General features: G+C 69.0%; 51 protein-coding genes and 5 pseudogenes (2 of these 56 running past the window's edge). 23 read left to right on the forward strand and 33 right to left on the reverse strand.

Going from position 1 to position 57671, the window contains the following annotated elements; translation table 11 throughout:
* Positions 1-939: the 5' portion of a recombinase family protein gene (locus tag ACFYY2_RS07655; RefSeq protein WP_388738335.1), read on the reverse strand. Its footprint begins 648 nt before the window's first position; 939 of the gene's 1587 nt are visible here — the first part of the coding sequence; its start codon is at positions 937-939; its stop codon lies beyond the left edge, outside the window.
* A gap of 123 nt (positions 940-1062) precedes the next feature.
* Positions 1063-1197, reverse strand: a pseudogene (locus ACFYY2_RS07660) (peroxiredoxin); the annotation flags it as partial.
* Positions 1198-1328: 131 nt separating this feature from the next.
* Here ACFYY2_RS07660 and ACFYY2_RS07665 point away from each other — a divergent pair.
* A complete protein-coding gene (locus ACFYY2_RS07665; protein WP_388738337.1) occupies positions 1329-2288 on the forward strand; it encodes a LysR substrate-binding domain-containing protein in 960 nt (319 codons plus the stop codon).
* A gap of 46 nt (positions 2289-2334) precedes the next feature.
* Here the strand turns inward: ACFYY2_RS07665 and ACFYY2_RS07670 are convergent, their stop codons facing one another.
* From ACFYY2_RS07670 to ACFYY2_RS07690, 5 genes are all read right to left on the reverse strand, one after another.
* A complete protein-coding gene (locus ACFYY2_RS07670) occupies positions 2335-4665 on the reverse strand; it encodes an ABC transporter permease (protein ID WP_388738339.1) in 2331 nt (776 codons plus the stop codon).
* Positions 4662-5348 carry an ABC transporter ATP-binding protein gene (locus tag ACFYY2_RS07675; RefSeq protein WP_388738341.1) on the reverse strand — a complete coding sequence of 229 codons (687 nt, stop codon included), beginning with the start codon at positions 5346-5348 and terminating at the stop codon, positions 4662-4664. The genes ACFYY2_RS07670 and ACFYY2_RS07675 overlap by 4 nt, the downstream gene beginning before the upstream one ends.
* Complete coding sequence (locus ACFYY2_RS07680) at positions 5345-5869, reverse strand: PadR family transcriptional regulator (protein WP_388738344.1); 525 nt, start codon at positions 5867-5869, stop codon at positions 5345-5347. The genes ACFYY2_RS07675 and ACFYY2_RS07680 overlap by 4 nt, the downstream gene beginning before the upstream one ends.
* Positions 5870-5984: 115 nt before the next feature.
* On the reverse strand, positions 5985-6254 hold the full coding sequence (locus ACFYY2_RS07685) for a hypothetical protein (RefSeq protein ID WP_388738346.1): 270 nt from the start codon (positions 6252-6254) through the stop codon (positions 5985-5987).
* Positions 6251-7222, reverse strand: a complete 972-nt coding sequence (locus tag ACFYY2_RS07690) for an SPFH domain-containing protein (RefSeq protein ID WP_388738349.1) — start codon at positions 7220-7222, stop codon at positions 6251-6253. Before ACFYY2_RS07690 ends, ACFYY2_RS07685 begins: the two co-directional genes overlap by 4 nt.
* Before the next feature lie 223 nt (positions 7223-7445).
* Here ACFYY2_RS07690 and ACFYY2_RS07695 point away from each other — a divergent pair, with 223 nt between their 5' ends.
* Positions 7446-9650, forward strand: coding sequence for a transglycosylase domain-containing protein (locus ACFYY2_RS07695; RefSeq protein ID WP_388738352.1), 2205 nt, complete (start codon positions 7446-7448; stop codon positions 9648-9650).
* Positions 9651-9714: 64 nt separating this feature from the next.
* On the opposite strand, the gene ACFYY2_RS07700 is transcribed toward ACFYY2_RS07695, so the two are convergent.
* From ACFYY2_RS07700 to ACFYY2_RS07715, 4 genes are all read right to left on the reverse strand, one after another.
* Positions 9715-11646 carry a SpoIIE family protein phosphatase gene (locus ACFYY2_RS07700; protein WP_388738355.1) on the reverse strand — a complete coding sequence of 644 codons (1932 nt, stop codon included), beginning with the start codon at positions 11644-11646 and terminating at the stop codon, positions 9715-9717.
* Between the two features lie 387 nt (positions 11647-12033).
* Complete coding sequence (locus tag ACFYY2_RS07705; RefSeq protein ID WP_388738358.1) at positions 12034-12756, reverse strand: DUF402 domain-containing protein; 723 nt, start codon at positions 12754-12756, stop codon at positions 12034-12036.
* Positions 12757-12871: 115 nt separating this feature from the next.
* A complete protein-coding gene (locus ACFYY2_RS07710; protein WP_388738361.1) occupies positions 12872-14275 on the reverse strand; it encodes a class II fumarate hydratase in 1404 nt (467 codons plus the stop codon).
* Positions 14276-14445: 170 nt separating this feature from the next.
* A complete protein-coding gene (locus ACFYY2_RS07715; RefSeq protein WP_388738366.1) occupies positions 14446-16113 on the reverse strand; it encodes a fumarate hydratase in 1668 nt (555 codons plus the stop codon).
* Between the two features lie 189 nt (positions 16114-16302).
* Here ACFYY2_RS07715 and ACFYY2_RS07720 point away from each other — a divergent pair, with 189 nt between their 5' ends.
* Positions 16303-16974 (forward strand): DUF1707 domain-containing protein, encoded by a 672-nt coding sequence (locus ACFYY2_RS07720; RefSeq protein WP_388738370.1) that lies wholly within the window; start codon positions 16303-16305, stop codon positions 16972-16974.
* A 162-nt stretch (positions 16975-17136) separates the two neighbouring features.
* Entirely contained in the window at positions 17137-17508 is a 372-nt protein-coding gene (locus ACFYY2_RS07725; RefSeq protein ID WP_388738374.1) for a WhiB family transcriptional regulator, read from the forward strand.
* A 61-nt stretch (positions 17509-17569) separates the two neighbouring features.
* Here ACFYY2_RS07725 and glpX read toward each other — a convergent pair whose 3' ends face one another.
* A complete protein-coding gene (gene glpX, locus ACFYY2_RS07730; protein ID WP_388738376.1) occupies positions 17570-18601 on the reverse strand; it encodes a class II fructose-bisphosphatase in 1032 nt (343 codons plus the stop codon).
* Positions 18602-18768: 167 nt separating this feature from the next.
* On the opposite strand from glpX, the gene ACFYY2_RS07735 reads away from it, so the two are divergent.
* Positions 18769-19311, forward strand: coding sequence for a DUF4245 domain-containing protein (locus ACFYY2_RS07735; RefSeq protein ID WP_388738379.1), 543 nt, complete (start codon positions 18769-18771; stop codon positions 19309-19311).
* A gap of 177 nt (positions 19312-19488) precedes the next feature.
* Here the strand turns inward: ACFYY2_RS07735 and ACFYY2_RS07740 are convergent, their stop codons facing one another.
* From ACFYY2_RS07740 to ACFYY2_RS07750, 3 genes are read right to left on the reverse strand one after another with little or no spacing between them, the layout of a single operon-like run.
* A complete protein-coding gene (locus ACFYY2_RS07740) occupies positions 19489-19743 on the reverse strand; it encodes an exodeoxyribonuclease VII small subunit (RefSeq protein ID WP_388738381.1) in 255 nt (84 codons plus the stop codon).
* A gap of 40 nt (positions 19744-19783) precedes the next feature.
* Positions 19784-20995, reverse strand: a complete 1212-nt coding sequence (gene xseA / locus ACFYY2_RS07745; protein ID WP_388738383.1) for an exodeoxyribonuclease VII large subunit — start codon at positions 20993-20995, stop codon at positions 19784-19786.
* Between the two features lie 30 nt (positions 20996-21025).
* A complete protein-coding gene (locus ACFYY2_RS07750; protein WP_388738388.1) occupies positions 21026-22375 on the reverse strand; it encodes an APC family permease in 1350 nt (449 codons plus the stop codon).
* A gap of 87 nt (positions 22376-22462) precedes the next feature.
* Here ACFYY2_RS07750 and ACFYY2_RS07755 point away from each other — a divergent pair, with 87 nt between their 5' ends.
* Both ACFYY2_RS07755 and ppgK read left to right on the forward strand, forming a co-directional pair.
* Entirely contained in the window at positions 22463-23494 is a 1032-nt protein-coding gene (locus ACFYY2_RS07755; protein WP_388738393.1) for a 4-hydroxy-3-methylbut-2-enyl diphosphate reductase, read from the forward strand.
* Between the two features lie 143 nt (positions 23495-23637).
* Positions 23638-24375, forward strand: a complete 738-nt coding sequence (gene ppgK / locus ACFYY2_RS07760; RefSeq protein WP_388738397.1) for a polyphosphate--glucose phosphotransferase — start codon at positions 23638-23640, stop codon at positions 24373-24375.
* Positions 24376-24377: 2 nt separating this feature from the next.
* Here ppgK and ACFYY2_RS07765 read toward each other — a convergent pair whose 3' ends face one another.
* Positions 24378-24986: a DUF6542 domain-containing protein gene (locus ACFYY2_RS07765; protein ID WP_388738399.1), complete on the reverse strand. Its 609-nt coding sequence runs from the start codon at positions 24984-24986 to the stop codon at positions 24378-24380.
* A 261-nt stretch (positions 24987-25247) separates the two neighbouring features.
* Here ACFYY2_RS07765 and ychF point away from each other — a divergent pair, with 261 nt between their 5' ends.
* Positions 25248-26336: a redox-regulated ATPase YchF gene (gene ychF / locus ACFYY2_RS07770; protein ID WP_388738404.1), complete on the forward strand. Its 1089-nt coding sequence runs from the start codon at positions 25248-25250 to the stop codon at positions 26334-26336.
* 103 nt (positions 26337-26439) lie between these two features.
* A pseudogene (locus tag ACFYY2_RS07775) lies at positions 26440-26598 on the forward strand (mobilization protein); the annotation flags it as partial.
* Between the two features lie 4 nt (positions 26599-26602).
* Here the strand turns inward: ACFYY2_RS07775 and ACFYY2_RS07780 are convergent.
* Positions 26603-27325 (reverse strand): hypothetical protein, encoded by a 723-nt coding sequence (locus ACFYY2_RS07780; RefSeq protein ID WP_388738408.1) that lies wholly within the window; start codon positions 27323-27325, stop codon positions 26603-26605.
* Positions 27326-27504: 179 nt separating this feature from the next.
* Between ACFYY2_RS07780 and ACFYY2_RS07785 the strand changes: the two genes are divergently transcribed.
* Positions 27505-28008, forward strand: a complete 504-nt coding sequence (locus ACFYY2_RS07785; RefSeq protein WP_388738411.1) for a DUF2716 domain-containing protein — start codon at positions 27505-27507, stop codon at positions 28006-28008.
* 90 nt (positions 28009-28098) lie between these two features.
* Here the strand turns inward: ACFYY2_RS07785 and ACFYY2_RS07790 are convergent, their stop codons facing one another.
* The 4 genes from ACFYY2_RS07790 to ACFYY2_RS07805 all read right to left on the reverse strand — a co-directional run bounded on the left by ACFYY2_RS07790 (position 28099) and on the right by ACFYY2_RS07805 (position 31092).
* Positions 28099-28644, reverse strand: a complete 546-nt coding sequence (locus tag ACFYY2_RS07790; protein WP_388738414.1) for an HAD domain-containing protein — start codon at positions 28642-28644, stop codon at positions 28099-28101.
* Between the two features lie 15 nt (positions 28645-28659).
* The gene (locus ACFYY2_RS07795) at positions 28660-29352 is read right to left on the reverse strand and encodes a class I SAM-dependent methyltransferase (protein ID WP_388738416.1); all 693 of its coding nucleotides are present in this window, start codon (positions 29350-29352) and stop codon (positions 28660-28662) included.
* Positions 29353-30264 carry an aminoglycoside phosphotransferase family protein gene (locus ACFYY2_RS07800; protein WP_388738417.1) on the reverse strand — a complete coding sequence of 304 codons (912 nt, stop codon included), beginning with the start codon at positions 30262-30264 and terminating at the stop codon, positions 29353-29355.
* Between the two features lie 78 nt (positions 30265-30342).
* Entirely contained in the window at positions 30343-31092 is a 750-nt protein-coding gene (locus ACFYY2_RS07805; RefSeq protein WP_388738420.1) for a hypothetical protein, read from the reverse strand.
* A gap of 202 nt (positions 31093-31294) precedes the next feature.
* Between ACFYY2_RS07805 and ACFYY2_RS07810 the strand changes: the two genes are divergently transcribed.
* The 6 genes and pseudogenes from ACFYY2_RS07810 to ACFYY2_RS07835 all read left to right on the forward strand — a co-directional run bounded on the left by ACFYY2_RS07810 (position 31295) and on the right by ACFYY2_RS07835 (position 39981).
* A complete protein-coding gene (locus ACFYY2_RS07810) occupies positions 31295-32650 on the forward strand; it encodes a tetratricopeptide repeat protein (RefSeq protein ID WP_388738422.1) in 1356 nt (451 codons plus the stop codon).
* 1 nt (position 32651) lies between these two features.
* Positions 32652-33182, forward strand: a complete 531-nt coding sequence (locus tag ACFYY2_RS07815) for an NUDIX domain-containing protein (protein ID WP_388738425.1) — start codon at positions 32652-32654, stop codon at positions 33180-33182.
* Between the two features lie 334 nt (positions 33183-33516).
* Complete coding sequence (locus ACFYY2_RS07820) at positions 33517-37050, forward strand: AAA domain-containing protein (protein ID WP_388738428.1); 3534 nt, start codon at positions 33517-33519, stop codon at positions 37048-37050.
* A gap of 2 nt (positions 37051-37052) precedes the next feature.
* Positions 37053-38540 (forward strand): phospholipase D-like domain-containing protein, encoded by a 1488-nt coding sequence (locus ACFYY2_RS07825; protein WP_388738431.1) that lies wholly within the window; start codon positions 37053-37055, stop codon positions 38538-38540.
* A 763-nt stretch (positions 38541-39303) separates the two neighbouring features.
* Positions 39304-39588, forward strand: coding sequence for a hypothetical protein (locus ACFYY2_RS07830; RefSeq protein WP_388738434.1), 285 nt, complete (start codon positions 39304-39306; stop codon positions 39586-39588).
* Positions 39570-39981 (forward strand): annotated as a pseudogene (locus tag ACFYY2_RS07835) (PIN domain-containing protein). Before ACFYY2_RS07830 ends, ACFYY2_RS07835 begins: the two are co-directional and overlap by 19 nt.
* A 128-nt stretch (positions 39982-40109) precedes the next feature.
* Here the strand turns inward: ACFYY2_RS07835 and ACFYY2_RS07840 are convergent.
* The 10 genes and pseudogenes from ACFYY2_RS07840 to ACFYY2_RS07885 all read right to left on the reverse strand — a co-directional run.
* Positions 40110-40681, reverse strand: a pseudogene (locus ACFYY2_RS07840) (IS5 family transposase); the annotation flags it as partial.
* A 63-nt stretch (positions 40682-40744) separates the two neighbouring features.
* On the reverse strand, positions 40745-41374 hold the full coding sequence (locus ACFYY2_RS07845; protein ID WP_388738437.1) for a DUF6000 family protein: 630 nt from the start codon (positions 41372-41374) through the stop codon (positions 40745-40747).
* A 3-nt stretch (positions 41375-41377) separates the two neighbouring features.
* Complete coding sequence (locus ACFYY2_RS07850; RefSeq protein ID WP_388738440.1) at positions 41378-41692, reverse strand: hypothetical protein; 315 nt, start codon at positions 41690-41692, stop codon at positions 41378-41380.
* 166 nt (positions 41693-41858) lie between these two features.
* Positions 41859-42110: pseudogene (locus ACFYY2_RS07855) on the reverse strand (HEAT repeat domain-containing protein); the annotation flags it as partial.
* The gene (locus ACFYY2_RS07860) at positions 42110-42421 is read right to left on the reverse strand and encodes a CPCC family cysteine-rich protein (RefSeq protein ID WP_388738443.1); all 312 of its coding nucleotides are present in this window, start codon (positions 42419-42421) and stop codon (positions 42110-42112) included. The pseudogene ACFYY2_RS07855 and the gene ACFYY2_RS07860, both read right to left, overlap by 1 nt.
* 171 nt (positions 42422-42592) lie before the next feature.
* Positions 42593-43174: a Uma2 family endonuclease gene (locus tag ACFYY2_RS07865; protein ID WP_388738446.1), complete on the reverse strand. Its 582-nt coding sequence runs from the start codon at positions 43172-43174 to the stop codon at positions 42593-42595.
* A gap of 413 nt (positions 43175-43587) precedes the next feature.
* Positions 43588-44784: a hypothetical protein gene (locus ACFYY2_RS07870; RefSeq protein ID WP_388738448.1), complete on the reverse strand. Its 1197-nt coding sequence runs from the start codon at positions 44782-44784 to the stop codon at positions 43588-43590.
* Positions 44785-44922: 138 nt separating this feature from the next.
* Positions 44923-45609: a hypothetical protein gene (locus tag ACFYY2_RS07875; RefSeq protein WP_388738451.1), complete on the reverse strand. Its 687-nt coding sequence runs from the start codon at positions 45607-45609 to the stop codon at positions 44923-44925.
* Positions 45593-46030: a hypothetical protein gene (locus tag ACFYY2_RS07880; protein ID WP_388738454.1), complete on the reverse strand. Its 438-nt coding sequence runs from the start codon at positions 46028-46030 to the stop codon at positions 45593-45595. The genes ACFYY2_RS07875 and ACFYY2_RS07880 overlap by 17 nt, the downstream gene beginning before the upstream one ends.
* Before the next feature lie 20 nt (positions 46031-46050).
* Positions 46051-48465, reverse strand: a complete 2415-nt coding sequence (locus ACFYY2_RS07885; protein ID WP_388738458.1) for a glycoside hydrolase domain-containing protein — start codon at positions 48463-48465, stop codon at positions 46051-46053.
* Between the two features lie 360 nt (positions 48466-48825).
* Here ACFYY2_RS07885 and ACFYY2_RS07890 point away from each other — a divergent pair, with 360 nt between their 5' ends.
* Complete coding sequence (locus tag ACFYY2_RS07890) at positions 48826-49308, forward strand: cupin domain-containing protein (protein WP_388738462.1); 483 nt, start codon at positions 48826-48828, stop codon at positions 49306-49308.
* Between the two features lie 6 nt (positions 49309-49314).
* Here ACFYY2_RS07890 and ACFYY2_RS07895 read toward each other — a convergent pair whose 3' ends face one another.
* Positions 49315-50430, reverse strand: coding sequence for a threonine synthase (locus ACFYY2_RS07895; RefSeq protein WP_388738464.1), 1116 nt, complete (start codon positions 50428-50430; stop codon positions 49315-49317).
* Positions 50431-50571: 141 nt separating this feature from the next.
* On the reverse strand, positions 50572-51927 hold the full coding sequence (locus tag ACFYY2_RS07900) for a glycoside hydrolase family 18 protein (RefSeq protein ID WP_388738467.1): 1356 nt from the start codon (positions 51925-51927) through the stop codon (positions 50572-50574).
* Between the two features lie 262 nt (positions 51928-52189).
* Here ACFYY2_RS07900 and ACFYY2_RS07905 point away from each other — a divergent pair, with 262 nt between their 5' ends.
* The 6 genes from ACFYY2_RS07905 to ACFYY2_RS07930 all read left to right on the forward strand — a co-directional run.
* Positions 52190-52942: a GntR family transcriptional regulator gene (locus ACFYY2_RS07905; protein ID WP_388738469.1), complete on the forward strand. Its 753-nt coding sequence runs from the start codon at positions 52190-52192 to the stop codon at positions 52940-52942.
* 182 nt (positions 52943-53124) lie between these two features.
* On the forward strand, positions 53125-54855 hold the full coding sequence (locus ACFYY2_RS07910; RefSeq protein ID WP_388738472.1) for a purine-cytosine permease family protein: 1731 nt from the start codon (positions 53125-53127) through the stop codon (positions 54853-54855).
* Positions 54856-55051: 196 nt separating this feature from the next.
* Entirely contained in the window at positions 55052-55234 is a 183-nt protein-coding gene (locus ACFYY2_RS07915) for an SPOR domain-containing protein (protein ID WP_363306770.1), read from the forward strand.
* A 32-nt stretch (positions 55235-55266) separates the two neighbouring features.
* Positions 55267-55671: a (deoxy)nucleoside triphosphate pyrophosphohydrolase gene (locus ACFYY2_RS07920; protein WP_388738475.1), complete on the forward strand. Its 405-nt coding sequence runs from the start codon at positions 55267-55269 to the stop codon at positions 55669-55671.
* A gap of 393 nt (positions 55672-56064) precedes the next feature.
* Complete coding sequence (locus tag ACFYY2_RS07925; RefSeq protein WP_388738478.1) at positions 56065-56502, forward strand: ATP-binding protein; 438 nt, start codon at positions 56065-56067, stop codon at positions 56500-56502.
* A gap of 193 nt (positions 56503-56695) precedes the next feature.
* Positions 56696-57671: the 5' portion of a SpoIIE family protein phosphatase gene (locus tag ACFYY2_RS07930; RefSeq protein WP_388738632.1), read on the forward strand. The gene runs 1613 nt beyond the window's last position; only the first 976 of its 2589 coding nucleotides appear in the window; the start codon lies at positions 56696-56698; its stop codon lies off the right edge, out of view.

The raw sequence follows: 57671 nt of genomic DNA on the forward strand, positions 1-57671 counted from the left end.
GCGCCCCCAGATTGTGTCCACCGCGGCTCGCCATTCATCCGGCGAGGCGACGGCCTCCCAGTCACCGACGACCGGCTTCCCGCCCTTGCTAAGGATGTGGTCAGGCAGCCAGAGGCGAGTGTTCGTAGCCCTGCGGATGGACTCGGGGACGTGGAAGCGGAACCCTGCGACACGCGGACTCATGAGGATGTTCTCGGCGGCCGTGTGCTGGATGGCGCGAGGGTGATCCCCAGAGCGCTTCGTCTCCTTCGGGGTGTACCCGTACTCGGTCAGCGCCCTCTTGAAGTCCGAGATCTTGTATCCGCCAGGAATGGCGAGAATGGCCTCGCGGATCATCTTCGCCTCGACGGGGTGAAGCGTTCGCCGGTCCTCTCCCCACCCGAAAGGGCGGGGTGCCCCGTGCATGACGCCCTTCTCGGCGATGCGGCGATTCGTGCGGGTAACTCGGCGCCTCGTGTTGCCGATCTCCATTCCGCCCATGGTGGCCTGCATCATGAACATGGCCCGGCCCTCGGGCGTGGAGAGATCGACGCTTCCCTCGACCGACCGGCCGACGAAGGTCGGGTTCATCTCGAATATGCGGCAGATGCGGGCGGCGTCGTAGACGAGTCGGGCGAGCCGGTCCGAGTGCAGGAAGAGGATGCCTCGGATGACGCCGGATTCAAGATCCCCGAGCATCCGCTCGAACTCGTCCCGGACGATGAAGGGGTCCGAGGCGGGCGTGTTGTTGTCGCAGTAGTCCCGCGTGATGGCGGCCTCGAAGGGCAAGTCCTTCGCGAAGGAGCGGATCGCGTCTTCCTGCTCCTTGACCTGCTCCTCGACCTCGCGCCACGTCGAGGCTCTGCCCTTAAGGGTCTTGTCCTCGGAGACCCTTCGGTACATGCCGAGGGGAATGAGCATGTCCGACTTGACCGTGTCGGGTACGGGTGTCGCTATCAAGTGGTGCTCCCTCGAAGCTCGTTGCGCTGATCGTTTGTGCTGGTCAGCGCCCTACGAGCCTGTTCCGGGAGTCAGTATCACATGCGGAAGATGTGACTCCGGAAAGGAGGGTTAGTTAGTGGTCTTGGGCCACGCGAAGACGACCTTCCACTGACCCTCGTAGGTCTTGTGGTTGATCTGCTCGAACTCCTTACCGCTTTCGAGCGATACACAAGCGGTCAGGTCGAACTCGGGGAACTTGTCACCGACAGTGAGCACGCGCACTCCTTGTTGCATAGGAAGTCCCCTTTTGGGGTCGTTCCTGGGGGTTGGACAGCCCCACCCTGGCACAGAGTGCATTGATCACGGAAATAGCTACACTCGGTCCGGATGATCGGAGGTGCCTATCAGTGGCGTACGTAAATCAGACCAACAGGGTCAAGCAGCCCAGTCTCTCGCAGCTGCGCGCCTTCGCGGCCGTGGCGGAGCATCTGCACTTCCGGGACGCGGCGTCAGCAATCGGGATGAGTCAGCCGGCGCTCTCCGGGGCGGTGTCCGCGCTGGAGGTGGCACTCGGTGTCCAGCTCATCGAGCGTACGACCCGCAGGGTGCTGCTCTCGCCCGCCGGGGAGCGGCTCGCCGTGCGGAGCCGGGCGGTGCTGGAGGCGCTGGGTGAGCTGATGGACGAGGCCGAGGCGGTCCGGGCGCCCTTCACGGGGATACTCCGGCTCGGCGTGATCCCGACGGTCGCGCCCTACCTGCTGCCCGCCGTCCTCAGGCTGGTCCACGACCGCTATCCCGAGCTGGAGCTCCAGGTCCACGAGGAGCAGACCTCCTCGCTGCTGGACGGGCTGGCGGCCGGACGGCTCGACCTCCTGCTGCTCGCCGTGCCCCTCGGGGTGCCCGGCGTCATGGAACTCCCCCTTTTCGACGAGGACTTCGTGCTGGTCATGGAGAAGGAGCACCGCCTCGCCGGAAGCGTCGGCCTGCCGCGCGAGACGCTGCGTGACCTGCCGCTCCTGCTGCTCGACGAAGGACACTGCCTGCGGGACCAGGCCCTGGACATCTGCCGTGAGGCGGGCCGCACCAGCGGGACGCCGGTGACGACGACGGCGGCCGGCCTCTCCACCCTGGTCCAGCTCGTCGCGGGCGGGCTGGGGGTGACCCTGCTGCCGCGGACCGCGGTGACCGTGGAGACCGGGCGCAACGAGGCGCTGTCCACCGGCTACTTCAGCGACCCCGCGCCTTCGCGGCGGGTGGCGCTGGCCGTACGGGCGGGCTCGGCGCGGCACGAGGAGTTCGAGGAGTTCGCCGCCGCTCTCCGGGAGGCGATGGCCGCGCTTCCCGTGCGGGTGCCGGCCGGCGTGTGACACGCGTGAGGGGGCGGTCCGGTGGGACCGCCCCCTCACACGCCCGTCACTCCGTACGCAGGCCGTCCGGCCGCATGAGCCTCCACAGCAGCGGCAGCGAGACCAGGGTGACCAGCAGGATCAGCGCGGCGCCCGCCCCCGCCAGCGGGACGAACAACCACCAGTCGGTCACCCTCTTGGAGACCAGCCTCACCATCACCGCACCGAGTCCGAGCCCGCCGGCGACGGCGACGGTCAGGCCGACGAGCACCGGCACCGCGGTCTGCCAGAGCACGGACCAGCCGAGGGTGGTGCGCCGGGTGCCGAAGGCGACCAGGGCGGCCAGCAGACGCCGGCGCTCCCGCATCTGCTCCAGCTGGGAGACCAGCATCGAGGCGGCGATCAGCAGCAGGGTCAGGGTCGCGCCCACCCGGAGGCCGGTCTGCACGCTCGCGTACTGCCGGTCACGCTCCACCGACCGCAGGGACGACACGCGCATGCCGGGGTCGATCCGGGCCGCCGTGTTCCGTACGTACTCGGAGACGTCGGGGACGCTCTCGTCGACCCTGATCTGTGCCTGGACCGTCGCACCGGGCAGGCTGCCGGGGTCGACCGCACCGGCCGTCGCCATGATGCCCCAGTGGTCCTCGCCCATCGGGTCCGGACGGGAGACGACCGTGCGGGCGTCGGCGGGCAGGGTCCAGCGCCTCGACTTCACACCGCCCGGCTCGGCGGCCGTGCTGATGTCGACCTCCTTGCCCTTGCGGGCGGTCTGGTCCATCCAGGCGGCCATCTCCTTGTCGTGCCTGGGGTGGACGACGAAGGCGTCGCCCTCGTGGCAGGACCCGATCCGGGCGATCTCGCGCAGGGTCGCGCAGTCGCCGACGGTCAGCGAGGTGGTGGGCCGGATGTCGCCCTCGTACTTCCCCGGCCGGGTGACGTAGACCTCGACCGTGCCGATGACGGCCCGCACGCCCCTGGTCGCCCTGAACTCCTTGATGGTGCGCGTGGCCGCGTCGCCGGTCACGTTCTCCGAGGAGGTCGTGAACTGGGCCCGTGAGGGGTCCTGCCCCGTCATCCGGTCGAAGTCGGCGCTCACCGCGGCGAACAGCATCTGCAGCGCCACCGCGCCCGCCACCGCCACGGTGATGCCGCTGACCGCCCGGGAGGCGGCGCCGCTGTTGAGCTGGAGTGAGCGGACCGCCAGCTGCCAGGGGAGCGGCCCGCGCCCCAGTCTGCCGACGCAGGCCTCGACCAGCCAGGGGAGCAGCAGTGCGAGCCCCGCCAGCACGAGGACGGCTCCGCCCGCGATGGGGTAGGGGTTGACGGGTGTGAACTCGCCGGCCCGGTCCGTTCCCCACAGCACCGCCAGCCCGAGGACCGGCAGCAGCAGACGCCACCACAGGCGGCGCCGGCGGTTGCGGGAACCGCGGACGACGCCCAGGGGCTCGACGACCACCGAGCGCATGGCGGCGAGCGTGACGACGACGGCGGACAGGGGCACGGCGACGGCCACGAGCGCGGTGAGCCAGGGCGTGGGCGTGAGGTCGGAGGGGAACGCGCTGTGGTTCCACACCTCGACGTGACCGACGAACCCGCGGCCCACGAGGAAGAACCCCGCACCGGCGAGCAGGCCGAGGACTGAGCCGAACAGCGCCTCCCCGGCCGCGATCAGGCGGGTCGACCGGATGTCGGCGCCGACCAGCCGCAGTGCGGCGAGCCTCCGGTCGCGGCGTTCACCGCCGAACCGCACGGCGGTCGCGATGAAGATCGCCACCGGTACGAGCAGCACGACGCAGATGAGGAGGACCAGGAGCACCAGGTCGGGCGGGAGCGGATCGTCCGGGGTCCCGCCCCCGTAACCCGCCAGCCGGTGACCGCCGTTGGCCGGGGCCAGCGTGTCGCTGCCCGCGTAGAAGTGCAGCTCGCCCGGGGAGCTCAGCCCCTCGTCGGCGATCGTCCCGCTGATCTTGTACGGCAGGCGCTCCGCGAGCAGGTGGCCCTCGGGGGACGCCAGGAGTTCCTTCAGGGCCGGCGAGGCGATCATCTCCCCGGGGGCGGGGAAGTGCCCGACTCCCGGCGGGAGCACCGGCCGTGAGCCCTCCGCCCGCATCAGGTAGCCCGCGACCTCGCGGCCGCGGTACTCGGTCGTGGCCGAGGCGCGCAGGACGGTGGAGTCCGTCCTCGGGACGTCCGCCTCGCGGGACGCGGCGACCTCGTCGCGTGCGTCGTCGCGTGCGGCGCGCTGTTCCAGCAGGTGCGGTACCGACGAGGCGGCCAGCAGCAGTGCCACCCCGAGTCCGACCCCGATCGCGGTGAGCGCGGTCCTGACCCAGCCCTCGCGGCCTCCGGCGGCGGCGAAGCGCACGCCGAGCGCGAGGTCCCGGAGCACGCTCACAGCGCGTGCTCCGCTTCACGGCACCGGCCGTCGCGCACGACGACGTCGCGGTCCGAGTAGGCGGCGACGCGGGCCTCGTGCGTCACGATGACGACGGCCGCGTTCGCGGTCCTGGCGGATTCGGTGAGCAGCCGCATGACCCGCTCACCGTTGAGCGAGTCCAGCGCGCCCGTCGGCTCGTCGGCGAAGACGACCTTGGGGGAGGCGACCAGGGCGCGGGCCACGGCGACGCGCTGGCCCTGCCCGCCGGAGACCTCTCCCGGGCGCTGGGAGGCGAGGTCGTCGACCTCCAGGCGTTCCATCCACTGCCGGGCGGTGCGTTCGGCCTCCTTGCGCTTCGTCCCGTTGAGGCGCAGCGGCAGGGCGACGTTCTCCACGCAGGTCAGCTCCGGGACGAGCCGGCCGAACTGGAAGACGAACCCGAAGTCGGTACGGCGCAGCGCGCTGCGCTCCGCGTCGGACAGGGCGGACAGTTCACGCCCGTCGTAGGTGACGGTGCCCGCGTCCGGGGTGACGATGCCCGCCAGACAGTGCAGCAGTGTCGACTTGCCGGAGCCTGAGGGGCCCATGACGGCGACGACCTCGCCGGGGTGCACGGAGAAGGAGGCTCCGTCGAGCGCGGGAGTCGAGCCGTAGCTCTTGCGCAGGTCGTGCGCGGAGAGCAGGGAGCCGGCCGGGGTCACGGGGCTATCACCTCGGCGAGGCGGTCCAGGCGGGCGGCGGTGAGCTCCAGCCAGCGCAGGTCGGCTTCGAGGTGGAAGAGGGCGTGGTCGCAGATCAGCTGGTCCGCGAGGTCGCCCTTGCGCTTGCGCTCGGTGAGGATGCGCATCAGGCGCAGGTGCTCGGAGCGCTGGGCGTCGAGCAGGTCGTCGGCGCTGCGGCCGGTGAGCAGGGCCAGGACGACCTTCGTGTAGAGGGTCGACTGGAGGTACGGCTCCGGCTTCTCGGGCTGCGCGAGCCAGGTGGCGACGTCGGTGACGCCGGCCTCCGTGATGGCGTACCGCTTGCGCTCGGGCCCGCCCTCCGTCGCGACGCCGTCGACTTCGACGAGCCCGTTCTTCAGGAGGCGGGACATGGTCGCGTAGACCTGGCCGTAGTGCAGCGGCCTGTCGTGCCCGAACTTCTCGTCGAAGGCGCGCTTGAGGTCGTAGCCGTGGCGGGGGCCGGACTCCAGGAGCCCGAGGAGGGTGTGGCCGATAGACATGCCTGCACTGTACTCCGGGTGTATACCTGTTGCGCATAGGGGGTGGCGGCACCTCTGCGGCGCCGGCCTGTGCGTCCCGCCCGCGGCCGGGTCCGGCGCTCCGGGCCGCGGGTGGTCATCCGGACGGCTCCGGCGGCTCCCCGGGCGGGGACTTCGGGGGGCGGCCCCGGCGCGGGATCGGGGCGGCCCCGCCCGGCAGGCGCCCGGCGTCCGCCAGGGCCCGCCGGAGCAGGAACTCGATCTGCGCGTTCGCGCTGCGCAGCTCGTCCGAGGCCCACCGGGCCAGCGCGTCGTGCACGGCGGGGTCCAGCCGCAGCAGCATCTGCTTGCGGGTGGCACCCCGCCGGGGAGTCCGGCCCGCCGGAGGGGCCGCGTCGTCGGTCACTGGTAGAGCGTGCCAGTGTTCAGGACCGGCTGCGCGGCGCGGTCGCCGCACAGCACGACCATCAGGTTGCTGACCATCGCGGCCTTGCGCTCGGAGTCGAGCTCGACGATGTCCTGCTCCGCGATGCGGGTCAGGGCCATCTCGACCATGCCCACCGCGCCCTCGACGATCTGCTGGCGCGCGGCGACGACGGCCCCCGCCTGCTGGCGCTGGAGCATCGCCGACGCGATCTCGGGGGCGTACGCGAGGTGGCTGAAGCGGGACTCGATGATGCGCACGCCCGCCGCCTGCACCCGCGCGGTCAGTTCGGCCGCGAGCTTCTCGGTGATCTCCTCGGCGTTGCCGCGCAGGGACAGGCCGCCCTCCTCGTGGGCGTCGTACGGGTACTCGATCGCGATGTGCCGGACGGCCGCCTCGGTCTGCGTCGCGACGAACTCCAGGAAGTCGTCCACCTCGAAGAGCGCCTGTGCGGTGTCCTCGACCTTCCAGACGACGATCGCGGCGAGCTCGATCGGGTTGCCGTAGGCGTCGTTGACCTTCAGGACGGCCGTCTCGTGGTTCCGCACCCGGGTGGAGATCTTGCGGCTGGACGTCAGCGGGTTGATCCACCGGAGGCCGTCCGCGCGGATCGTGCCGACGTACCGGCCGAAGAGCTGGATGACCCGGGCCTCGCCCGGGGCGACCATTTTCACACCGCTCATGCAGAAGAAGGAGGCGATGGCGAGCAGGATTCCGAGGATGAGGAGCGGGACGCCCACGCCCTCGTGTCCGTGGGAGCCGAGGACCACGCCGACGATGGTGAGGGCCACACCGACGAGCACGCCGAGGACGGTCAGCAGCAGGCCGAGGCCGCCGGGGATGGAGTGCGCCGTCGTCTCCCTGACCTGGGGAGAGGGCATCTCCGGGGCGTCGGGCGCGAGGTCGGCGCCCGGGCCGGCGGCGCCGGGGAGGTCGTGTGGTGCGGACATGGGTCCCCCGTTCCGCGCGGCGTCGCGCCGCGCTAGCAATGTGATTACACATTAACGGGTGCGGCAACCTTGTGCACCCCTCGGGAGTCGGTTCCATTGAAACCGGGTGCTGATTCTCACGTCCGGAAAAGATCGGATCGCTTGCCATTTGTCCACGCCTTCGGTGTTAGCTGGCTGGTCTGACCTGAAGCGGTTCGAGCAGAGGTAGAGGAGCACCACGGCGATGGGGCGAGCGGACGCGCGTCGGGCTGCCAGGAGCGGCGGCATACGACGGCTCTTCACATGGCGGAAGATGCTGGGCACGTTCTTCGGGCTGTGCCTTCTGGTGATGGGCGGCTTCGCGGCGCTCTACCTGTACGTGGACGTGCCTCCGGCCAACGCCGCGGCGCAGGAGCAGAGCAACATCTACAAGTACAGCGACGGCTCGATCCTCGCCCGCACCGGTTCCGGGGCCAACCGCGAGATCGTCGACCTCGCCGTCGTACCCAAGAAGGTCCAGCACGCCTTCGTCGCCGCCGAAAACAAGTCCTTCTACCGGGACCGGGGCGTCGACCTCAAGGGCACCACCCGTGGTGTGCTCAACACGCTCTCCGGCAAGGGCAAGCAGGGTGGCTCCACGATCACCCAGCAGTACGTGAAGAACTACTACCTCACGCAGGACCAGACGGTCAGCCGCAAGCTCAAGGAGCTGGTGATCTCCCTCAAGGTCGACCAGCGCATGAAGAAGGACGACATCCTCGCCGGCTACCTCAACACCGTGTTCTACGGCCGCGGCGCGAGCGGGATCCAGGCGGCCGCGCAGGCCTACTACGGGGTCGACGCCAAGGACCTCGACGTCTCCCAGGGCGCCTACCTCGCGGCGCTGCTCCAGGCGCCCAGCCAGTACGACTGGGCCCGGGCCACCCCGACCGGCAAGAAGCTCGTCAAGGACCGCTGGGCCTACACGCTGGACAACATGGTCGAGGAGGGCTGGCTCGACCGGGCCGAGCGCGACAGGCTGACGTTCCCCGTGCCCGACGCGCCCAAGGCCGCTCCGGGGCTGGAGGGACAGACGGGCTACCTCGTCGAGGCCGCCAACCAGGAGATGGAGCGCCAGGGCATCACCGAGGAGATGCGCCGGGCGGGCGGCTGGACGATCACCCTCAACATCGACAAGAAGCGGCAGAAGCAGCTCGAGAAGTCGGTCAACCGCCAGCTGGAGGACCAGCTCGACCGGAAGAAGAACAAGGTCGACGCGACGGTCCAGGCGGGCGCCACCTCGGTGGACCCGAAGACCGGCAAAGTCGTCGCCCTGTACGGCGGAGTCGGCGCCACCGAGCACTACATATCCAACGCGACCCGCAGGGACTACCAGCCCGCGTCGACCTTCAAACCGCTCGTGCTCGCCTCCGCCCTGGAGAACGGATCGCAGACCCAGGGCGGCGACCTGATCGGCCTCAACACGGTCTACGACGGCACCAGCAGGCGTCCCGTCGTCGGGAGCGACACCCCGTTCGCCCCGCAGAACGAGGACGACGTCAGCTACCGCAACCCGACCGTCCAGACGGCCCTGGACAAGTCGATCAACTCCGTCTTCGCGCAGATGGTCGTCGACGTCACCCCGAAGGCGGTCAAGAAGACCGCGCTCGGCCTGGGCGTACCCGACGTGAACTTCCCCGAGCGTCCCGCCATCACCCTCGGCACCATGAACGCCTCCACGTGGGACATGGCCGGGGTCTACGCCACCCTCGACAACCACGGCAAGAAGGTCACGCCGACCATCGTCAAGTCCGCCGTGCACCGCGACCGCACCATGGAGCCCGTCGACGGCATCGGCGGCCAGGCCATCAGCCGGGCGTCCGCGGACACCGTGACGAAGGCACTGACCGAGGTCGTCGACCTCGGCTCCGGTCACGAGGCCAACACCTCGGCCTACGACGCCGCGGGCAAGACGGGTACCTCCGAGGACAACAAGGCGGCCTGGTTCGCGGCCTACACCCCCGAGCTCTCCACGGTCGTCGCCCTGTACGGCGAGTCGACCAAGGAGGGCGGCGGCCAGGTCAGCCTCACCGGCACGGCCAACTCCGGCCGGGCCAACGGTGGCGGCTTCCCCGCCAAGATCTGGGCCGACTACACCCTCGGCGCGCTGGGCGGCGGCTCGGACGCCTCCTTCGACCTGGAGGGCGTGGAGCACGGCGAGACGTCCGTGACCGAGACCCCCTCGGCGTCCCCGACGCCGACGGAGAAGCCCTCGGAAACCCCCTCCGCGACGCCCGAGACGCCCTCCCAGTCCCCGAGCGAGTCCCCGGTCGAGCCGTCCCCGCCGGCCGAGACGCCGAGCGAGACGCCCTCGGAGACCCCGAGCGGGACGCCCAGCGAGACACCGGACCCCGACGGCGGGACCCAGCAGCCGCCCGGCCGGCCCGGCGGCGGCCCGTTCGGGCAGTGACGACGCGTGAGGGGCGGGTGCCGGCCGGCACCCGCCCCTCACGCTCGTCCGTCCACCGGCACCCTCAGGGAGTGGCCATCTCGAACCACACGACCTTGCCCGTGGAGAGGCGGGTCGCCCCCCACCGCCGGGCCAGCCGGTTGACCAGGAAGAGCCCGCGCCCGCCCTCGTCGGTCTCCCGGGCGCGCCGCTGCCTGGGCAGCTGCGGTGCGTCGTCCCCGACCTCGCAGCGCAGGATGTCCGTACGCGGCAGCCGCAGCGTCACCGGACGCTCCGCGTACCGCACGGCGTTGGTGACCACCTCGCTGACCAGGAGCTCCACCTCGTCGGAGATGTCGTCCAGGCCCCAGCGGCTCAGCGCCCTGCGCGCCAGCCTGCGGGCCCGTCCGGGCGCGGCGTCCTCCGGCTCCAGGAACCAGTAGGCGACGTCGCTCGGCGCGATCCCGTCGAACCGGGCGGCCAGCAGCGCGATGTCGTCGTCCCGGTCACCCGGGCCGAGCATGTCCAGGACGTCGTCGCACAGCGCCTCCAGCGGAGGCGAGTGGTCCGGACCGGTCAGCTGCGCGGTGGCCGCGAGCCGCTCCCGCAGTATCTCGATGCCCGTCCACACGTCCCGCATCCGGGACTCCACCAGGCCGTCCGTGTACAGGAGCAGCGTGGCGCCCGCGGGCGCGTCCAGCTCGACGGCCTCGAAGTCGACCCCGCCGACGCCGATGGGCGCCCCCGGGGGGACCCTCAGCACCTCGGCCCGGCCACCCAGATGGAGCAGCACGGGCGGCGGGTGGCCGGCGTTGGCGATGGTGATCCGGTGTGCGACGGGGTCGTAGACCGCGTACATGCAGGTAGCCATGCGGTCGCTGCCGAGCCGCTGCGCCTGCTCGTCCAGGTGGTGCAGCACCTCCTGCGGGGGCAGGTCGAGGCCGGCCAGGGTCTGCGCGGTGGTACGCAGCTGGCCCATGATCGCCGCGGACGTCATGGAGTGGCCCATCACGTCGCCGACGACCAGGGCGACCCGGCTGCCGGGCAGCGGGATCGCGTCGTACCAGTCACCGCCGACGCGGGCCGTCTCGGCGGCCGGGAGGTAGCGGGACGCCAGGCGCACACCGGTGGGCTGGGGCAGCGAGTCGGGCAGCATCGTGCGCTGGAGTTCGTCGGCGATGTACGCCTCGCGGCCGTAGAGCACGGCCTTGTCGATCCCCAGCGCGGTGTGCGTGGCCAGCTGGGCCGCGACCAGGAGATCATTGGCCTCGAAGGGCGGGCGCTCCGTACCGCGCAGGAACACGGCCGCGCCGATCACCCGGCGGCGGCCGCGCAGGGGAGCCAGGATCGCCCGGTGCCCGGTGGGCACCGCCCGCCCCGCGCCCAGCAGTTCGGGCAGGGCGACGCGCGCGGCGGCCGAATCGCCGAAGACCGGCCGCACCCCGCGCAGCACCTCGGCGAGCGCACCGCCCGCCTGGATCTCACAGAGGTCGGCCGCCGGCATCAGCCCGGCCTGCGGGTCGGTCACGGGCAGCCGCAGCCGCTCGCCCTCCGGGCCGCTCTCGCTCTCCTCGTCGGCGTGCCGCAGCCGGTCGGTACGCCGGAGCCGCAGCACGAACGGCGTCACCGGCCGCTCGTCGCCCACCGGAAGCGGATCGCGGAGGTAGACGAGTATGGCGTCGGAGAAGGTGGGCACACTCGCCCTGCAGAGGCCCAGCACGATCTCGTCGAGGTCTATGCCCCGGGCGATCCGGCGGGTGGCGGCACCGACGAAGCGCAGCCGGTCGCCCTCGCGGCGGGCGACGGCCTGGGTGTCGGCGGCCGACGCTGCGGACTCCGCGGACGCAGGACTCGGCACGGCGTTCTGGGCCGCCGTGCCCGGCACCGGGGAGGGGCCGGGGATCGCGGCGGTGGCGGCGGCGCCCGGCGGGCCCTCCTGCTGCCGGGGCCGGGCGCGCTCCTGCGGCCGGGCAGCGAGCGGCTGCCGGCCTTCGTGGGAGGTGGGATGCTCCGTCACGCGTGGGATTCCGTCCGTCCGGGCCGGTTGTATGAAGCGATCACACTCGCCTCAGGGGTGTGCGCCACTGTGTCCCGGCAAGAGCGGTGAGAACAACGGCTGTCACCGGATGCCCCCGGAAACGGGGCCGAAACCGAACGGCCGGCCGGGGGGCCGACGCGAGGTCTTCCGGTGACGGGGCAGCGGACAGCGAACACGTCTCCACCCCCTCGTGTGGTTCGTGCTACCGCGCGACAGCCAGGGTCCGTGGCCCGTGCTGCTCGTGCGACATGTGCGGTGACTGGTGGTCAGGTGCATGGCCGGTTACGCCGGTTGAGGCGCGGTGGACCGATGGAACGGTTCAGGACGGCGATCCTACGTTCGCCCCCCTGGGGTGAATCAAGGGTCTCACGACGGGGTGGGCGCGGGGGTGCGGTCCCAGTCATCCGGCAGCGGCGGGACCTTCCAGCGAGGATCGGGCCGCCAGTGCTCCCAGCCGTCGCTGAAGGGCGCGCCCCAGCGCTGGATCACCTCGACGGCCGCGAGGCCGGCCTCGCGCACCCGCCGGGCGGTGCGGGCGTCCATCAGTCCGACCTGCTGCGCCTGGGCGAACTCGTCCTCGTCGAGCCACTCCCAACTGTGGTCGGGCCGGACCGAGATGTCGAGGAAATGATCCTGTGAATCGACTCCTCCGGACCAGCGTGACCGGGGCTCCTCCAGGTTGACGTACCAGTTGCGGAAGAGCCAGCCACGGTCCCAGAACAGCCAGACGGACCACGGATCACCCGGCCGGGCGAGCTTCAGCACGCCCGAGCCGAACCACCGGGAGCGCACGGTCGTGCGCGGGCGCGTGTAGCGCGTGGCGAGCGGCTCGGCGTGCACCTGGGTGCCGTCGGCGAGCACCGGTCTCACGCACTCCGTGCCGGACGCCATCCACACGGCGAGCAGCTCGTCCGTGTCCTGCACGACGGTGACCGGGCGGCAGATGTGCACGCCCCCGGCGCCGCCGCCCTCGCCCGGATGCCCGTTGTCCCGGTAGCGCCAGAGGATCCTGTCCCCCGGCGCCCAGCGTCCGCCGTCCCCCGCACCTGCCCCGGTGCCTGCTCCCGTACCCGCTTCCGTCGTCGTCATGAAGAGATCTTAGGGACGCGCCGGCCCGGCCGCCGCGTTACGCGTCACGGCCGGGCCACACGCGACAGCGCACGGACACCTCACGGCCGAGGCGTACGCGGTGCGCGGCACCGCCTCACGGCCGGGTCATGCGCAGCACGTCCAGGGCGGCGTCGAGCTGCTCCAGCGTCAGGTCGCCGCGCTCGACGTACCCGCCGGCCAGCACCGTCTCCCGGATGGTCGTGCCGTCGGCCAGGGACTTCTTGGCGACCTTCGCCGCCTCCTCGTAGCCGATGTACTTGTTCAGCGGGGTCACGACCGAGGGGGAGGACTCGGCGTAGTGCCGGGCCCGGTCCACGTTGGCCGTGATGCCGTCGACCGTGCGGTCCGCGAGCAGCCGCGAGGCGTTGGCGAGCAGCCGCACGGACTCCAGGAGGTTCTTCGCGATCACGGGGAGCATCACGTTGAGCTCGAAGTTGCCCGCCGCCCCCGCGAGGGCGACCGTGGCGTCGTTCCCCGTCACCTGGGCCGCGACCATCAGTACGGCCTCCGGGATCACCGGGTTGACCTTGCCCGGCATGATCGACGACCCCGGCTGGAGGTCGGGCAGGTTGATCTCGGCCAGGCCCGTGCGGGGTCCGGACGCCATCCAGCGGAGATCGTTGGAGATCTTGGTGAGCGACACCGCGAGCGTACGGAGCTGCCCCGACGCCTCGACGAGTCCGTCCCGGGCACCCTGCGCCTCGAAGTGGTCGCGGGCCTCGGTGAGGGGGAGCCCCGTGGTGCGGGCGACCTCGGCGATCACCGCGGCGGAGAAGCCGGGCGGGGTGTTGATGCCGGTGCCCACCGCCGTGCCGCCGAGCGGGAGTTCGGCGAGGCGGGGGAGCGAGGCGTGCAGCCGCTCGACGCCGTAGCGGATCTGCGCGGCGTAACCGCCGAACTCCTGGCCGAGGGTGACGGGAGTGGCGTCCATCAGGTGCGTGCGGCCCGACTTCACCACGTCCGCGAATTCGGCCGATTTCCGCTCCAGGGACTCGGCCAGGTGTTCGAGTGCGGGGATCAGGTCTGCGGTCACGGCCGCCGTCGCCGCGATGTGGATCGACGACGGGAAGACGTCGTTCGACGACTGCGAGGCGTTGACGTGGTCGTTGGGGTGCACCTCGCGTCCGAGCCGCTCGGTGGCGAGCGTGGCCACGACCTCGTTGGTGTTCATGTTGGAGGACGTGCCGGAACCCGTCTGGAACACGTCCACGGGGAAGTGCTCGTCCCAGCGCCCCTCCGCCACCTCGGCGGCGGCCGTCCGGATCGCCTCCGCGATGTCGGGGTCCAGCACCTTCAGCTCGGCGTTGACCTTCGCCGCGGCGGCCTTGATCCGGGCCAGGGCCTCGATGTGCGCCCGTTCCAGGCGCTGCCCCGAGACGGGGAAGTTCTCCACCGCGCGCTGGGTCTGCGCCCGCCACTTCGCGTGCGCGGGCACCCTCACCTCACCCATCGAGTCGTGCTCGACGCGGTACTTCGATTCCTGGGCCGATCCGTCCATGTTTTTCAAACCTCCTGATGGAAAGCAGCACGTGGGCCGGTCCACGTATTCCCCGCGCGGCGGGCGCCCTCCCGGCCCCGTACGCCGGAAGGGGCCTTCCCTGGCCCCGCCGGAACGCCACAGGGGCACCCGGCCGGTGGCCGGGTGCCCCTGTACGGGTCCGGGAAGGGTCAGCCGAGGCCGGGGCCGCGGACCGGGATGCTGGTGAAGGTCGGCGCGGGGGCGGGCTCGGTGAAGAAGTCGTTGCCCTTGTCGTCGACCACGACGAACGCGGGGAAGTCCTCGACCTCGATCCGCCAGACCGCCTCCATGCCGAGCTCCTCGTACTCGACGACCTCGACCTTCTTGATGCAGTCCTGGGCCAGGCGCGCCGCGGGCCCGCCGATCGAGCCGAGGTAGAAGCCGCCGTGGGCGCCGCACGCGTCCGTGACCTGCTTGGACCGGTTGCCCTTGGCGAGCATCACCTTGGAGCCGCCGGCCGCCTGGAACTGCGCGACGTAACTGTCCATGCGTCCGGCCGTCGTCGGGCCGAAGGAGCCGGAGGCGTAGCCCTCGGGGGTCTTCGCGGGGCCCGCGTAGTACACCGGGTGGTCCTTGAGGTACTGCGGCATCTCCTCGCCCGCGTCGAGCCGCTCCTTGATCTTGGCGTGCGCGATGTCACGCGCCACGACCAGCGGGCCGGTCAGCGAGAGCCGGGTCTTCACCGGGTACTTGGTGAGCTCGGCGAGGATCTCGTCCATGGGGCGGTTCAGGTCGATCCGCACGACGTCGCCGGCCTCGTCGAGGTGCTCGTCGGTGGTGTCCGGCAGGAAGCGCGCGGGGTCCTTCTCCAGCTGCTCCAGGAAGACGCCCTCCGCGGTGATCTTCGCGGTGGCCTGGCGGTCGGCCGAGCAGGAGACGGCGATCGCGACGGGGAGCGAGGCGCCGTGCCGGGGCAGGCGCACCACGCGCACGTCGTGGCAGAAGTACTTGCCGCCGAACTGGGCGCCGATGCCGATCTTCTGCGTGAGCTCGAAGACCTTCTCCTCCAGCTCCTTGTCCCGGAAGCCGTGACCGGTCGGGGAGCCCTCGGCGGGAAGCTCGTCGAGGTAGTGCGCGGAGGCGTACTTCGCGGTCTTCAGCGCGAACTCGGCCGACGTGCCGCCGACGACGATCGCCAGGTGGTAGGGCGGGCAGGCCGCCGTGCCCAGCGAACGGATCTTCTCCTCCAGGAACTTCATCATGGAGGCCTCGTTGAGGACGGCCTTCGTCTCCTGGAAGAGGAACGACTTGTTGGCCGAGCCGCCGCCCTTCGCCATGAAGAGGAACTTGTAGGCGCCGCCGTCGGTCGCGTACAGCTCGATCTGGGCCGGGAGGTTCGAGCCGGTGTTCTTCTCGTCCCACATGGTCAGCGGGGCCATCTGCGAATAGCGCAGGTTCAGCTTCGTGTAGGCGTCGAAGATGCCGTGCGACAGGGCCTCCTCGTCACCGCCCTCGGTGAGGACGTTCTGCCCGCGCTTGCCCATGACGATGGCCGTGCCCGTGTCCTGGCACATCGGCAGGACGCCCGCCGCGGCGATGTTCGCGTTCTTCAGGAGGTCCAGCGCGACGAACTTGTCGTTGGAGGAGGCCTCGGGGTCGTCCACGATCCGCCGCAGCTGCGCCAGGTGGTCCGGCCGCAGGTAGTGCGAGATGTCGTGCATGGCCTCGGCGGCGAGCGTGCGCAGGGCCTCCGGGGCCACCTTGAGGAACGTACGGCCGTCGGCCTCGAAGGTCGAGACGCCCTCGGCGGTCACCAGCCGGTACGGCGTGGTGTCCTCTCCCAGGGGGAGCAGATCGGTGTACGCAAACTCTGGCATTACGGCCATTCCTCACTCGGCGACGTCGGCTGACCTCCCTCGGGCAGCGCATCCATCAGGGTAGAGCGCCGCGACGGGGCCGGTCCTGTGAGGTAAGGCTCACCCGGACCGGCCCGATCCCGGTGCGGATTCGCGGCAGGGCCGGAGAGGTACTGGTCGCGATCTATCGCGTTTCGGTACGCTTGGCCGGTGGACCTCGAAAAGCAGCCCCAGCAGCCCGTCGCTCCGGCCGGTCCCGCGCCTGCCGGAATCCGCGCGTCCGACGCGGACCGCGACCGGATCGCGGACATCCTGCGGGAGGCCATGGCCGAGGGCCGGCTCACCGCCGAGGAGCATGCCGAGCGGGTGGACCTCGTCTACCGGGCCAAGACCGTCGGTGAACTCGAGCCACTGGTGCGGGATCTGCCCGCACAGAGCGGGACGAGCCGCCTCGACACCTCGCCGTACGGCTACGGCCCCGAGGCGGCCGCCGGGACCGCCGAGAACCTGGTGGCCGTCTTCAGCAGCTCCACCCGCAGGGGGCGTTGGCGTGTGGGCGGCCGCACGAACGCCTTCTCCCTCTTCGGAAGCGTCGAAATAGACCTCACCGAGGCGCTTTTCGGCCAGCGTCTGACCGTCATCAATGCGACGTCCATCTTCGGCAGTGTCGATATCAAGGTGCCGGAGAACATCTCCCTGCGCGGCAGCGGGACGGGCATCTTCGGCAATTTCGAGGTCGACACACTGGAATCCGCCGACCCGGAAGCACCGGTGGTCGTGGTGAACGGCTATTCCGTGTTCGGAAGCGTCGAGGCCAAGCCCAAGCGCGGCAAGCTCATCGCCAACCTCCACAAGCAATTGCGCAAACACCTCGGTCACTGACGCCCGACGGCCGGGGCACCACGAATTCCGGCCATGCCGTGGCGAGGCGTTCCGGTGGCGGTCCAAGTGGGAACCACTCAGTGCATAGGGGTGCGTACAGCGGGTAGGGAGTGCTGCATCGCCTCTCGCTCACGAAGCCCAAGCCGTCGTCAGGAGTGGACCGTGCTGCATTTGCCGCATCAGCCCCTGCAGGTCGCCGCCGTGCCCACCCGGCGCACCCCCGCACGGGAGGACGAGGCGGGGCCCTGGCACTCGGAGGCGGTGTGCCGCCGGGACGAGGCCGGGCTGTTCTTCGCCCCGTCGAAGGAGCCGACCGCTGCCCGGCTCTCCCGCGAGGAGGCGGCGAAACAGGTCTGTGCGAGATGCCCGGTCATGGTGGAGTGCCGGGAGCACGCACTCGTCCAGCCCGAGCCCTACGGGGTGTGGGGCGGCCTCACCGCCGCCGAGCGCCGTGTGGCGCTGGCCCGTCGCCGCAGGCGGGACATCGAGCTCAAGGCCGCCGCCCCGGGCGCGCGCATAGCCGCGGCGGGCTGAAACCCGCGTGCACGGACGGTGGGATCCGGCCGGGCCGGCCCCACCGTCCGCACGGCACGGCCTACTTGGCGCGGTCGAAGTCGATCGCGCTGTAGGCGCGCAGCTTCGACAGCCGGTGCGTGGAGTCGATCCGGCGGATCGTGCCGGACTTGGAGCGCATCACGAGGGACTCGGTGGTGGCCGTCTCCGCGCGGTACCGCACACCGCGCAGCAGTTCACCGTCGGTGATCCCGGTGGCGACGAAGAAGACGTTGTCCCCGCTGACGAGGTCGTCCGTCGACAGCACGCGGTCGAGGTCGTGACCCGCGTCGAGAGCCCGCTGCCGCTCCGCCTCGTCCTTGGGCCACAGCTTGCCCTGGATGACACCGCCCAGGCACTTTATGGCGCACGCCGAGATGATGCCCTCGGGGGTGCCGCCGATCCCCATGAGCAGGTCGACACCGGTGCCCTCACGAGCGGCCATGATCGATCCGGCGACGTCGCCGTCGGAGATGAACTTGATCCGCGCGCCCGTCTCCCGGATCTCCCGCACGATGTCCTCGTGCCGGGGGCGGTCCAGGATGACGACCGTGACGTCCTCGGGGGCCGAGTTCTTCGCCTTGGCGACGCGCCGGATGTTCACGGACACGGGCGCGTTGATGTCGACGAAGTCGGCCGCCTCGGGGCCGGTGACCAGCTTGTCCATGTAGAAGACTGCGGACGGGTCGAACATCGCGCCCCGGTCGGCCGCCGCCAGCACCGCGATGGCGTTGGGCATGCCCTTGGCGTTGAGCGTGGTGCCGTCGATCGGGTCGACGGCGATGTCGACCTCGGCCCCGGTGCCGTCGCCGACGCGCTCGCCGTTGAACAGCATGGGCGCTTCGTCCTTCTCGCCCTCGCCGATGACGACGATGCCGTTCATCGACACCGTGGAGACGAGCGTGCGCATGGCTTTCACCGCGGCACCGTCGGCGCCGATCTTGTCGCCGCGGCCGACCCAGCGCCCGGCGGCCATCGCGGCGGCCTCGGTGACCCGGACCAGCTCCAGGGCCAGGTTGCGGTCGGGGGCCTCCGGGGAGACCTCGAGCTGGGACGGCAGATGATGCTCGGACATCGGAGCGCACCTTTCTGTACGACGACGACCGGAAAAGAGGGTGCTGTGACTCTATCGGTAGGTCGATAAAATGAGCAGACCGGGTCACGGATGAGCGGACCGGCCCCTGGTGGACGTGCTGGCGCCCCCCTCAGGGCTGTCCGGAGGCGCATGCCACCATTGAGTCCGTGGCAAGCAAGCGAGGCAAGCAGACCGTCCGGGACATGTTCCTGTCGATGCTCGTGATCACCGCAGTGGCGGGGGTCGTCTACATCTTCATTCCGCACGACGAGAAGGCCGACCCGGTCAAGGCGGTCGACTACCGGGTCGAGCTGGCGACGGCCCGGCGCGCCGCGCCGTACCCCGTGGTCGCGCCCGACGGACTGGCCAAGGGCTGGAAGCCGACCTCGGTGTCCTACCAGGGGCAGAACGGGTCCGGGTGGCATCTCGGCTTCCTCGACCCCGACAAGAAGTACGTCGCGGTCGAGCAGTCCACGAGCCCCGCCCGCAAGTACGTTCCCGAGGTCAGCCAGGACGCCCGGGACACCGGGCGCACGCGCCAGGTCGCCGGCAAGGCGTGGCAGGTCTGGGAGGGCTCCAAGTACGACGCGCTCGTGCTGCACGCCGAGGGCGTCACCACCGTGGTCACCGGCTCGGCCCCGGCGGACCGCCTCGCCGAGATGGCCGGCGCGCTGCGGGCCGCCGGCCCCGGCGCCACCGAGGCCCCCTGACGGCGGACACCGCACACGGACGCGGAATCCCCGTAGCGCCCGGCGCTACGGGGATTCCTGTCGTACGGCGTGGCCGGCCCCACCCCGGGTGCGACGCGCCGCCCGCGAGGCGCGGGGCACGGACCCGTGCGCGAGTGGCGGACCACCTGCCCGTGCGTGCGCGCGTCGGCGGCCCGCTCAGGCGGCGCCGTCGCCGCCCTCCCCGGACTCCTCCGGGGACGCCAGCGCCGCGTCGAGCCGGGCCCGCGCGCCCTCCAGCCAGCGCCGGCACACCTTCGCCAGCTCCTCGCCCCGCTCCCACAGGGCCAGCGACTCCTCCAGCGTCGTGCCGCCCGCCTCCAGGCGGCGTACGACCTCGATCAGCTCGTCCCGCGCCTGCTCGTAGCCGAGTGTGTCCGTCGCGGCGGCCACCGTCGTCCCGTCGTCCGTCATACCGACCACCCTATGTGCGGGGTCCGACGATCCCGGGCCCTCATTCCGCGACCCGTACCGTGAACTCGCCCTCCGACACCCGCGCCCGCAGCTCGTCGCCCGGCGCTCCGGCATCGGCGGGGGAGCGCACCACGTGGCCGTCCGGCCGCTGCAGCACCGCGTATCCCCGCTCCAGCGTCGCCGCCGGCGACAAGGCGACGACCCGGGCCCGGGTGTGCGCGAGCTCCGAGTCGGCGCGGTCCAGCAGATGCCCGAGCACCCGGCGGCTGCGCCCCACCAGGGCGTCGATCTCGGAGGCACGCTCGTCCACCATCCGGTGCGGGCGCTCCATCGAGGACCGGCCCAGCGCGTGCGCCAGCCCCCGCTCCTCCCGCTCGATCAGCCCCCGCACCGTCCGCAGGCCCCGGTCCCGCAGCTGCTGCACACGGTCCAGTTCCTCGCCCACGTCCGGCACGACCTTCTTCGCCGCGTCCGTCGGCGTCGAGGCGCGCACGTCGGCGACCAGGTCGAGCAGCGGCGAGTCCGGTTCGTGCCCGATCGCGGAGACCACTGGCGTACGGCAGGCGGCGACCGTCCGGATCAGCTCCTCGTCGGAGAACGGCAGCAGGTCCTCCACGCTGCCCCCGCCACGGGCGACCACGATCACGTCGACGTCCGGCATCCCGTCCAGCTCCTTGACCGCCTGGACGACCTGGTTCACCGCGTGCACCCCCTGCACCGCCGTGTTGCGCACCTCGAAGCGCACGGCCGGCCAGCGCCGCCTGGCGTTCTCCAGCACATCGCGCTCCGCCGCCGACGCCCGCCCGCAGACCAGGCCGATCAGCTGCGGCAGGAACGGCAGCGGCCTCTTGCGGTCCAGGGCGAAGAGGCCCTCGGCCGCCAGGGACTTCTTCAACTGCTCCAGCCGCACCAGCAGCTCACCGATGCCGACCGGCCGTATCTCCGTGGCCCGCAGGGACAGCTGCCCCCGGGGGGCGTACCACTCCGGTTTCGCGAGGACGACGACCCGCGCTCCCTCGGTCACCACGTCGGCGATCCGGTCGAAGACCTGCCGGAAGCAGGTCACGCTCACCGAGATGTCGTGCGACGGATCACGCAACGTCAGGAACACCACCCCGGCGCCCGGCCGCCGCGACAGCTGGGTGATCTGCCCCTCGACCCAGACGGCGCCGAGCCGGTCGATCCACCCGCCGATCAGCCGCGACACGTCGCCTACGGGCAGCGGGGCTTCCGGGGACGTAGTGAGAGCCATACGGGCGAGCGTATCGGCCGGCACCGACAATCAGGCGGCCCGCCGCCCCCACTGCACCGCGAGCACCACGAGCCCGATCCCGAACCAGCACAGCCCCACCAGCTGCGCACTCGTCGTCGCCTCCAGGATCACCGCGACGAGGACGACCGCCCCGACCACCGGCATCAGCACATGGCGCCACCAGCTCGGCGGGCCCTCCATCCGGCGTACGACGAACCAGCCCACCACCGAGGCGTGGAGCAGCACGAACGCGCTGAGAGCGCCGACGTCCACCACCGACACGAGGTGGTCGAGCCCGTCGTCGCGCCGGGCCGCCCACACCGCCGCCACCAGGGTCACGACCGCGGCACACGTGATCGCCACCCGCGGCACCCCGGACCTGGTGTCCACCTGGGACAGCAGCGAGGGCAGACGCCGCTCCCGGGCCATCGCGAAGAGCAGCCGCCCGGCCGCCGCCTGTCCCGCCAGAGCCGCGAAGGCCGCGCCGATCGCCTTGCTCACGGCGACGAGGTCGTGCAGCCAGGTGCCGACGGAGGCGTCCACCGTGTCGTAGAAGGCCGACCCCTGCTTCACCGGGTCCGCCGCGAGCTCCGCGGACGAGACCGGTTCCAGCAGCCCGGCAAGATACGTCTGGACGATGAACAGCACCCCGGCCAGCACCAGACAGAACAGCACCGCCCGCGCCACCTTGGCCGACCCGCCCGTCACCTCCTCGGCGAAGGACGCGATCGCGTCGAAGCCCAGGTAGGACAGCACGGCGACGGACACCGCGCCCAGCACGGCCGTCGCCGAGAAGCCCGAGTCACCGCTGAGCGGACTCAGCCAGCCGCGCTGTGCCCCGTCCCTGACCAGCACGACCACGGCCGACACCACGAAGACCAGCAGCACCACGATCTCCATGGCGAGCACCGCGAAACCCACCCGGGCCGCCGCCCGTACGCCCCAGAGGTTGAGCAGGGTCGTCACGACCACCGCGATCGCCGTCCACACCCACCGCGACACCTCCGGCACCAGGGCGTTCATCGCGATCCCGGAGAAGAGGTAGGCGACCGCGGGGATGAGCAGGTAGTCGAGCATCGCCATCCAGCCGGCGATGAATCCCGGCCCCTCCCCGAGCCCCTTCCGGGCGTACGCGAAGACCGAGCCGGCCAGCGGGGCGACGTGGACCATCTGGGCGTAGCTGAAAGCGGTGAAGGCCATCACGACCGTCGCCACGACGTACACCAGCGCCACGGCTCCGTCGGACTTGGCGTCCAGGGTGCCGAACACGCCGACCGGGGCCATGGGGGCGATGAACAGCAGCCCGTAGACCACCAGGTCCCGGAACCCGAGGGTGCGCCGCAGCCTTCCGTCGTCCGTGCTGCTGCCGCTGCCCGCCATGTGGCCTCCGTCGCTGGATTGCGTACGCCTCAGTCTCCCGAGCCCGCCGAACCGGCGCCTGTTCGATACGGCCTTACGATGGGACGCATGACCGCAACGCCCAGCCCGTCGCCCGCCACCGCCCCGAGCGCAGGCGCTCCGCGCCGCAGTGACAGCCGCCGAGTCCTGCTCGCCGCGCCCCGCGGTTACTGCGCGGGCGTGGACCGTGCCGTGATCGCCGTGGAGAAGGCCCTGGAGCAGTACGGGGCACCGATCTACGTCCGCCACGAGATCGTGCACAACAAGTACGTCGTGCAAACCCTCGAGAAGAAGGGCGCGATCTTCGTCGACGTGACCGCGGAGGTGCCCGAGGGCTCCATCGTGATGTTCTCCGCGCACGGTGTCGCCCCGACGGTCCACGCCGAGGCGGCCGAGCGCAAGCTCGCCACGATCGACGCGACGTGCCCCCTGGTGACCAAGGTCCACAAGGAAGCCGTGCGGTACGCCAAGGAGGACTACGACATCCTCCTGATCGGCCACGAGGGCCACGAGGAGGTCATCGGCACGAGCGGCGAGGCCCCCGACCACATCACCCTCGTCGACGGACCCGAGGACGTCGCGAACGTCGAGGTCCGCGACGAGTCCAAGGTCGTGTGGCTGTCCCAGACCACGCTCTCCGTCGACGAGACGATGGAGACGGTCGGCGCCCTCAAGAACAAGTTCCCGAACCTCCTCTCCCCGCCGAGCGACGACATCTGCTACGCCACGCAGAACCGCCAGGTCGCCGTGAAGAAGCTGGCCGAGGACGCCGAGCTCGTCATCGTCGTCGGCTCGAAGAACTCCTCCAACTCGATCCGCATGGTCGAGGTCGCCCTGGACGCCGGTGCGCCGGCCGCCCACCTGGTGGACTTCGCAGACGAGATCGACGAGGCATGGCTGGAGGGCGTCACCACGGTCGGCCTCACCTCCGGGGCCTCGGTGCCCGACGTCCTGGTCGACGGTGTGCTCGAGTGGCTGGGCGAGCGGGGTTACGCGGACGTCGAGACGGTGAAGACCGCCGACGAGTCGATCACCTTCTCGCTGCCGAAGGAGCTCCGCCGCGACCTGCGCGCCGAGGCGGCCGCACTCTCCGCGGAGTGACGACGCGGGTGCGTCCGCCCGCCACGGCGCGAGCGGACGCATACCGCGTGGGCGGACGCCTACCGCGCGCCCGTAGGACCGGGCGCGCCCCCTGCCGCCCCTCCGGTGCGTGATACGTGCCACCTGCCCGTACCGTGGATCCCATGGAGATCTTCGGTGTGGACATCGGTGGTTCCGGGATCAAGGGTGCGCCCGTAGACCTGGACCGCGGAGAGCTGGCGCAGGCGCGCCACAAGGTTTTGACACCTCACCCGGCGACGCCCGAGAGCGTCGCCGACGGTGTGGCCGAGGTGGTGGGTCACTTCGACTGGCAGGGGCCGGTCGGAATCACGTTCCCCGGAGTGGTCACGGGCGGAGTCACCAGGACCGCCGCCAACGTGGACAAGGGCTGGATCGACACGGACGCCCGGGCGCTGCTCGCCGAGCGCATCGGCCGGAGCGTCACGATCCTCAACGACGCCGACGCTGCGGGAATCGCCGAGATGACCTTCGGCGCGGGCAAGGACCGCAAGGGCACGGTGATCATGCTGACCCTCGGCACGGGCATCGGCAGCGCCGTCTTCACCGACGGGCACCTCGTACCCAACACCGAGCTCGGCCACCTGGAACTGCACGGCCACGACGCCGAGAAGCGGGCCTCCACGAAGGCCAAGGAGGACGAGGACCTCAGCTGGGCCCACTGGGCGCACCGGGTGCAGAAGTACCTGGTCCACGTGGAGATGCTGTTCTCGCCCGAGCTCTTCATCATCGGCGGCGGAGTCAGCCGCAAGGCGGAGAAGTTCCTGCCCCTGATCGAGCACGTACGGGCGGAGCTCGTCCCGGCACAGCTGCAGAACAACGCGGGCATCGTCGGCGCCGCGATGGCCGCCGCGGGCAAGTAGTCCTACACGCGGGGGCGGCGTGCGCTCCGGTCGGCCCTGACCAGGTGGCGCTGCCGCTCCCGCATCTGACGGATCTTCCGCACAGTGGCGATCAGGCCCGCGACGAGCGTGCCGCCGTACAGCCAGCCGGCGTGCACGGCCAGCGCGGTGACGACGGCCATGACCTGCCCGCCGAATCCCCCCGTGCCCCCGGCGACGGGGATCACGCCGACGGCGAAGGCGATGGGCACGATGATCGGGGCCGTCACCAGGTCGGCCGGCCGCACCCACAGGGCGGTCAGCGCGCTGACCGGCAGGAAGAGCACCCCGTACACGGTCTCCGAACTGCCGAGGAGCAGGCGGTCCAGACAGGCCAGCAGGAACATCGCCAGGGTCGCGAAGAGACCGGCGCCGATGCCGGTCAGCCGCGGATTGGGGAATCTGCGCAGCGCCAGCACGACCGGCGCGACGGGACCGGGACGACGGCCGGGAACAGGCCCGGCCGCGGGCGCCGTGGCCACCGCCACCGACACCGGGTAGCCGGACGGAGGCTCACCGAGGCCGCCGGACGGGCCGGAGGCCACCTGCTGGGGCTGCCTGCGCTGCGGGGTACGAGTCCTGTGCTGCTCCACCCCGACAACCTAGGTCGCGGGCCGGGTTCTTTCGGGCGTTGGACACGCGTTTTGGCCGACCTTGGCATTGCGTTCGACCCCGCGAGGCCGAAACACCACCGTTCGGCCCCGCCGGGGCCCGGCAGGGCGCCGCCCCGCTCCCCGTACCGCGTCCCACCCCGCACCCGTGACGGCGCGCTCCGGCCCGCCCGTAAACTGGAGAATCGGGTCAGCCACGGCCCGCCCGCACAGCCCCTCTCCTCACTCCAGGAAGTCGCCAAAGTGTCGCTCACGATCGGAATCGTCGGCCTGCCGAATGTCGGCAAGTCGACCCTGTTCAACGCCCTGACCAAGAACGACGTGCTGGCGGCCAACTACCCGTTCGCCACGATCGAGCCCAACGTAGGCGTCGTCGGTGTCCCCGACCCCCGCCTGAACAAGCTCGCCGAGATCTTCAGCTCGCAGAAGCTGCTCCCGGCCACCGTCGACTTCGTCGACATCGCGGGGATCGTGCGCGGCGCGAGCGAGGGCGAGGGCCTGGGCAACAAGTTCCTCGCGAACATCCGCGAGTCCGACGCGATCTGCCAGGTCATCCGCGCCTTCAAGGACGAGAACGTCGTCCACGTCGACGGCAAGGTCTCGCCGAAGGACGACATCGAGACGATCAACACCGAGCTGATCCTGGCCGACCTCCAGTCCGTCGAGAAGGCCGTCCCGCGCCTGACGAAGGAGTCCCGCCTCCAGAAGGAGAAGGTCGCGGTCCTCGCGGCCGTCGAGGAGGCCCAGAAGATCCTCGAAGCGGGCGACACCCTCTTCTCCCGGGGCATCACGGCCGGCACCGAGAAGGGCAGCCTCCTCCACGAGCTCCACCTGCTCACGACGAAGCCGTTCCTCTACGTGTTCAACGTCGACGAGGACGAGCTGGTCGACGAGGACTTCAAGAACGAGCAGCGCGCCCTGGTCGCCCCGGCGGAGGCCATCTTCCTGAACGCCAAGATCGAGTCCGAGCTGATCGAGCTCGACGACGAGGAGGCCCTGGAGCTCCTCCAGTCGATGGGCCAGGAAGAGCCCGGACTGGCCACCCTCGGCCGCGTCGGCTTCGACACCCTGGGGCTGCAGACCTACCTCACAGCCGGCCCGAAGGAAACCCGCGCCTGGACGATCAAGAAGGGCGCCACGGCCCCGGAGGCGGCCGGTGTGATCCACACCGACTTCCAGAAGGGCTTCATCAAGGCGGAGATCATCTCCTTCGACGACCTCGTCGAGACGGGCTCGGTCGCCGAGGCCCGCGCCAAGGGCAAGGCGCGCATGGAGGGCAAGGACTACGTGATGCAGGACGGCGACGTGGTGGAGTTCCGCTTCAACGTCTAATACGTTCGGCGAAAGGCCGTCTGACCTGCGACGGAGCGGGTTGGGCGGCCTCTGCGGTCCGCGCGGAGTCCGCAGCGTGCTGGATGGGCCCGGCACGCGGGGGAGCGGCTACACCGCCGGACTCGCCATCGCCCTGCTCTTCGCCACCGTGCACCTGGCCCGCGCCGTCGCCATATGGCATGAGCAGCGCGGCCACGAACAGCAGGCCGCAGCGGCCGATGGAGCCTTCCGCTACCTCCAGGCTGTTTACCAACAGGCCGCCGCGTTCAGATTCCGAGTGGCGAAGTCGATCCGCGGGGGCGTTGAGCGGTTGCCTGAAGGTGCTCATGGAGGAAGGGGGCGTCGAGGCGTGTGTCGATGACACGATCGCGCACGTCGGTGAGAAGCCAGCCCAGCAGTTCGGCAGTGGCGTCGTACTCATCGTAGAAGCCCATGCGCAAGTCGGTGATCTCGAACTCGAACGTCACGTCGTCAACGAGGTCCGCCAAGTGCGCGTCGGCGGCTGGGGTATCGGTCGCGGTCCATGTGTCCAGCCAGGGACGCAGGCTGTTGGTGGCCACGGTGATGACGCTGAGGCAATCCCTGACGGGCACGGGGCTGGGGTGGGTATGCAGCGTGCTCTGCCACCAAGCAGACCAGACGTCTCGTAGGGCCTCGGTCAAGGGCACGTCCCAGGTGGCCCAGCCCGCGTGGATCAGGCGGGAGGCGATGAGCTCCCCATCGATGTGGAGCCGGCCGGTGACGAGCAGGCGAATGATGCGCGGGACGAGGTGACGATAGAGACGAGGAAAGTCTTCCCAATGATCAGGCGTCTTCGCGGCAACCGAGGAAACCAGGCGGTCGCCTATGAGGTGCAGCGGGCCGGAGAGTTCGGCGAAGTCTCGCTCGCTGTAGCAGTGCGTGCATCCTGTGACGAGGAAGGGACCTTCTGAGGCGAAGGCGTGGTCCAGGGCATCGAGAGCTGTCATGAGCTGCTCAGAGCAAGACATGAAGACCTGCCGGGGGACTCCGTCCGGGTGACCGGCGAAGATCGCAGGCTATCAGGCCGCCCCCACCTATCACGGAAAACCTTGATGGCCCGAGTCGAGGGAAGCGAAGGTCCGTGAAGGATCCATCTCCGATCCTCACATGGGCGACTCGATAGGGTCGGGCCATGATGGAGAGCCCCGTGGCCGAGCTGCTTGAGACCGAGTACCGGCGCGTTTGGGACCGCTTCTACGACGAGTTCACGTTCCGGCCGAGTACGAGTGCTCTCAAGTGGCCAGCCATCAAGGAGCCCGTCACATCGGTTACCTGGAGTCTTCCCGCGCTTGACGACGACCCTGAATACAAGTGCTTGGACCGCCTGGTCGAGGTGGTCGAGCAGGGGCTGACCTCCTGCAGTGGCTCGAGCGGAACGCTGTTCGCGCTTGACTGGCAGCACACGTCGTATCGCTTCGCACCGCAGGGCGTCGGTGGCCCGGGGCAGCCGGCCTGGCCTTTGAGCCCGTATCCCGATGGGGATTACTACATCTACCTCTCGGAAGACTTCCGGATGGGCAGCTTTGGGCACCCCTGGGAACAGTCGCTCTGTCTGTTCGGTCAGGAATTCCTCGACGCCGCGTCTGCGGAGGTGGAAGAGCTTCTCGGCAAGCCGATCCGTAGGTCCGGCAAGGCAGTCGGCACCGCCTGAGTTGGATCCCGACTCCAAGACACCCAGGTAGTCAGACCCCACAGAGCACGCCGTTGCCCTCGCTGCCCGTGGCAGCGAGGGCAACAGCCGTCAGGTGGCTCGGGCTGTGGGTAACCGCGCCACCCACGTCGTCACCTCGGTCAGATGCTCGGGCTGCAGCCCGAGATGCGGGTCGGGCTGCACGAGGAGGGTCGACATTCCGCAGGCGGTGCGCTCCGCCGCCCATGCATGGTCGAGGCCGGTGAAGTCGTCGTCTATCCAGACGGCGGGCGCGTCGGCCAGCCAGACGTCGACGTGGTCACGTTTCCAGAGGTAGCCGTCGGGGTGGCTGGTCGTGATCTGAGGGCGAGGCAGGTCGATGTAAGGGAAGTCGGGCAGCCCCAGGAGAGGGCCGATGATCGTGGTGGCGTCCCTGCGCCAGCTCGTGCACCACACGGGAGTGACGAGCCCGCTGGTCAGGAGGTCAGCGAGAAGGACGCCGTGGCTCGGGTCGAGCCAGATGGGCACTGGGTCGTCGGGGTGTCGGCCTGTGGGCAGGACGGTGTGGCGGACGTGGGTGGGCGGAGTGCTGCCGTCGGCGGCCGGAAACGGGATGAGGACGCCGTCGATGTCCAGGAGCAGGTAGGGCAGGGTCATCGGTGCCTCCGTCGGTCAGCGTTTGCGGGCGGTGATCAGGAGCGTGGTGGGCCACGGGTCGCGGCGCGGGTGCCGCAGCTCCAGCGTCGAGGTGATGCGCAGGCCGGTCCGGGAGAGGTGTGCTCCCCAGCGGCGGGCGTCGAACTCCCATCGGGCGAGGGGCAGTCGGGTGCGGTCGGGCATGGTGACGTAGTCCTCGCGCGGACGGTCGTCCGTGGACGGATGTCTTCCGGCCCGTGCCGGGTGAGGGACGGAGAAGGCCAGCACACCGTCTGGTTTCAGGCGTCGGGAAATGGCGGTGAGAAGGAGTTCCGGGGCGACGAGGCCGACGGCGCCGAAGACCGAGTAGATCGCGGCGAAGGTCTGACCAGTGGCCTGTAGATGGTGCAGTGCGTGGCCGGCGGCGAAGGTGGCGCCGTCGATGTGGCTGTAGTGGGAGCGGGCCCGACGCACCTGGAGGCCGACCACGTCCACGCCGGTGGCGCGGGCCTGGTGGTGCTTCGCGAGGTGGGCCACGTTGTGGCCGGGGCCGCAGCCCAGCTCCAGGACTCGTTTGCCGCACAGGTCCCGGCCCAGGATCTCGGCGCCGGGACCGATGCCCGCGTGGGTGCTCCATTCCATCCGGGCAGGCGCGGTGAGGGCGTGCGCGGGGGCAGCGGCTGTGCGCTGGGCTGCGTGGGCGTACCAGGGGGAGACCTGGGCGAGCACCTAGACCTCCAGGAGTTGGACCACGTCGTTCAGGTGGCGGCGGACGACGGGGATGTACGCGGGGTCCTTGGCCGGGTCGTTGATCCAGCGGATGGCCTGCTCCATGAACCACTCCACGGCCCACATGCGGTGCCAGCCCAGGGCCCATGCCTCTGCGGCCAGGCCGCCCCGGGCGGCGAGGGCGTCTTCATGACCGCCTGCGGTGACGTACTGCTCCAGGAACACCCGCATGCGGAAGGGGCTCGGTACGTCGGTGGTGCCGTGGTACGAGGCGAGGTCGATTAGGCCGGGTCCGGTGAAGGCGCGTGCGAAGTCGAGAAGGTGCCAGCCGTTCTCCCCGATGTGGACGCTCGTGGGGTGGAACTCGGAGTGCACCCAGCCGAACGGGTCGAGTGTCGCCCCCTGGACACGGGCCTCGGCCGCGGCGGAGATCTCCCCGAGTGCGGTCTCGATGTCGTCGCAGTCCGTCCATCGGTCGGCTTTCCGCAGCCGCTGGAGGTGATCGAGGGCTCGGCCGGGCAGGGCCGCGAGGCCCGCCCCGTCGAGGAGCGGCAGACCGCCCGCCGGGCGGGCGGCGTGGAGCGTGACGGCGGCGGCGACGCCGTCGAGGTCGTCGGCGTCTCGTACAGGGGTGCCGAGGTCGTCCATGAGCATCCCGAGCCACTTGTCCTGCATGGCGGTGGCGTGGAGGGCGGGGACCGGGAGCCCGCGCTGGTGGGCCATCCGCAGGGCCTGGGCCTCGCGGTCGAAGGGCTCCTTGGCGTACTTGAAAGCGGCTGTGGTGCCGTCGGGGAAGGTGAGGCGTTCGACGCCGGACATGCCCCAGACACGAATCTCGGCACGTTCGGGGAGGGGTTTGCCGACGAGGGTGCACAGGTCGTCCAGCAGGGTGGCGGACAGGCTCTGGTCCATGGGGGCCTCCAGGGGACTGGTGGGCTCCGGGGCGGGCGCGCGCGAGCTGGCCCGCCCCGGAGCCGTACTGGGGTGGGGTTACTCGGCTGCGGTCACGCGGTGGGCGTAGACCTGCTCGATCCAGGCTGCCTTGAACTCGGCCAGGTCGTCACGGAAGTTGGCCATCGAGGCACCGTAGGGCGCGACGACGCCGCCGGACTGGTCCGGCACGGACTGGCAGCCGTGCACGAGCCGGCCGCCGAGCGCGGTGTGGGCCTTGATGGACTCGATCCGGCGGTGCTCGTTGAACCAGCCGCCGTGGTAGACCTCGTCCAGCATTCCGCCCGTCGCGTCGTCCAGGTCGAAGACGACGGACGTGGCGGCGGGGAAGAACCAGCACGGGCCGACGTTGGAGATGTGTCCGTCCAGCTCGACCTTGTTGAGCGCCATCAGCGTGGCCGCCTCGCGCAGCATGCGCAGGTGGTCGGGGGTGATCTGCAGGAGGCCGAGGCCGGCCAGGTGCTCCTCGCGGAAGAGGTACGAGTACACCCCGTACGCCGTCGCCAGCACGCGGGCCTCGTCGGAGGTGGATTCGCCGTGGTTCTTGATGAAGTCGAGCGCGAGCTGCTCGACCGCGCTCTCGGCCGTCTCGTCCACGTCGAGGAGCTGGGCCTTGACCAGCTCCCAGTCGGCGACGAGCCAGGCGCTGGACTCGAAGCGGAAGAAGTACTCGGCCGGGTCGATGGTGATGCGCCGGCCGCCGACCTGGATGCCGGGCCGGCGGTTCCACCGCGGGTCGAACGCCTCGGGCAGCTCGACCGTGATGGTCGCGGTGTCGATGGTGGTCACCGTGTCTCCGTCTCTGATCGTCCGGGCCCGGGGCACAGGAATGCCCGAGCCCGTTAGGGCGTAAGGGACTTGGGGGCCGCCCGGCCCGCGATGCCGTGAGTGGGGCGGCTGTCGATAAGTGAACCGTCCGCTACGCAGAGTGGGTACGGTGTGAGCGAGGTCAAGCGGTATACACGGTTTACGGATCCGGACGGAGGCGATCGTGCCGGCACCGACCAGCGCCAACTCCCAGCTGCGCGACACGATCAACGCCGCCGGGTGCACGTATGACGCGCTCGCCAAGGACGTATGCCGCATCGCCGCCGAGAACGGCGAACTGCTCCAGACGAACAAGTCGGCCATCTCCCACTGGGTGGGTGGTGCCCGCAGGCCGACCGGCCAGGCAGGCCAGTACCTCGCCGAAGCCCTCTCCCGGCGGCTGGGACGCGTCGTCACCCGAACCGAGCTCGGCCTCCACTCACCCGACACGGAGTCGCCACCGGACACCGACCCCGTCACCGCGGTCACCGACCTCGGCCGCGCGGACGTCGAGCGCCGCCGCTTCCTCGCCATCGCCGCCTTCACCACGGCCGGCGTGGCCATGCCGCTCCTGCACGACCACGAAGCCACCTCGCGGATGCTCCGCGCCCGCACCGCACGCTCCCTCGTCGGCAGCGACGACATCGACGTCGTACGACAGATCACGGCAGCCTTCAGCGCCGCCGACGAACGGCTCGGCGGCGGGCACGGCCTGACCACAGTCACCGCGTACCTCGCCGACACGGCAGCCCCCATGCTGCGCGGCCGCTTCCCCACAGAAGCCTTACGCCGGGCCGCCTTCGGCGCTGTCGCCGAACTCGCCTACCTCGCAGGGTGGAAGCACCACGACCTCGGCCACGAAGGCGCTGCCCAGCGCTACTACCAGGTCGGCTACCAGCTCGCCTGCGAAGCCGACCCCCACGGCCATGCCGCCTGGATGATGCGCGCCCTCGCCCACCAGTCCCTCAGCCTCAAGCAACCCCACCACTGCGTGGACCTGGTCAAAGGAGCCCTCACTCGCGGCCTCGGCCACGTGGACGGCCAGACGGAGGCGCTCCTCCACATCACGCACGCCCGTGCCTACGCAGCCGTTGGCGAGAACCCATTGGCCGCTCGTGCTCTGCTCGCCGCCGAAGACGCACTCCTGCGTGAGGACGGCCCCCAGCCCAGCTTCTCCGGCGTCAGCGGCCCCGCCGCCGGCACCGTGGCCAGCCACACCGCACGCACGCTGACCGACCTCGCCGACCACATCGGTACGGAACAGCAGCACCGCGACGCGCTCACCCGATGGGACCCGGAGAAGTACAAGCGAGTCCACGCCCTCACCCATGCCGACCTCGGCGACAGCCTCGCCGCTCAGGCCCGCGCCGACGAAGCGGTCGCCGCCTGGACCCAGGCCCTGGTCCTCATGGAGGGCATGACCTCCGACCGCACCCGCAAGGCGATCACCTCGCTCCGCTCCACGCTCGCGGTCTACCAGCGCCGCCGCGTCCCCGGAGCCGCAGATCTCGCCCGCCGCGCCCGCGAGGCCCTCGCCTAACATGCCCAACAACCCGCCCGACGAAGGGAATGCCGTGGCTCAGCAAACCGATGAGCGCTCCCAAGCGCTAAAGCCAGCGCTCGACTCGATGACCTTGCTGGTCGCGGCCGTCATCGTCCACGACAAGGCCACCAACCGAGTCGTCCTCATCCAGCGCAGCGAGAACGCCAAGTTCGCCCAGGGCAAGTGGGACCTGCCGGTCGGCAAGAGCGAGCCGGGCGAGCCCATCACCGAGACCGCGGTCCGCGAGCTCTACGAGGAGACGGGCCTCACGGTGAAGCCTGAGTCCCTCAAGGTCGCCCACATCATCCACGGCGCCTGGGGCGTTGAAGCCCCCAACGGCTTCCTCACGGTCGTCTTCGCGGCCCACGAATGGACCGGTGAACCCGAAAACCGCGAACCTCGCAAGCACTCCCAGGTCTGCTGGGTCGACGCCAACGCCATCCCCGGGGCTTTCGTCCACACCACCGCCAGCGCCCTTGGCCGCTACCTCCGAAGTGGCACCCAGGTGTCCCTTGACGGCTGGACGTAGGAGTTGTGGATGGACGGCCGATCACCGACTCGGTTGTGGAACCAGTCAACGTGGCCGCTGCCACGGGGTTTCCCACCGATCACGCAAAGTGCACCGGACGAGCATGTTGCCTGGTGAGGGTGTCGCCCAAGCTGAGTTGGCAGACCAAGGTGGCGTATACCGCCCCGAGATTATTAATATAAGCGCGAAGTCGGGCATTTGGTGCATCGTCGGGTTGCGGCCCTGCACGAAATATCCACAAGCCCGCCCATTGACTGAATGACTGTTGTACAACTGATCGTGCGCCATCAGAGCGTGGCATCGTCGGTCGCCCGCCTCCGGATGGAATTGGGCGGTGACGTTCAACGGGGAGGAATTAACGTTGCCGATTATCATTGGTCAGCGCTTCGCCATGCCTGACTCTCCCACGAGCGAGGGCGGGCATGCGAAACTATTTAAGTCCGTGGACCTTGGAAACGATAACGAGAACGTCGCAGTTAAAGTATTCAAGCCGTCAAGGATTCTCGATGATCGCGTACTGAAGGCGGCGTGGACTAACGAATTAAGCGCCTACCAGGCTCTCGGAGACCATCCGAACCTGGCCCGCATGATCGACTGGGGTCGATGCGATGACGGAGCACCTTACCTAGTTTTTGAATGGCTCGAAAAAGATCTCCTTGATGGGCTTGAAGCTCTCAATATAGAAGGATGGGACGACTTCTGGCCTGTCGCCCGAGATGTCTTGTCTGGCCTAGAGGTCATTCATGCGGAGGGTTTCGTCCACCGTGACGTCAAGCCAGAGAACATTCTTGTTTCAGAACACGGCCGATTTAAGGTCGCCGATTTTGGGACCACAAGACTTGCTGAAACCGTTAGTCTTGGACAGACTATGGCGCCGCTGGGGACAATCCCCTACGCCCCGGAGGAACGTGGAACACGAACCCCAACGGCTGCCTATGACATCTATTCATTTGCGGTCTTGGTTGTTGTTTGCTTGTCGGGAAACATTCCTGCCGATGAAGCATCAGTAAGATCTAGTTTCGAACAGCTAGATCTGCCTCCGGACATTTATTCAGCACTTTCCCCGTGCTTGTCAAATAAGACAGAAGAGCGTCCAGGGAGTGCTGGCGTTCTCCGCGCTCAGCTATCAGCGATCCAGGACGGCAGGGAACGACGGAGGGCACCCGAAGCCGAACTCTTCCTTGATCTTCCGAACTCGGTCCTAGAGGCATTTCGCAAGCAATATCGAAACAGTGCGACCAAGGAGCAGATCCTAGAGGATGTCGTTGCGGTTGGCGCCCTCTCGTACGATGCTCGCGTAGGCGCGATTCCCGACTTGCAGATCGCAGGGCAAACATACATCCTCCGCACTCAGCCCCACCGAGTACGCCAGGGAATCCTTCGTGTGCTTCGTATTCAAATGGCGCCGGCACAACTTCTTGAGTTCGCGCGAGCGAATTGGCATCGCCCTAGGATGAAGCTACGCCTCAGCGTCCCTACGGATCCAGTCAGAGCAGCTGGTGAGCTTGCCGACCAGATGGCGATGGTAAGCGAAAAAGACGCCGAGAGAGCTGAGTCTGAGGTCCTTTCGGCTGAGGCGGAGGCTTTCTCGTCCTGGCGCTCGACTCTTAATGCCAAATTCTTCCTCGAAAATGAGAGAGGAAGCCGGGTCACTTACGATAAATTTCGGCGTGATGGAAACAGAGTTCGCTTCACGGTGGCGGACGGCTCAGGACTAGAACCGGGAGAGTCCAGACTCGTCCGTTCCGGGAATCGGCGAGTTCTATTTGGCGAAGTCGAAGGGGTCGAAAATAACGAGGCGATCCTCTACATCACTAAAGGAAGTGCCGGCGAACTACCTAGGCATGGCACTCTTGAATTCGATGCCGAGGCATCCAAGTCAAAACTCAAGAGGGAGCGTGACGCGCTGGACCACATCGTAAATCGCAAATCAGCACGTCCGGATCTTCGAGAAATACTCCTGGATCCGCGCAAGAGCGCCGTGCCACAAGCTGTGGAAATTGACGAATATGCGCAAGCGGGCCTCGATGAAGCTAAACGGAAAGCCGTGGCGGCTTCGCTGGGAGCGCGCGACTTTCTACTTGTTCAGGGGCCTCCAGGGACTGGAAAAACGACGTTTATCGCAGAACTCGTTGCGCAACACCTACGCAGCAATCCAGATTCTCGGATCGTGCTCACCTCGCAAACGCACATCGCATTGGACAATGCTCTGCTGCGCATTCAGGAATTGGAACCCACAGCCACGCTGCTTAGGCTGGGTCGTTCAGACAGGCTTGCCCAGGATGTTGAGCCTCTGTCGATCATTCCCCAGATGGATAAATGGCGCATTTCCGTCCTGAAGGAAAGCCGAAGGTTTATTAAGGAGTACGCCGCACGTCTTGGTATTGATCTTGATGCTACAGACCTTAAGAATTCTGCTCTCGAATTGCGGCGTCGCCAAGAGCGTGCACGTGAGCTCGAATCCCAACTGAGTAGCGAGCAAGGCAACCGGCGCGTGTTGATGGAACAAATTGAGCGTGTGAACTCCATGGCGGGGCCGATCCTCGATGTAGCGTCGACCATCGAGAGCGCTGCACAACACGGATCCGGGACGGAACTGGCCGCAGCGGCCGAACGGTTCATCCAGATTGGCCTGGATCTTGCCTCGCAACTGGAAACAGGCGGACCGCTTGGAGCGAATCTCGTCGAGATGGAGGCGCGACTTGCCGAGTGGCGGGATGATCTTCAAACTCAAGTTACTGCTCGCGAGAATGCTCGCCGCGTCCTGATCGAAGAGATGGGGAAAGACGGCAATACCTCGATTGAGGATCTAATCAACTCGGCTCTCTCTCGATCCGCTGTCGATGACCCACGCTTGACGAGCCTTCAGGCCATTGCCTCTGATTGGGAAGAACGTTTCGGTAGGAGTAAGGATTTTACCGCAGTTCTCATAGCGCGTGCACAGGTCGTGGCAGCTACTTGCGTGGGTCTGACGGGTGTCCGAGGAGCAGAATCAACGCACTATGATCTGTGCATTATCGACGAAGCGTCGAAGGCGACAACAACCGAGTCCCTTGTACCGTTGGCAGCTAGCCGCCGGTGGGTACTCGTGGGAGATGATCGACAACTTCCGCCATTCGTCGAGCAGGCTCTGGAAGCGCCCTCGCTTTTGGACCAGTTCAATATCACGCGAGAACAGGTTCGCGAAACACTCTTCTCTGTCCTTTCCGAACGCCTGCCTGATTCATGCAAAGTCTCACTGACGCATCAGCATCGTATGCACCCTGCCATCGGCCAATTGGTGAGCACATGTTTCTATGGCGGCGACCTCACCTCGGAACCGCGAAACCTGTCACCAGTTGTGCAGATGGCCTTGGGCTCCGCTGCTGTTTGGATGAACACGGTAAAGAGGCAAGACAGGCGTGAAAGCCGCTCGGGTAAAAGCATGCGCAATAAGGGTGAAGCGCGAGTAATCGCTGGGATTCTGGATCGTCTTCAATGGGTGGCAGAGCAGCAAAATTCGGATCCCTTGAGCGTTGCTGTGTTGACAGGATACGAAGCCCAAAGGCGCGAGATCACCGAAACCCTTGCCAGCGGTGACTTGGGTCGATCGCTGTTGAAAGTCAGGGTTGCAACCGTAGATTCCTATCAAGGGCAGGAGGCGGATATTGCAATCTTCAGCGTCACAAGGTCCAACGATAGTGGGGATCTAGGGTTTCTCCGAAGCGAGGAGCGCATCAATGTTGCAGTCTCTCGCGCCCGGGACGCGCTTGTGATCGTGGGTGACGCCGGATTCATTGAATCTGCTTCCGAGTCGGTCAACCCCTTGTACAAAATTCGCAATTACATGGTCCGTGCCAGCGACTGCAAAATTGAAACGGCGGAGTAGCCATGAATGAATTTGCCGTCGAGGAGACGGTGCGGAGGCTGTCCAAGCGCCCCGGGTATCGGTTGGTGACCTACAGAGAGGTAGGACTTCCTCATTGGGATGTACCGATTCGCTGCAGGCTCCTCAAAAATAAGTCGCTAGGCGTTCTCGACGAGTTCATTTTGCGCTGCATCGAGGCTGGACTCGCCGTCAGTGACGACGTAGCCGGCTTTCTCGTGCTTCCTGTGGAAGTGGTAGATGCTGCCATGGGGCGGCTCGTCCTCTCGGGGCACATTATTGCTGTGGCAGGCACAAGCAAGACGCAAGTGGTTCGGTATGTACTTTCTGACCGTGGAAAGCGGGCGGCGAAAGAGCTGACAGATATTACCCCGGAAGAGCGAACTCTTCGGATGGCATATGATGGATTGACGCGCAAATATGTTTTTGTCGAAAAATCTATGCGCTGGCGCCCTCGGGACCTTAGGGATCTGCACATCTTGGAGATTCCCGCCTTTCCGGCAGACCCTCCGGCTGTAAGCCCAGAGGACACCTCGGCCGTAGCATCGGTCCTTCGGCGCATCACGGAAACCGCCCAGCATGATCTATTGACGGTAATGACTCTCGATGGAAAGCGAGAGAAATTCTTTGTGCGCGCCCTTGCTCTGGTTTTTGAATCTGTAGATCGCCCGGAAGAAATTTACGTGCAATTTGCGATTGACGGTAGGGTCAGCGAGCAGCATGATCTAGCCTTCGCGAAAGCGGAAGGGCAGCGCAAAATCGGAATCGTCGGATCGCTTCGGGATGCTGATTCCGTGGTGGATGCGTTGCTTGGCGACGAACTTATCAAGCAACGGGCAGATGACGCCGAGGTTGAAACAATTAGGAGGACGACGGAGAATTTTAGAGTTCAACTCTCCAGCTTGGAAGAGCAGACCGAAAAAGCATCTGCTGAAAAGAGAGAGCAGCTCGTAGATCTAGCGACTGGTGTAGCTAGGCGTCTAGATGATGCAGAAGCGACACTGAAGCGTATCCCTGTTCGAGTTCTTGAAGTACATGAACACGCACCACTCCTGGCCGATGCTCTTGACGCAGCTAAAGAGCAACTATTGATTATCTCGCCATGGATTCGGGCTGCGGTAATCGATGATCGATTCGTTAAGGGAGTTAGGCGTCTACTGGAGTCGGATGTTGCAGTGGTGATCGGTTACGGGATTGATGATGGGAAATTTATCAATGAACGTGATCGGGCGGCAGAGAAGAGACTTCAAAGACTGGCTGTCGAATTCGATAAATTCCGTTTTATTCGACTGGGCGACACCCATGCGAAAATTCTAATCGTGGATCACTCGTATGCTGTCGTGACGAGCTTCAATTGGCTGTCTTTCCGAGGTGACCCGAACCGTCCTTTCCGGGATGAGCGGGGTACTCTTATTACAATAGAGGAAGAGGTTAAGCGCCTTCGTTCGGACTACATGGCCCGATTGGAAGCCGCTGATACACCATCTGCTTAAGTTGGGGAAGATCTCGCTCCACGGGCCGGAGATTCAGGACGAAGCGCTGGTCAAGCCGACCGACTCGGTGAAGGCCATGTAGCGATGATCCTGGACGTCGTGTCGGGCGCGTCGAACATCTGAGACTGGCCTTGCTCGGCCGCGGCGCAGCCAGCGATTTGGTCCGCGTGAACCCTGACCTGGTTGCTGAAGAGAGCGTCGTGAGTCGAGTCACCTTGGCGGCCATAGCTGACTGGCCGCCATTGGGTGCGCTACGGCGTCGCTACTCACTCCGGAAACTGGCCATCGCACAGGTGGCAAACGGGGCCGCCGGCGAACTGTGCGTTATCCGTGACGTGCCACGTCGTCGGTCTCGTGGCAGCATCTTTCCGGAGAGCGCATGGAGAGTGTCGCTCTTGGGTCCGGGGCCACGCTTTCACTGTGCGGACACGGCCGTGTCCGCAGTCCGCACAGAGTCCGCAGGACACCCACAAGCGACCGTCGGAACCCAACGCACGCCAACGGACAAATGCCTGGTCAGAGCGCTGCATGCGACTCCGCCGCAGGTCAGGGTTAGTGGGCAGACATTCCGCTTCAACGGGTGACGGGTGACGTGACACCACGTCGCTGATCCGGCAAACGTGCAGGTCAGATGGGGTCCGACTCTTCGGAGTCGGACCCTTTGTTTTTTTCCCGTGCTGGGATTTGCTGAGCGGGGCGCTGACCGAGCTGTGAAGGTAGTGCGGACGTGGCGCTTTTCCTACTCGTTTGACACAATCGGGGCATGGGTGAGGCGACGTACAGCATCGGGGAAGGGCCTGCGACGCGGGTGAGCTTGTCGCTGCCGGAGGGGACCGCGGAGGCGATCCGGGCTCGGGTGGGCAAGCGGGAGTTCTCCGCGTTCATCGCCGAGGCGGTCGAGCGTGAGCTGCGTGGCCAGGTTCTGGATGAGTACTTGGCGGACTACGAGAGCCGCAAGGGGCCGGTCTCCGAGTCGGCCCGGCAGCGGGCGCGGCAGGTCTTCGACGAGGTGTTCGCCGAGGAGGCCGAGTGGCCCGCCGCAGGCTGAGTCACGAGGGGACGCTGGTGCTCGACAGCGAGGGGCTCTCGAAGCTGTTCGCCGATGACGAGCAGGTGGTGGCTCTGATCGCTGAGGCGCGCTCGCGGCATGGAGGTCGTGATCAGTGCGCTCACTATCATCGAAGCCGTCCACGCCCGTACGAAGAAGTCACGCCTGAACTGGGTGCTTTCCGGGCTGCGGGTCGTTCCGGTCGGTGACGAGGAGGCGAGGGCGGCCTCGAAGTTGCTGATGAATGCCGGGTTGCACGGACACAAGTACGCGATCGATGCGGCCGTCGCCGAGGCCGCGCTGCGACAGCACCGCCCCGTGGTCATGCTGACTTCCGATATTGACGACATGGCCAAGCTGTGCGGTGAGCGGGTCCGGCTCGTGGCGGTGTGACTTCCCTTGGTCCGGCTCAGTAGGAGCGGGGTCCGTAGAGCTCGTAACACGTTCATGAACTGGCTTTCTTGAGGCGTCTCCAGCAGATGAGGCTGTAGGTCAGGGAGACGAAGGCGTCGTGGAGTTCGGTGCGGCGCTCCCAGCGGGCCGAGCAGGGCTTCGGGCCTTCGGCGGGGCCAGCCTCGGCGGCCCGCGACGGGCGGGACTCCGTCGATGAGGGCGAGGGTCTGGGTGACGTCGTTGACGTTGGCCGCCGTCGTGATGACCTTGAGCGGGGTCCCGCGTCCGTCGCAGATCAGGTGGTGTTTGCTGCCCGTCTTCCGCCGGTCGACCGGCGACGGACCAGTGTCGGCGCCCCCCAGTCGAGTTCGCCGGCCGCATTCAGCTTCGCGAGCAGGAGCTGGTGCAGCCGGTCGAAGACTCCCGCTTTCTGCCACCGGTCCAGCCGCCGCCAGCACGTCTGCCCCGAGCCGAACCCCAGCTCCAGCGGCAGGAGTTGCCAGGCTATGTCGTCGTACAGGACGAACAGGATGCCCTGGAGACAGAGCCGATCCGACACCGGCCGCGGCCCCGGAGACCGCTCCGGCCGCGGCGGCAGCAACGGCTCGATCAACGCCCACAACTCATCGTCCACGATCCACGGTCGAGTACCCACACCCTCACGAACGGCCGAATCATCACACCGGTCACGGCCTACCAGGCCCGTTTCAGCAAGATCGTGTCACGAGCTCTGAGGACCTGGATCCGGTGATTGCGCCGCGGCCTACAGACGTCGCCAGCCGTTGGCGAAGTCGCATTGGAGGTCAGTCCAGCGGCGCTGGTCGGCGGGGGTGTGGCTGGGGTAGCCGAGGCGTCCCATGCCCTTGACCCACTCGTCCCAGAGGCCGTCGGGCTCCGTGAAGCGGTCGGCGTGGTGGGTGCCGAGGAGGGCATCGAGGCGGAGGAGGGCGCCCAGGGCGGCTGGCTGGTCGTAGTGGAGGTCGGCGCGGGGGAGGTAGCAGTCGAGGTAAGCGGTGAGGATCTCGGCGTCCGCGTGCGAGCCGAAGCGGGCCAGGGCGAAGCAGTAGGCACCGCCGGAGTAGCAGACCTCGCTGGCCAGGAGCAGGTCGCCGATGCGTGCCCGGAACCGTTCACGGCGGTCGACGCCGATCAGCCAGGCGGCGGTGAGGCGCGAGCGCCATTCGTACCCGAGGAGAGCTTCCAGTTCCTCGTCGGTGATCGAGGCGGCGTCGTTCAGTAGGTGTCGGGTGAAGCGGGTGGTGTGCCACCATCGGGGGCCCAGGAACCGCCCGCCATTCAGTACGAGATAGCGCGGGAGGCCGCCGTACATCCTCGTCACGTAGCTCTCGACCACGTGGCCGTAGCCGAATTCCTCGGGGTGCTGGGACGTCATCGGTCACCTCTCCGGGTGCAGGTCGGTACGGTCGATCCAGGTGGGGGCGACGAAGATGTTGCTGCCGGTGGGGGCTTCTGAGGCTTCCAGCAGGGACCAGGTGCGGGACTCCTCGACCAGGTGCTCCCAGGGCGCGGTCCAGTCGAGTTCCCAGTCCAGGGCGGGGCCGGAGACGCCGTATGTGCCGCCGGCGTCCACTCGCCAGAACTGGGAGTAGAGGATCACCTGGGCGTGGTCGGCCAGGTCGTTGATGAGCTCGGTGAAGTGGGCTGAAGGCCAGCCGGGGGCATTGTCCGCAGTGGTGGGTCGTAGGCGCACGGTGAGCGGCGGGACGACGGGGGTGCGTGCGCCGAGTTCGGTCAGGGCACAGCGGATGCCGACAGACTCGGTCCAGTCCGGAGAGGTCGCCCGTTTCCAGGCAGGCGCGATAGGCGTGGCGCAGGGGCTCGATGGCCCCGTCGATCTCCAGGCTCGCCAGGGCCATGGCCGCCCGTTCGCGGACGGTCGGGTTGTCGCTCTCCAGCAGTCCGATGAGAGCGGGGCCGCAACGGGGATCGCCCACCTCCTCGAAGACCTCGATGGCGGTCAGCTGACCGATGCCGCCGAGGGAAGACAGGCCGACGATGACGGCGGGTATGGCGTCGGCGCCGATCCAGATCAGCTCCGCGCGGGCGTCGTAGGACGCGTCGGCCTTGCCGTCGAGCTGCTGGACGAGTGTCTCGATGCGGGAGGTCATTACGCGGAGTGGTTCCGGCGCCAAAAGGTGGGCAGCCACCAGCAGAGCACCGAGCGGTCGTCGGGCCACGGGGCGCAGTCCTCGGCCGGCGGGCGGACGAACCGGCGGCCGTGCTCATCGCAGGCGCCGAAGTTTCGGTAGTTCCGTTGGGCCTCGGCCAGGGAAACCTTGTTCGCCCCGCCTGCCATGGTCGGCCAGCGGGACTGGACCCCGTCGTCCTCCCAGAAGCAGACGGGGCAGATCTCGTACGAGCCGGGCATCTCGCCCAGCACGCGGTGCCCGCAGCAGGGGCAGGGGTAAGAGTCGCTCACCCGCGCAGTCTCGTTGCAAGTCCCGCCGAGGTGCCATGGATTTCTCTGCCTCGGGGATGCCCGGCCAGTCCGCAGCCAGTCCGCAGGACCCCCGTAAACGGCCGTCGGGAGCCAAGCCGTCGGGAGCCAACGCAACCCAACGTCGAAGTCCCGTAGCTCCGTGCCGGCCTTTCAGCTGCTGCGCGGCGGCGTCAGCCTGTCGAGCTCAAGGCTGATCTCGAAGGGCACCGGGCGCTGGAGGGTGCCACGGAAGATCCCGGCGGGCGCGTAGGCGCCAGTGGGTTCGTCGAGCTCGTAGACGTGGACGACGGGCGCCCCTTCCTCGTCCTCGATGCACCAGTAGTGCGGGATGCCCGCCTCGGCGTATTTGCGAAGCTTCACCGTGCGATCGCGATGGGCGGACTCGGGTGAGACGACCTCGATGACGAGCCGGACTTCCTCCGGTGCGAACCAGGTGCGGTCACCGTCGAAATCGGCCGTTGTCACCAGCAGGTCCGGTTCGTGGCGGTTGCGAGGGTCCAGCTTGATGGTCATCTCGCGGCTGACCCTGGTATCGGCGGGCACCTGTTCCATGAGCGCGACCGTGAACATGGTGACGAGGTGGCCGTGCCACCACCTCTGGGGCGACATCGCGAAGACGAGGGCTCCATCGATCAGCTCCGTGTGGCGGGGTGCCTCGGGCAGGAGGTCCAGATCCTCTGCGAACCAGCCTTCCGCGCGAGGCGGGCGCATCCAGTCGGGCAGTGCGGTCATGAACCAACCCTAGTGAGTGCAGGCCCTGCGAGGGGGGTGCTGCGCCGTTGATCACCGGCGGACTCACGCAGCGGCGACAGCGCCCGGGAGCCGAGCACCAGGGACACGGCCGCAGGCTCCTTCGTACGGTGTTGTCGTTCGATGCGCAGGGCGCCGGTGCGTCACCGAACAGTTCGCTCTGCGCGGCCTGGGCTTCGGCTTCGCTCAGTGGCGCGTGCTCGGCTTCGTAGGAGGCCACGATCTCGGCGAGGCCGTCCAGGGCGAAGTGATGCCGATCATTGCAGCGCCGTCGGTCAGCCTTGGTGGCGCACAGGCTGCCGTGGCCGATCTCCTCAGGGCACGGGCACGGGCACGGGCACGGGTACGGGCACGGCATGAGGTCACCTGCCGTGCTCGTGAGGCGTGCTGACTTCTCACCTCGGTTCCGGGGTCGAAGGGCTCGGGCCGCCCGGCGGTTCGAGCATCGGCTGGAAGGAGCAGTCCTCCTCGCCGGGAACGTACGGGAGGAAGCCGTCGGGGACGGTGCGGGCGGCCGTGGTGAGGAGACGCATCAGCACTTCCTGGTCGCCTACCGGTGGAAGCCCCAGGGCGGCGAGAAGACGGTCGCGTACGGCTGGGTGGTCCGGGTGGTCCTCCAGGTAGTCGGAGCCGAGGACCGGGGGGCGGAAGCCGGCCAGGGCGTCCGGCCAGGACGGGAGGGTGATGGCGAGGGTCAGGGCGTCGGCGAGCGAATCGGCGATCAGTGCGGCCTGGCCCTCGGAGTCGGTGTAGAGGACCGGGCGCGGGTGGCCGGGGAACGCCGGGCCGCAGAGGTAGTGGGTGCCTCCCGCGTTGCATCCGGCGACGGGCTCCGCCATGAGGCCGTTGGGCAGGGCGATCGACTCGATCGGGTCGGTGCGGGCGAGGTCGAACTCGCCGTGGCAGGCCAGGTAGGAAGAGACCTCGGGATGCGCGGCGATCCTGCGGAGCAGGGCGTCGTCCGAGAGGGCGGCCGGGTCGAGGGCCGCGCTGATCGCAGGGGTGAGGGCATGTCCGGCGAGGACGTGACGGACGGCTTCGAGCGGGACAGGACGCTCGTAGTAGTCCTCCAAGTACGCCTGGACCGCCTCGGGGGAGCGGTCCGTGAGGAGATGGAAGAGGTGACCGGAGCCGTCCGGGTCCTCGCTGCCGGGCGGGAAGCAGATCCCCGAGCCGGTACGCCAGGCCGTGTCGCCGGTCTCCCGCCACAGACAGGCGGTGACACGAGGGACGTCGGAGCCCTCCTCGCGAAAGGCGGGTTCGTCCAGGATCGGGCGCAGTGCGGCGGGCACGTCGTCGATGACTCCGGGCCAGACCTCCTCGTCGTCCGACCCGTACGGGCTCATCTGCGACTCGTGGTCGAAGCCGCGTATGAGCACACCGTCCGGGGTGAAGAGGACGGAGAAGTCGTCCCCCGAGCCGTTGTCCATCAGGGCCGCCTCCTCGCCGGGGCCCCAGGCGGCGTCGAAGGTGTAGCAGCAGAAGGCCGGATCGTCGCCGAGAGCGGCGTCCAGAACGGCCAGCGCGCGCAGATGGAGACGGAGCTCGTCGGGATCGGGCAGGAGGGCGGCGGTCTCGTGCACAGTGCTCATGTCGTCATGGAAGCAGGTGGCACTGACAACCCGGCACGACGCCTGCGGCCTTCCGGTGCGCATCGGAAGGGAACCAGGCAGCCCTGGTCCGCGTGGACGGCAGGGGAGCCCCGCCGTCCGCGCGGACCACGTCCGGGGTTACGCCGCCCTGCGCGCGAACGCCTCGGCCCTGCTGCGGCGTTTCGGGTCGAAGGCGTCGACCGTGCCCGCGCCCGCGTCGCCGGGGCCCGCCTGCCATCCGCGAATGGTGCGGGCCACGCCCTTCACCTTGGGGTGGCCCGGCTTGTGCGCGAGCTCGAAGTGGGACTCCTTCGGGGTGGCGAGGTCGCCGCCCCATACGACCGCACCGTCAAGCTCGGCGAGGATGTCCCGCACCACGACGAGTTCGTGCGGGTAGAGGCCGCCCTTGACGCCTGCCGGGTAGGCGAGCGGACGGATCGCCAGGGCGGTGCCCGACAGGTAGTTGGACTCGTAGTCCTCGGCCACGGTGCGCGCCGTCCGGTGGCCCGTGACGTCGCCCTCGCGGAGCTGGTCGATCTCGTAGTGGAAGCGGCGGGCCACGTGCAGCAGGATCACCGCCGCGTCACCGCCCGCGAGACGCACGGACCGCCCGGAGCCCTCGATCGTGAAGAGCTCCGCCTCGTCGAGGACGGGCCAGCCGTTCGCGGACTTCGCACCCGCCCAGCGCCGGCCGGTGGGAGCGCCGGCGGCCGACGGGACGGCCGGGGCGGCGTACGCGGTGCCGGGCAGGCCGGCCAGGGCCGTGGTGGCTCCTATCGCGGCGCCCGCGAGGAGCACACCGCGTCGGTCAATCTTGTTTCTCACGCTTCTTCCTTCCGATGACCGCCGTCGCGACGGCGCCCGCGGCACAGCCGACGAGCAGCAGCGCGATGGCGACGAGAGTGGGGTTGACCCAGGCGGGGACCAGGTCGAATCCGGCGTTGCACTTGTTGTGCAGGGGGAACCACCGGGACGGCTCGCGCCAGGACTCCGACCGGTAGGCGTCGTCGTAGCCCGCTCCCCGGGAGGCGCAGGCCTCCCGGACGTCGAGACCGCCGGAGAAGACCCCGGTGAACCAGACGACGCAGCCGAGCCCGGTCAGCACCACCGCCGGGAACGCCCACCAACCGGGGCGTTCCCAACGGCGGGTGGTGAGACCGCGCGCGGTTTTCCAGACGCTCAGCACGAACACGGCCAGGACGAGTGGGGGGAGTGCGATGGCGGCCAGTGCCGAGACGGCGTTCACTTACGGGGTGGTCCCTTCGTTCATTCGCGGGCCGCGCGGCTCCCGGCGGCCTTCAGGTACTTCGCGTGGTTCGCTTCATAGGTGGCACGCAGGCGCCGTTCGGTTCCCGTGCGGGCCAGCATCACGTCGACGAAGCCCTGCTCGAAGGGCTCCAGGTCGTCGTACCCGAGCATCGCGGGCAGCGTCTTGATCCCGCCCCGTACGGTCACGAGCCCGATCTGGGCGGCGATGACCTTGGCGTCGTCGGCCGCGGTGAGGATGTTGTGGGCGAGGAACTTGGCGTCCTCCGCGTTGCCGCTGAACCGCCCGCTCCAGTAGCGGCTGAAGCGTGTCAGGCCACCGCCCCCGTTGTAGAGGTCGCGGACGGCCTGGACGATCGTCTTCCCGTCACGGACCGCCTTGGCCAGCAGCCAGGCGTCCGCGTCCTCGATCAGGTCGTTGTAGCCGAAGCTGGACGCGACCCCGACCTTGGCCATCTTCAGCTGCACGAAGTTGCGGCCGTCGGGGTACTGGTCCGAGGCCCGGCGCCAGTCGACGTAGAGGGTCAGCAGGTCGCCGCCCCAGCCCGCGACGTCGCCCGCGTTCACCGAACGCGGGTTGGACGGCATCCAGGAGACGAAGTGCCCGTTGGCGGACGCCATGAGATGCTCGGCGCCGAGTTCGTACGCCGTGTACGGGTCGGTGAAGTCGGTCATCACCGACATGCCTTTTCCGTTGGCGTAGTCGACGAACTCCGAGTTGTACGACCCGATCAGGAAGTCCCAGTCGCCGCCGCCGTACGCCTTGTGCCGGATGTACTCCATGACCAGCTGGTTCGGGTCGCCCTCGCCCGGGTAGGCCACGGCGTGGTCGTACAGGCGCTGGACGTAGTCGATGAAGCCGTCCGCCGGGCCCGACGGCTTGTTCACACTGTTCTGGCCGGGGTCGATGCCGGAGATCACGTCACGGTCGAGGTCGAAGGTGTCCGACCCGTTGGTGACCTTGAACTCCTTGATCTGGTTGAACGACCAGTTCGCGGGGATCGGGAAGCCGAGGTTGCCGGAGAAGCCCCATGACATGCCCGAGACGAACGAGTAGCGGGCCCCGGTCTGCCGGCTGACGACGGTGCACACGTTCCGCGAGCCGTACACGCCGTGCACGTAGCGCCTGCCGTTGTAGGCCAGGCCGGCGGCCACTCCGTGGAAGTACGGCACGATCGCCGCGTCGATCTCGTCGCGGGTGGCGTCGTAGTCCACCGCGAAGTAGATGACGGTCCCGCGGTTGAAGCCGTAACCGGAGGCCAGGTTGTGGGCGTTGAGGGCGTGCTGGTAGCCCTGGCTGTAGGTGAAGTCCGAGAGCTGGCGGGCGTTGTCCTGGTAGATCGGGAAGACCTTCAGCCCGTTGCTGAACATCGTGTTCAGCTCGCCCGGCTTGATCTCCTTGTCCAGGGTCGAGCCCGGCGGGTCGTACAGATAGCGGCCCACGACCTCGTAGCCGTTGTTGCGCAGCCACTGGGCGCGGGAGGCGGTGATCTCGAACCGGGTGTCGGAGCCCGTGGCGGGGCGGTCGGGGTCGCCCATGGAGACCAGGAGCTGCGCCCATGTCCGGTAGTCCGAACGCCCGTTGACGTCCAGCTTGCAGAAGCGCTGGAAGATCTCGACCCACTCGCGGAGCTTGGAGTCGTAGCTGCTGCGCCACGTGGTGGGGGTGCCCGTCTCGCTCGTTCCCGTGGGGACGGGGGAGTTGAACACGCAGGCGGCGGAGAACAGCTGCACCCACAGGCCGGAACTGCCCTCGCCGAGGTTCTTGGTCTGCAGCCCGGCCTGGGTGGCCGGACCGAAGTTCCCGTTCGGGGCGGCGATCCCGAGTTCGTACTGGATCGCGATCATCATGGACTTCTGCACGTCGCGGGAGTAGATCCCGTCGCAGGGGCCGATGCTGTAGGCGTCCCTGGTCCAGTAGTTGCCGTTGAGCCAGCGCTGGATCGAGCGGATGTCGTCCGTGCCGCCGCTGACCTTCGTGTACGCGTCCATGTTCAGGATGCACTTGAAGATCTTCGGGGTGGTGACACCGCCGGCGGTGCCGGTGCCCCCGTCGGGCAGGCCCATGTCGACGAGAAGGCTCTTGACCGCCTCGGTGGTCACGGCGCCGTAGCCGCCGTAGCCGTTGGCCCCCCAGTAGCCCTTGCAGAACAGGCCGTGCTGGATGATGCGGACGATGTTGGTGTTCTTGTCCCAGCCGAAGCCGATGTCACCCAGGGCCTGCAGCCTGGACATCGTGGTCGGGCCGAAGCTGGCGACGACCGGGCTGATGCCCAGTTCGTGCTGGAGGCCCATCACGAGGGCGTTCATGGTGGACCAGCCTGTGCGGCCGTCCTCGGGGCACCGTACGTATCCGGAGACGCTTCCGTAGGTCGCGTTGACCCACGTCTGGGCGTCGAGGACCTTCTCGTCCAATGTCGATCCCTTTCTCGGCAATGGGCGGCGGCCGGCCCGGCCCGGAGCCGCGCCATGACGGCGTCGCGGCACGGGCGGAGGACGCGCTGCTCTGCCGGGGACGCTACGCAGCGGAGGTCTCCGTTCCCTCTCCGCGGAACGTCACGGCGCCGTGCGGCGACCTTGGGCCCCCGCCCACCCGGACGGCGGGACCGTCGTACGGTGGTGAGAGAGACGCCCGATGTCCCCGCACGGGGTGTCGCGCGCCGGTCACGGAGCGGTGGCGGGGCCCACGTGGACCTGCCGGCAGGCGGAGGCGGGGCGGGGCCCGCGGGCCCGCGCACGCGGCGGGCGGCACCGGCACCAGGACAGGAGAACGGCATGTCGTATCCGGAACCCGTCTACGCCGGCGGCGAGGGCGAGATCACCGCGGTCTACCGCCCGGCGGACAGCACCCCGAACCTGCTGACCCGAAGCGGCGGCAGCACCGACTACCTGGCCACCGGCGGATCGACGCACGGCGAGTTCGGCCTCTACCGGATCACCATGGGCCCCCGGGCGGGCGGTCCCGCGACGCACTTCCACCGGTCGATCTCGGAGTCCTTCTACATCCTCGGCGGGACGGTCCGGATCTACGACGGCGAACGCTGGACCGACACCGGGGAGGGCGACTTCCTGTACGTCCCCCAGGGCGGCCTGCACGCCTTCCGCAACGACTCCGACGAGCCCGCGTCCATGCTCCTGCTCTTCACCCCGGGAGCGCCCCGTGAGGAGTACTTCGAGAAGGTGGGGCAGGTCTCGGACTGGCCGGAGAAGCAGCGGGCGGAGTTCTTCATCAAGCACGACACGTACTGGACGGACTGAGACCGGTCAGGGTGCGAGGCCCGTCTTGAGACCGGCCCCGCAGAGCGGTACGACCACGCTCCGGCCCGGCCGGCCCCCGACGGCCGCCCAGCACGCCACTCCCGTGGTCTCCACGAAGAAACCCCGTGCCGCCAGGTCCCGTTGTGCCGCGCGGATGCGGTCCTCCGACACCGTGAGGAAGGTCCCGCCGGACTCCCGGACGGCCGCGAGGATCTGCCGTGCGCGCGGCGGGCGCGGGATGGCGATCCCCTCGGCGAGCGTGGGCGGGACCGGGGCGGCGGTGTCCGGCAGGTCCTCGTCCCCGGCGTGGAAGGCGGCGGCCAGCGGGGACACCGCTTCGGCCTGTACGGCGATCAGGGCCGGGCGGCGGTCGATCAGGCCGTGGGCGAGGAGTTCCGCGGTGGCGAGCGCCGCTCCCAGGAGCAGGGTGCCGTTGCCCACGGGCACGGCGATGGCGTCGGGCAGGGTGCCGCCGAGGTCCTCCCAGATCTCGTAGACGTACGTCTTGGTGCCGTGCAGGAAGTACGGGTTGAAGACGTGCGAGGCGTAGAAGGTGCCGGGCGTGTCCGCCGCGGCGCGGGCCGCGGCCGCCGTCGCCTCGCGGCCTCCCGGTACGGTCTCCAGGCGTGCGCCGTGCGCCCGGATCTGCTCGGTCTTCTTCGGGGAGGTCCCCTCGGGGACGTAGACGGTGCAGGGCAGGCCCGCCCGGGCGCAGTAGGCGGCGACGGCCGTGCCGGCGTTGCCGCTGCTGTCCGCGACGACGTGGTCCGGGGAGAGCCTGCGGGCCAGTTCGGCCAGCATCACGGCGCCGCGGTCCTTGAAGGAGAGCGTCGGCATCAGGAAGTCGAGTTTGGCCGAGACGTCCTCCGTCAGGGCGACGAGCGGGGTACGGCCCTCGCCGAGGGAGACGGCCGCGCCGTCGAGCGGAAGGGCCTCCGCGTAGCGCCACAGCGAGTTGACGCGCCCGGCCAGCGCGTCGAGCGCCACCGGGGCCCGCGGGGCGGTCTCCAGATCCCAGGGGCCCCGGCAGACCGGGCAGCACCACGCCGGTGACGTGGCACCGGCCCGCGTCCCGTCCTGTGGGCAGATGTACGTCGCCGTGGGCATGCGGATGTCGGCCATGGGACGAATCTACGGCCGGGCGGCGTCCGTGAGCCGGCCGGCGCGGGCGAGGAGCGCACGGGACGGCCGGTCCAGGTGCGCCCCTCACGGGTGAGGAGCCACGGGACGGCCGCCCGGTGCGCTCCTCACCCGCCGTGTCCGTCAGCGGCGTCCGAGACCGCGGGCGACCGCGGCCATCAGTTCCCCGTCGTCCGTGTCGCCGTCCAGCGACCAGAACATGGCCCCGCCGAGCCCGCGTTCGCGGATGTACGAGGTCTTGGCGCGCAGTACCTGCGGGTCGTCGTAGGTCCACAGGGTCGTGCCGTCGAACAGCCAGGCGTGGCCGTTCCTGACGTCCCGGTGCACCTTGTACGCGCCGGATTCGGCCAGTTTCTTCAGGGCCTTGTAGTCCTCGTACCCCGCGGCCCAGGTGGCGGGCGCGGGTCCGGCCGCGGGCTGTCCGAGGCCGTCGCCGCCGCCGGTGACACCGGTCCAGCCCTGGCCGTAGAACGGCATGCCCATCACGAGTTTGCGGGCCGGCGCACCGCGCCTGAGCCAGTCGCGGACCGTCTGGTCGACGCTGAAGTCGCCCGGTGCGCGGAGCGCGGACTGCTGGGCCGTCGTGGCCTCGCCGGAGACGTGGAAGTCGTAACCCTGGAGGTTGACGAAGTCGAAGTCCCGCATGATGCGCGGCACGTCGAAACCGGCGTCGATCTTGGCGGGCGCGGTGGGGACGAAGGCGGAGAGCTCGTAGTGCTTCGGCTTGCCCTTCCCCTCGCGGCCGCTCTTCGCGTAGGCGTCGAGCTGGGTGCGGAACTCGTGCACCAGGGCGGTGAAGTTCCGCTTGTCCTCGGGGCGGTAGACCGTGTCCGTGTCGCCTGCCGAGCCGGGCCACTCCCAGTCGAGGTCGATGCCGTCGAAGAGGCCCGCGGCCGCACCCTCGCCGCCGCGCGTTCCGTCGACGGGCAGGTTGCCCTTGATGTACAGGTCGATGCACGAGGAGACGAGCGCCCTGCGCGAGGCCGCGGTGCGCGCGGCGTCCGAGAAGTGGGTGGACCAGCTCCAGCCGCCGAGGGAGATCATCACCTTGAGGCCGGGGTGGGCGGCCTTGAGCTCGCGGAGCTGGTTGAAGTTGCCCGCGAGCGGCTGGTCCCCGGTGTCGCCGACGCCGTCCACCGAACCGGCGTCGTCCAGCGGACGGGCGTAGTCCGCCCAGGCGTCCGCCTCGCCGGGCACGTTGCCGGTGAAGCACTTGCCCTCCGGGCTGACGTTGCCGAAGGCGTAGTTGATGTGGGTGAGCCGGGCCGCGGTGCCGCTGGTGTCCAGGTCCTTGACCTGGAAGTCGCGGCCGTAGACACCCCATTGGGTGAAGTAGCCGACGCTGCGGTACGCGCGCTCGTGGTGGCCGGTGCCGCGGTCGTGGCCGCTGCCTCCGGCACTCGCCGCGGGGGCGAGTCCGGTCAGGAGGGCGAGGGCGCAGGCCGCGGTGGTCAGTCCGGTCAGGGTTCTTCGACGCATGGGGCTCGTTCCTGTGCGTGTGCCGGGATGGGGTCCGGGCGCGGGCCCGGGTGTTCCGGTGCCGGAGGGCAGCGGGAGCCGTGCTGTGCACAGGAAGGTATTGGTCTGGACCAAAAACGGTCAAGGGTCCGGGCAGGCCTGAACCGGGTATGCGCAGGTCGGCGTCGAATCATCACTTCGAGTGAAACTCTGGCCCGTGCTTGCGGTTCCCAACCCACGGTTGCCACGCTGTTGCTGTCTGTCAACCTGTTGGGAGTGGCTTGTGCCTTTCGGTGAGCAGCCCGCCTACCTGCGCGTGGCGAGCGATCTCAGGGAGAAGATCGTCAACGGCGCGCTGCCGCCCCATACCCGCCTGCCGTCGCAGGCGCGCATCCGCGAGGAGTACGGGGTCTCGGACACCGTCGCGCTGGAGGCGCGCAAGGTGCTGATGGCCGAGGGGCTCGTGGAGGGCCGCTCGGGCTCGGGGACGTATGTGCGCGAGCGGCCGGTGCCGCGACGGATCGCGCGCTCCGGCTACCGCCACGGTGCGGGAGCCAGCCCGTACCGCCAGGAACAGACGGCGGAGGGGGCGCGCGGGACCTGGGAGTCCCGCAGCGAGCAGGAGGAGGCGAGCCCCGAGGTCGCCGAGCGGCTCGGCATCGAGCAGGGCGACCGGGTGATGCGCACGAGGTACGTCTTCCGGGAGGCGGGCGAGCCGGTGATGCTGTCCACGTCATGGGAGCCCCTCGCCGTCACGGGGCGCACGCCCGTGATGCTGCCTGAGGAGGGGCCGTTGGGCGGCTGCGGTGTGGTCGACCGGATGGCGGCCATCGACGTCGTCGTGGACAACGTCGCCGAGGAGGTCGGTGCCCGTCCCGGCCTGGCCGAGGAGCTCCTGGCGCTCGGCGGGGTGCCCGGCCATGTGGTGATGGTCATCGGGCGGACGTACTACGCCTCGGGGCTCGCGGTGGAGACGGCCGACGTGGTGGTCCCCGCCGACCGGTACCGGATCGCCTACCATCTGCCGGTCAAGTGACGGGAGGGGCGCCGGCGGCGACCGCTGGGAGCGACGGGCTGTCCGCCGCCCGTGATCCGGAGTTAACGCACCCGCGCCGCTCTTAACCGGCGGGCAACGCCTCGCCGTGATGACTTGTCATGTCCGGCTCCTACCTTCCCGTTCGTCACCCGCACACCGGACCGACGAACGGGAAGTCACCGATGACGGACATCGCAACGCCCACGACGGGCGAGGCGCCACAGCCGGCCCCGCCGGACGGACCCCACGAGCCGAGGCGCAGTTACGCCAGGCTCGCGGCAGACGAGAGCCGTGAGGACTACTCCCTCCGCTACGCGCCGCACTCCTTCAGGCGCTGGTCGCCCTCCACGGTCGCGGGGACGGCCCTCGGCGGGATCGCGTATCTCGCCGACTTCGCGATCGGTGCCTCGATCGTCTTCACCTACGGCTTCACCAGCGGGTTGGCCTCGATCCTGGCCGCGGCGGCGATCATCTTCCTCACCGGCATACCCATCGCCCGGGCCTGTGCGACGTACGGCCTGGACATGGACCTGGTCACCCGCGGTGCCGGTTTCGGCTACTTCGGCTCGACCCTGACCTCGCTGATCTACGCGTCCTTCACCTTCATCTTCTTCGCGCTCGAAGGCTCGATCATGGCGCAGGCCATGCACCAGGCCGTGGGGCTGCCCGTCGAGGCCGGGTATCTGATCACGACGCTGATCGTGATCCCCGTCGTCTTCCGGGGCATGGGCGCGCTGGCCAAGGTGCAGGCGTGGACACAGCCGGTGTGGATCGTCGGCATGGTGCTGCCGTTCGTGGTGCTCGCCTTCGAGGCCCCGGACGCCTGGGGGGCGTTCGGCTCCTTCGGCGGCACGGAGGGGGCCGGCTCCGGGTTCTCCTGGATCGCCTTCGGGCTGGGCACGGGCGTCGCGCTGTCGCTCATCGCGCAGATCGGCGAGCAGGCGGACTACCTGCGCTTCATGCCGGCCAGGACCGAGGCCGGCAAGCGACGGTGGAATCTCGCCGTCCTCGCCGCCGGACCCGGATGGGTCGTCATCGGGGCCGCGAAGCAGATCGGCGGAGCGTTCCTGGCCTTCGTGGCGCTGGAGGCGGTCGGCACCACGCACGCCCTGGAACCGATCGCGCCGCAGGTCGAGGCGCTGAAACCGTGGCTCGGCTCCTTCGCGCTCCCCGCGGCGGCCGTGTTCGTGATCGTGTCCCAGATCAAGATCAACGTGACCAACGCCTACAGCGGCTCCCTGTCCTGGTCGAACTTCTTCTCCCGGATCACGCACAGGCACCCCGGCCGGGTCTGGTACATCTTCCTCAACCTCGCCATCGCGCTGACGCTGATGGAGATGAACATGTTCGCGGCCCTCAACAAACTGCTGGGCTTCTACTCCAACGTGGGCATCGCCTGGATCGTGGCCGTCGCCGCCGACCTGGTCATCAACAAGCGCATCGGGCTGAGCCCCCGCTACATCGAGTTCAAGCGGGCCTACCTCCACGCGGTCAACCCGGCGGGCTTCGGGGCGATGGTGATCGCCTCCACCGTCTCGATCCTCGCCTTCTTCGGGCTGTTCGGCCGGTACGCCGAAGCGTTCTCCACCTTCATCGCGGCCGGACTCTCCCTCGTCCTGTGCCCGTTGATCGCCTGGCTCACGAAGGGGAAGTACTACCTGGCCCGGCCGAACCCGGTGAACGGCCCGGGCGTCGAGATCGCCGACATCACCGCCACGCACACCTGCGCGGTGTGCGAGACCGACTACGAGCTGCCGGACATCGCGGACTGCCCGGTCCGGTCCGGCCCCATCTGCTCGCTGTGCTGCTCGCTGGACGCGGAGTGCGGTGACGTGTGCCGCAAGGAGGCCGGTGCCGGACCGGTGGCACTGCCGATGCCGACGGTGCGAACACCGACTGCTCCGGCGGGCTGACCCCGAGGAGCTGGGGGCGCATTCGACCGAGTGCGCCCCCATCGGTGTGGCCGGATAGGTGTCTCTTTGTGCAAACTCGCATCCGCTGAGTGAAGGTCAGGCGTACGCTCGGGCATATGCGTACTGCGGTTTCCTGGGGATCCTTAGAAGCGTGCACGCCAGTGGGGAGAGGGGCGAAATGCTGGGGAGGAACGGCATGACCGACAGCGGTGCCGTGCTCCCCTGGCTGGTGATCAGACAGGACGACAACGGCAACAGGTATCGCGTCGGCCGTTATGCGACGCAGGACGAGGCACAGAAGATCGCCGACGGCCTGGACCGTCACGGGCACAAGCAGCTCTACTGGGTGGAACGCTCCGGCCGGAGCGCGCGCCCGTAGCGAGCGCGCGCCGACCGGCTACGCTCCGGCGCATGAGTGATTCCGTGGTGGTGGCAGGGGCCGTCTTCGACGGGGGGCGGCTCCTGGCCGCCCGGCGCAGCGCACCGCCCGAGCTCGCCGGCCGCTGGGAGCTGCCGGGCGGCAAGCTGGAGCCGGGAGAGAGCGGCGAGCAGGCTCTCGTGCGGGAGCTGCGCGAGGAACTCGGCGTGGAGGCGCAGCCGCTGGAGCGCATCCCGGGGGAGTGGCCGCTGAAGCCCGGCTATGTGCTGCGCGTGTGGACGGTCCGACTGGTGTCCGGCGAGCCCAGCCCCCTGGAGGACCACGACGAGCTGCGCTGGCTCGACGCGGAGGACGCGGACACCGTCGACTGGCTGGACCAGGACCGACCCGCCGTGGCCGAGGCCGTGCGCCGCCTGCGCGGGACGCGGGGCGCCTGACGGAGGCCGGACCGGTGCCTTCCGCCCGGCGCCCTCCGCATGGCCGTCGCGCGCTCCCGCCGCCTTTCGCATGGCCGTCGCGCGCTCCCGCCGCCTTTCGCATGGCCGTCGCGCGCGCTCCCGCCGCTCTCCGCAGGGTCTCGGCGAGTCTCCACGCGCCCGCCCGCGGGGCGGTTTCCGCGCGCCGCCGCCCGAGCCCTGCCCCGCCCGCTCGCCCGGGGGGCGTCTCTCCGCGCCCCTTTCCTCCGTCGACACCGCGGGCCACCTCCTCGTGCGGGGCGCGTACACCCGTACGCCCCCACCGGATCGTCCGCGCGATAAAGTGCAGCGCATATCGGGTATGTGCCGATTGGACCCTTGAGGGCGGGTGTGCCCCGCTGTCGACCCTGGGAAGTGATCGGCGTGACCGACCCCGACGGCGACTGTGCCGAGTGGAGCTTTCCGGCGGCGCCGGGCTCCGTGCGCACCGCCAGGCACGCGGTCCGTGACGCACTGCACCAGTGGGGGTACAACGGCGGGTTGGGGGACGTTGCCGTACTGCTCGTCAGTGAGCTGGTGACCAATTCGCTGCGCCACGCCTCAGGCCCCATCGGGGTCCGGATCGTGCGGCCGCACATCCGGGGCGACGGGTCCGGTGCGCGGGACGACGGGCAGGGGCTGCTGGTGGAAGTCTCCGATCCGGTTCCGGATGCGCCCACCGAACATGCGGCCGGACCCGAGGACGAGGGCGGGCGCGGACTTCAGCTCGTGGCTTGTTCCGCGCGCCGCTGGGGTACCCGGCGCGGAAAGAGCGGCAAGACGGTGTGGTTCGAGCTCCCTCTGCCTGGTTAGGAGAGGGGAGGGACGCACAGCGATCACCGGAGGTCGGGCAGGTCCTGGCTGAAAGGGACTGAGACCGTGCTGTGATCGTGAACGCCGTGCCGGTATGGCTCGTAGTGCTGAATACTGCGGGCAGGACCGGTCCGGTGTGTGAGCTGGAGGGGACGGTCGCGTGAGCGAGATACCTGGGACAGCGGGCGACGTCGTGTGGCAGAGCAGCCCGCCTGGCTCGATCTACGAATACATCAGGGTCGCCTCCTTCTCGATCGGGGCGGACGGGTTGATCGAGCAGTGGAGCCGGCGCGCCGCCGGCCTGTTCGGCATGGCCTCCGACGAGGTGGTGGGCAGGGACCCGGTCGAGGCATTCATGCCCGCCGAGCTGCGCCCCGGCGCCCACAGGCGTGTCGGCGAGATCCTCGACGGCAAGGAGTGGACGGGCCTGGTCCCGTTCCGCATGCCGGGCGAGAACGGGGCGAGCGGTCTCGCCGAGATCTACGTCATGCCCAGCCTCACGGGGACGGGCGAGCGGGCCGCGCTCTGCATCGTCGTGGACGTCCGCGCGCTGCGCCGCATCGAGACCGATCTGGCGGCCTCGCAGGCGATATTCGGCCAATCTCCCTTCGGGTTCGTCCTCTTCGGCACCGATTTCACCGTCGTGCGGGCCAACGAGCGGTTCGCCACGGTCTTCGGCGGCGAGGCGGACGACCACCGCGGACGCACCGTCGACGACTACCTGGCCAGGCCCGAGGCCGAACGGCTCTCCGCCACGCTGCGGCGCGTCCTGGAGACGGGCGACTCCGTCACCGATCTGCAGCTTGTCGGCGTCCCTCCCGGTGGCATCGGCCGCCGCCACTGGTCCATGAACCTCTACCGGGTGCACAGCGGATCCGGTCGCCCCGTCGGTGTCGCGGGGCTCGCCACCGACGTCACGCAACGGCACATCGCCGCCCGCGAGGCCGCCAGCGCGCGGCGCAATCTCGCCCTGCTCAACGAGGCCAGCGCACGCATCGGCAACTCCCTGGACCTGGAGACCACAGCCAGGGAACTGCTCGACGTCGCCGTGCCCGGCTTCTGCGACATCGCCTCCGTCGACCTGTACCAGGGACTGCTCACCGGGGAGGAGGCCTCGCCCTCCAGCTGGGGCGGGCACCAGGAGTCCGGCACCGGCTCGGCCGAGCTGC

The organism is Streptomyces sp. NPDC001822 (genome assembly GCF_042892135.1).
Lineage (GTDB): Bacteria > Actinomycetota > Actinomycetes > Streptomycetales > Streptomycetaceae > Streptomyces.

What these genes read in the sequence shown, in the direction of transcription:
- glpX (WP_388738376.1), bottom strand. Translation starts at nt 18,601, where the DNA reads ATGTCCGAGCATCATCTGCCGTCCCAGCTCGAGGTCTCCCCGGAGGCC.
- ACFYY2_RS07690 (WP_388738349.1), bottom strand. Translation starts at nt 7,222, where the DNA reads ATGTCCGCACCACACGACCTCCCCGGCGCCGCCGGCCCGGGCGCCGAC.
- ACFYY2_RS07680 (WP_388738344.1), bottom strand. Translation starts at nt 5,869, where the DNA reads ATGTCTATCGGCCACACCCTCCTCGGGCTCCTGGAGTCCGGCCCCCGC.
- ACFYY2_RS07715 (WP_388738366.1), bottom strand. Translation starts at nt 16,113, where the DNA reads ATGCCAGAGTTTGCGTACACCGATCTGCTCCCCCTGGGAGAGGACACC.
- ACFYY2_RS07780 (WP_388738408.1), bottom strand. Translation starts at nt 27,325, where the DNA reads ATGTCTTGCTCTGAGCAGCTCATGACAGCTCTCGATGCCCTGGACCAC.
- xseA (WP_388738383.1), bottom strand. Translation starts at nt 20,995, where the DNA reads ATGGCTCTCACTACGTCCCCGGAAGCCCCGCTGCCCGTAGGCGACGTG.
- ACFYY2_RS07900 (WP_388738467.1), bottom strand. Translation starts at nt 51,927, where the DNA reads ATGCGTCGAAGAACCCTGACCGGACTGACCACCGCGGCCTGCGCCCTC.
- ACFYY2_RS07710 (WP_388738361.1), bottom strand. Translation starts at nt 14,275, where the DNA reads ATGGACGGATCGGCCCAGGAATCGAAGTACCGCGTCGAGCACGACTCG.
- ACFYY2_RS07915 (WP_363306770.1), top strand. Translation starts at nt 55,052, where the DNA reads ATGACCGACAGCGGTGCCGTGCTCCCCTGGCTGGTGATCAGACAGGAC.
- ACFYY2_RS07865 (WP_388738446.1), bottom strand. Translation starts at nt 43,174, where the DNA reads ATGACCGCACTGCCCGACTGGATGCGCCCGCCTCGCGCGGAAGGCTGG.
- ACFYY2_RS07695 (WP_388738352.1), top strand. Translation starts at nt 7,446, where the DNA reads ATGGGGCGAGCGGACGCGCGTCGGGCTGCCAGGAGCGGCGGCATACGA.
- ACFYY2_RS07755 (WP_388738393.1), top strand. Translation starts at nt 22,463, where the DNA reads ATGACCGCAACGCCCAGCCCGTCGCCCGCCACCGCCCCGAGCGCAGGC.
- ACFYY2_RS07830 (WP_388738434.1), top strand. Translation starts at nt 39,304, where the DNA reads ATGGGTGAGGCGACGTACAGCATCGGGGAAGGGCCTGCGACGCGGGTG.
- ACFYY2_RS07870 (WP_388738448.1), bottom strand. Translation starts at nt 44,784, where the DNA reads ATGAGCACTGTGCACGAGACCGCCGCCCTCCTGCCCGATCCCGACGAG.
- ACFYY2_RS07895 (WP_388738464.1), bottom strand. Translation starts at nt 50,430, where the DNA reads ATGGCCGACATCCGCATGCCCACGGCGACGTACATCTGCCCACAGGAC.
- ACFYY2_RS07705 (WP_388738358.1), bottom strand. Translation starts at nt 12,756, where the DNA reads ATGACGACGACGGAAGCGGGTACGGGAGCAGGCACCGGGGCAGGTGCG.
- ACFYY2_RS07790 (WP_388738414.1), bottom strand. Translation starts at nt 28,644, where the DNA reads ATGACCCTGCCCTACCTGCTCCTGGACATCGACGGCGTCCTCATCCCG.
- ACFYY2_RS07910 (WP_388738472.1), top strand. Translation starts at nt 53,125, where the DNA reads ATGACGGACATCGCAACGCCCACGACGGGCGAGGCGCCACAGCCGGCC.
- ACFYY2_RS07750 (WP_388738388.1), bottom strand. Translation starts at nt 22,375, where the DNA reads ATGGCGGGCAGCGGCAGCAGCACGGACGACGGAAGGCTGCGGCGCACC.
- ACFYY2_RS07815 (WP_388738425.1), top strand. Translation starts at nt 32,652, where the DNA reads ATGCCCAACAACCCGCCCGACGAAGGGAATGCCGTGGCTCAGCAAACC.
- ACFYY2_RS07825 (WP_388738431.1), top strand. Translation starts at nt 37,053, where the DNA reads ATGAATGAATTTGCCGTCGAGGAGACGGTGCGGAGGCTGTCCAAGCGC.
- ACFYY2_RS07890 (WP_388738462.1), top strand. Translation starts at nt 48,826, where the DNA reads ATGTCGTATCCGGAACCCGTCTACGCCGGCGGCGAGGGCGAGATCACC.
- ACFYY2_RS07920 (WP_388738475.1), top strand. Translation starts at nt 55,267, where the DNA reads ATGAGTGATTCCGTGGTGGTGGCAGGGGCCGTCTTCGACGGGGGGCGG.
- ACFYY2_RS07740 (WP_388738381.1), bottom strand. Translation starts at nt 19,743, where the DNA reads ATGACGGACGACGGGACGACGGTGGCCGCCGCGACGGACACACTCGGC.
- ppgK (WP_388738397.1), top strand. Translation starts at nt 23,638, where the DNA reads ATGGAGATCTTCGGTGTGGACATCGGTGGTTCCGGGATCAAGGGTGCG.
- ACFYY2_RS07800 (WP_388738417.1), bottom strand. Translation starts at nt 30,264, where the DNA reads ATGGACCAGAGCCTGTCCGCCACCCTGCTGGACGACCTGTGCACCCTC.
- ACFYY2_RS07845 (WP_388738437.1), bottom strand. Translation starts at nt 41,374, where the DNA reads ATGACGTCCCAGCACCCCGAGGAATTCGGCTACGGCCACGTGGTCGAG.